At 45.8% G+C, this 57,671-nt stretch carries 51 protein-coding genes (1 of these 51 running past the window's edge); 26 read left to right on the forward strand and 25 right to left on the reverse strand.

What is annotated here, in order from left to right; all coding sequences use genetic code 11:
• Positions 1–1,172, forward strand: a 1,172-nt coding sequence (locus tag GV030_RS17370; protein WP_159584632.1) for a T9SS type A sorting domain-containing protein, incomplete at its 5' end; no start/stop codon positions are given.
• 61 nt (positions 1,173–1,233) lie between these two features.
• On the opposite strand, the gene GV030_RS17375 is transcribed toward GV030_RS17370, so the two are convergent.
• The 3 genes from GV030_RS17375 to GV030_RS17385 all read right to left on the reverse strand — a co-directional run bounded on the left by GV030_RS17375 (position 1,234) and on the right by GV030_RS17385 (position 4,462).
• Positions 1,234–2,292 carry an amidohydrolase family protein gene (locus tag GV030_RS17375; RefSeq protein ID WP_255465525.1) on the reverse strand — a complete coding sequence of 353 codons (1,059 nt, stop codon included), beginning with the start codon at positions 2,290–2,292 and terminating at the stop codon, positions 1,234–1,236.
• Between the two features lie 19 nt (positions 2,293–2,311).
• The gene (locus tag GV030_RS17380; RefSeq protein ID WP_159584633.1) at positions 2,312–3,490 is read right to left on the reverse strand and encodes a tetratricopeptide repeat protein; all 1,179 of its coding nucleotides are present in this window, start codon (positions 3,488–3,490) and stop codon (positions 2,312–2,314) included.
• A 171-nt stretch (positions 3,491–3,661) separates the two neighbouring features.
• On the reverse strand, positions 3,662–4,462 hold the full coding sequence (locus GV030_RS17385) for a hypothetical protein (protein WP_159584634.1): 801 nt from the start codon (positions 4,460–4,462) through the stop codon (positions 3,662–3,664).
• Positions 4,463–4,737: 275 nt separating this feature from the next.
• Here GV030_RS17385 and GV030_RS17390 point away from each other — a divergent pair, with 275 nt between their 5' ends.
• The 3 genes from GV030_RS17390 to ggt are packed head-to-tail and all read left to right on the forward strand — an operon-like array spanning position 4,738 to position 8,225.
• Positions 4,738–6,294, forward strand: a complete 1,557-nt coding sequence (locus GV030_RS17390; protein ID WP_159584635.1) for a SulP family inorganic anion transporter — start codon at positions 4,738–4,740, stop codon at positions 6,292–6,294.
• A gap of 34 nt (positions 6,295–6,328) precedes the next feature.
• Complete coding sequence (locus GV030_RS17395; protein WP_159584636.1) at positions 6,329–6,550, forward strand: hypothetical protein; 222 nt, start codon at positions 6,329–6,331, stop codon at positions 6,548–6,550.
• Positions 6,540–8,225, forward strand: coding sequence for a gamma-glutamyltransferase (gene ggt, locus GV030_RS17400; RefSeq protein ID WP_159584637.1), 1,686 nt, complete (start codon positions 6,540–6,542; stop codon positions 8,223–8,225). The genes GV030_RS17395 and ggt overlap by 11 nt, the downstream gene beginning before the upstream one ends.
• Here ggt and GV030_RS17405 read toward each other — a convergent pair.
• The gene (locus GV030_RS17405; protein WP_159584638.1) at positions 8,222–9,748 is read right to left on the reverse strand and encodes an OmpA family protein; all 1,527 of its coding nucleotides are present in this window, start codon (positions 9,746–9,748) and stop codon (positions 8,222–8,224) included. The two genes, ggt and GV030_RS17405, sit on opposite strands and share 4 nt — an antisense overlap.
• 140 nt (positions 9,749–9,888) lie before the next feature.
• A complete protein-coding gene (locus GV030_RS17410; RefSeq protein WP_159584639.1) occupies positions 9,889–10,488 on the reverse strand; it encodes a DNA-3-methyladenine glycosylase in 600 nt (199 codons plus the stop codon).
• Positions 10,489–10,512: 24 nt separating this feature from the next.
• On the opposite strand from GV030_RS17410, the gene GV030_RS17415 reads away from it, so the two are divergent.
• The gene (locus GV030_RS17415) at positions 10,513–11,385 is read left to right on the forward strand and encodes a DUF2911 domain-containing protein (RefSeq protein ID WP_255465527.1); all 873 of its coding nucleotides are present in this window, start codon (positions 10,513–10,515) and stop codon (positions 11,383–11,385) included.
• Positions 11,386–11,464: 79 nt separating this feature from the next.
• On the opposite strand, the gene GV030_RS17420 is transcribed toward GV030_RS17415, so the two are convergent.
• The 4 genes from GV030_RS17420 to GV030_RS17430 all read right to left on the reverse strand — a co-directional run bounded on the left by GV030_RS17420 (position 11,465) and on the right by GV030_RS17430 (position 16,959).
• A complete protein-coding gene (locus tag GV030_RS17420; protein ID WP_159584640.1) occupies positions 11,465–13,147 on the reverse strand; it encodes a sodium:solute symporter in 1,683 nt (560 codons plus the stop codon).
• Entirely contained in the window at positions 13,144–13,281 is a 138-nt protein-coding gene (locus GV030_RS21505) for a hypothetical protein (RefSeq protein WP_185155835.1), read from the reverse strand. The genes GV030_RS17420 and GV030_RS21505 overlap by 4 nt, the downstream gene beginning before the upstream one ends.
• A 3-nt stretch (positions 13,282–13,284) precedes the next feature.
• The gene (locus GV030_RS17425) at positions 13,285–15,783 is read right to left on the reverse strand and encodes a PIG-L family deacetylase (protein ID WP_159584641.1); all 2,499 of its coding nucleotides are present in this window, start codon (positions 15,781–15,783) and stop codon (positions 13,285–13,287) included.
• Positions 15,784–15,888: 105 nt separating this feature from the next.
• Positions 15,889–16,959, reverse strand: coding sequence for an o-succinylbenzoate synthase (locus tag GV030_RS17430; protein ID WP_159584642.1), 1,071 nt, complete (start codon positions 16,957–16,959; stop codon positions 15,889–15,891).
• Between the two features lie 15 nt (positions 16,960–16,974).
• Between GV030_RS17430 and GV030_RS17435 the strand changes: the two genes are divergently transcribed.
• Both GV030_RS17435 and GV030_RS17440 read left to right on the forward strand, forming a co-directional pair.
• The gene (locus GV030_RS17435) at positions 16,975–18,156 is read left to right on the forward strand and encodes an S-adenosylmethionine:tRNA ribosyltransferase-isomerase (protein WP_159584643.1); all 1,182 of its coding nucleotides are present in this window, start codon (positions 16,975–16,977) and stop codon (positions 18,154–18,156) included.
• Positions 18,157–18,173: 17 nt separating this feature from the next.
• Positions 18,174–19,088, forward strand: coding sequence for a mechanosensitive ion channel family protein (locus tag GV030_RS17440; RefSeq protein ID WP_159584644.1), 915 nt, complete (start codon positions 18,174–18,176; stop codon positions 19,086–19,088).
• On the opposite strand, the gene GV030_RS17445 is transcribed toward GV030_RS17440, so the two are convergent.
• Positions 19,072–19,821 (reverse strand): DUF2490 domain-containing protein, encoded by a 750-nt coding sequence (locus tag GV030_RS17445; RefSeq protein ID WP_159584645.1) that lies wholly within the window; start codon positions 19,819–19,821, stop codon positions 19,072–19,074. The two genes, GV030_RS17440 and GV030_RS17445, sit on opposite strands and share 17 nt — an antisense overlap.
• 142 nt (positions 19,822–19,963) lie before the next feature.
• The gene (locus tag GV030_RS17450) at positions 19,964–20,866 is read right to left on the reverse strand and encodes a DUF3078 domain-containing protein (protein WP_159584646.1); all 903 of its coding nucleotides are present in this window, start codon (positions 20,864–20,866) and stop codon (positions 19,964–19,966) included.
• Between the two features lie 105 nt (positions 20,867–20,971).
• Here GV030_RS17450 and GV030_RS17455 point away from each other — a divergent pair, with 105 nt between their 5' ends.
• Positions 20,972–21,823 carry a DUF3298 and DUF4163 domain-containing protein gene (locus GV030_RS17455; RefSeq protein ID WP_159584647.1) on the forward strand — a complete coding sequence of 284 codons (852 nt, stop codon included), beginning with the start codon at positions 20,972–20,974 and terminating at the stop codon, positions 21,821–21,823.
• On the opposite strand, the gene GV030_RS17460 is transcribed toward GV030_RS17455, so the two are convergent.
• The 8 genes from GV030_RS17460 to GV030_RS17495 all read right to left on the reverse strand — a co-directional run bounded on the left by GV030_RS17460 (position 21,820) and on the right by GV030_RS17495 (position 30,125).
• The gene (locus GV030_RS17460; RefSeq protein ID WP_159584648.1) at positions 21,820–23,508 is read right to left on the reverse strand and encodes an AMP-binding protein; all 1,689 of its coding nucleotides are present in this window, start codon (positions 23,506–23,508) and stop codon (positions 21,820–21,822) included. The two genes, GV030_RS17455 and GV030_RS17460, sit on opposite strands and share 4 nt — an antisense overlap.
• 208 nt (positions 23,509–23,716) lie before the next feature.
• The gene (locus tag GV030_RS17465) at positions 23,717–24,319 is read right to left on the reverse strand and encodes a bifunctional 2-polyprenyl-6-hydroxyphenol methylase/3-demethylubiquinol 3-O-methyltransferase UbiG (protein WP_159584649.1); all 603 of its coding nucleotides are present in this window, start codon (positions 24,317–24,319) and stop codon (positions 23,717–23,719) included.
• Positions 24,320–24,666: 347 nt separating this feature from the next.
• Complete coding sequence (locus GV030_RS17470; RefSeq protein ID WP_255465528.1) at positions 24,667–25,563, reverse strand: sugar phosphate isomerase/epimerase; 897 nt, start codon at positions 25,561–25,563, stop codon at positions 24,667–24,669.
• A gap of 360 nt (positions 25,564–25,923) precedes the next feature.
• Complete coding sequence (locus GV030_RS17475) at positions 25,924–26,736, reverse strand: nucleotidyltransferase domain-containing protein (protein WP_159584650.1); 813 nt, start codon at positions 26,734–26,736, stop codon at positions 25,924–25,926.
• Between the two features lie 3 nt (positions 26,737–26,739).
• Entirely contained in the window at positions 26,740–27,261 is a 522-nt protein-coding gene (locus GV030_RS17480) for an SLATT domain-containing protein (RefSeq protein WP_159584651.1), read from the reverse strand.
• A 146-nt stretch (positions 27,262–27,407) separates the two neighbouring features.
• Positions 27,408–28,301, reverse strand: coding sequence for a hypothetical protein (locus tag GV030_RS17485; RefSeq protein ID WP_159584652.1), 894 nt, complete (start codon positions 28,299–28,301; stop codon positions 27,408–27,410).
• A 467-nt stretch (positions 28,302–28,768) separates the two neighbouring features.
• The gene (locus tag GV030_RS17490) at positions 28,769–29,062 is read right to left on the reverse strand and encodes a HigA family addiction module antitoxin (protein WP_159584653.1); all 294 of its coding nucleotides are present in this window, start codon (positions 29,060–29,062) and stop codon (positions 28,769–28,771) included.
• Between the two features lie 343 nt (positions 29,063–29,405).
• Positions 29,406–30,125, reverse strand: a complete 720-nt coding sequence (locus tag GV030_RS17495; RefSeq protein ID WP_159584654.1) for an RDD family protein — start codon at positions 30,123–30,125, stop codon at positions 29,406–29,408.
• A 3,057-nt stretch (positions 30,126–33,182) separates the two neighbouring features.
• On the opposite strand from GV030_RS17495, the gene GV030_RS17500 reads away from it, so the two are divergent.
• From GV030_RS17500 to GV030_RS17535, 8 genes are all read left to right on the forward strand, one after another.
• On the forward strand, positions 33,183–33,644 hold the full coding sequence (locus tag GV030_RS17500; RefSeq protein ID WP_159584655.1) for an Lrp/AsnC ligand binding domain-containing protein: 462 nt from the start codon (positions 33,183–33,185) through the stop codon (positions 33,642–33,644).
• Between the two features lie 139 nt (positions 33,645–33,783).
• A complete protein-coding gene (sufB, locus tag GV030_RS17505) occupies positions 33,784–35,229 on the forward strand; it encodes a Fe-S cluster assembly protein SufB (protein WP_159584656.1) in 1,446 nt (481 codons plus the stop codon).
• 17 nt (positions 35,230–35,246) lie between these two features.
• Positions 35,247–36,002 (forward strand): Fe-S cluster assembly ATPase SufC, encoded by a 756-nt coding sequence (gene sufC / locus GV030_RS17510; protein WP_159584657.1) that lies wholly within the window; start codon positions 35,247–35,249, stop codon positions 36,000–36,002.
• Positions 36,003–36,016: 14 nt separating this feature from the next.
• The gene (gene sufD / locus GV030_RS17515) at positions 36,017–37,330 is read left to right on the forward strand and encodes a Fe-S cluster assembly protein SufD (protein ID WP_159584658.1); all 1,314 of its coding nucleotides are present in this window, start codon (positions 36,017–36,019) and stop codon (positions 37,328–37,330) included.
• Position 37,331: 1 nt separating this feature from the next.
• Positions 37,332–38,567 (forward strand): aminotransferase class V-fold PLP-dependent enzyme, encoded by a 1,236-nt coding sequence (locus GV030_RS17520; RefSeq protein WP_159584659.1) that lies wholly within the window; start codon positions 37,332–37,334, stop codon positions 38,565–38,567.
• Entirely contained in the window at positions 38,564–39,001 is a 438-nt protein-coding gene (locus tag GV030_RS17525) for a SufE family protein (protein ID WP_159584660.1), read from the forward strand. Before GV030_RS17520 ends, GV030_RS17525 begins: the two co-directional genes overlap by 4 nt.
• Before the next feature lie 2 nt (positions 39,002–39,003).
• Complete coding sequence (locus tag GV030_RS17530; protein ID WP_159584661.1) at positions 39,004–39,339, forward strand: iron-sulfur cluster assembly protein; 336 nt, start codon at positions 39,004–39,006, stop codon at positions 39,337–39,339.
• A gap of 45 nt (positions 39,340–39,384) precedes the next feature.
• Positions 39,385–39,801 (forward strand): BrxA/BrxB family bacilliredoxin, encoded by a 417-nt coding sequence (locus tag GV030_RS17535; RefSeq protein ID WP_159584662.1) that lies wholly within the window; start codon positions 39,385–39,387, stop codon positions 39,799–39,801.
• Positions 39,802–40,142: 341 nt separating this feature from the next.
• Here GV030_RS17535 and GV030_RS17540 read toward each other — a convergent pair whose 3' ends face one another.
• A complete protein-coding gene (locus GV030_RS17540) occupies positions 40,143–40,742 on the reverse strand; it encodes a porin family protein (protein ID WP_159584663.1) in 600 nt (199 codons plus the stop codon).
• A 146-nt stretch (positions 40,743–40,888) separates the two neighbouring features.
• Here GV030_RS17540 and GV030_RS17545 point away from each other — a divergent pair, with 146 nt between their 5' ends.
• Both GV030_RS17545 and GV030_RS17550 read left to right on the forward strand, forming a co-directional pair.
• Complete coding sequence (locus GV030_RS17545; protein WP_159584664.1) at positions 40,889–41,221, forward strand: PadR family transcriptional regulator; 333 nt, start codon at positions 40,889–40,891, stop codon at positions 41,219–41,221.
• Positions 41,221–43,908, forward strand: coding sequence for an ABC transporter permease (locus GV030_RS17550; RefSeq protein WP_159584665.1), 2,688 nt, complete (start codon positions 41,221–41,223; stop codon positions 43,906–43,908). The genes GV030_RS17545 and GV030_RS17550 overlap by 1 nt, the downstream gene beginning before the upstream one ends.
• A gap of 222 nt (positions 43,909–44,130) precedes the next feature.
• Here the strand turns inward: GV030_RS17550 and GV030_RS17555 are convergent, their stop codons facing one another.
• Positions 44,131–45,459 (reverse strand): sugar porter family MFS transporter, encoded by a 1,329-nt coding sequence (locus GV030_RS17555; protein WP_159584666.1) that lies wholly within the window; start codon positions 45,457–45,459, stop codon positions 44,131–44,133.
• 62 nt (positions 45,460–45,521) lie between these two features.
• Between GV030_RS17555 and GV030_RS17560 the strand changes: the two genes are divergently transcribed.
• The 4 genes from GV030_RS17560 to GV030_RS17575 are packed head-to-tail and all read left to right on the forward strand — an operon-like array spanning position 45,522 to position 48,541.
• Positions 45,522–46,412 carry an ROK family protein gene (locus tag GV030_RS17560; RefSeq protein ID WP_159584667.1) on the forward strand — a complete coding sequence of 297 codons (891 nt, stop codon included), beginning with the start codon at positions 45,522–45,524 and terminating at the stop codon, positions 46,410–46,412.
• Positions 46,413–46,442: 30 nt separating this feature from the next.
• Entirely contained in the window at positions 46,443–47,027 is a 585-nt protein-coding gene (locus GV030_RS17565; protein ID WP_159584668.1) for a hypothetical protein, read from the forward strand.
• A 9-nt stretch (positions 47,028–47,036) separates the two neighbouring features.
• Positions 47,037–47,405, forward strand: coding sequence for a nuclear transport factor 2 family protein (locus GV030_RS17570; protein WP_159585240.1), 369 nt, complete (start codon positions 47,037–47,039; stop codon positions 47,403–47,405).
• A complete protein-coding gene (locus GV030_RS17575; RefSeq protein WP_159584669.1) occupies positions 47,405–48,541 on the forward strand; it encodes a glycosyltransferase family 39 protein in 1,137 nt (378 codons plus the stop codon). The genes GV030_RS17570 and GV030_RS17575 overlap by 1 nt, the downstream gene beginning before the upstream one ends.
• A gap of 140 nt (positions 48,542–48,681) precedes the next feature.
• On the opposite strand, the gene GV030_RS17580 is transcribed toward GV030_RS17575, so the two are convergent.
• Entirely contained in the window at positions 48,682–49,041 is a 360-nt protein-coding gene (locus tag GV030_RS17580; protein WP_159584670.1) for a helix-turn-helix domain-containing protein, read from the reverse strand.
• 179 nt (positions 49,042–49,220) lie between these two features.
• Here GV030_RS17580 and GV030_RS17585 point away from each other — a divergent pair, with 179 nt between their 5' ends.
• Complete coding sequence (locus GV030_RS17585) at positions 49,221–49,598, forward strand: DoxX family protein (RefSeq protein WP_159584671.1); 378 nt, start codon at positions 49,221–49,223, stop codon at positions 49,596–49,598.
• A gap of 82 nt (positions 49,599–49,680) precedes the next feature.
• On the opposite strand, the gene GV030_RS17590 is transcribed toward GV030_RS17585, so the two are convergent.
• The gene (locus GV030_RS17590; RefSeq protein WP_159584672.1) at positions 49,681–51,564 is read right to left on the reverse strand and encodes an ABC-F family ATP-binding cassette domain-containing protein; all 1,884 of its coding nucleotides are present in this window, start codon (positions 51,562–51,564) and stop codon (positions 49,681–49,683) included.
• 154 nt (positions 51,565–51,718) lie between these two features.
• Here GV030_RS17590 and GV030_RS17595 point away from each other — a divergent pair, with 154 nt between their 5' ends.
• From GV030_RS17595 to GV030_RS17605, 3 genes are all read left to right on the forward strand, one after another.
• The gene (locus tag GV030_RS17595; RefSeq protein ID WP_159584673.1) at positions 51,719–53,506 is read left to right on the forward strand and encodes a M61 family metallopeptidase; all 1,788 of its coding nucleotides are present in this window, start codon (positions 51,719–51,721) and stop codon (positions 53,504–53,506) included.
• A gap of 238 nt (positions 53,507–53,744) precedes the next feature.
• Positions 53,745–54,389, forward strand: a complete 645-nt coding sequence (msrA, locus tag GV030_RS17600) for a peptide-methionine (S)-S-oxide reductase MsrA (protein WP_159584674.1) — start codon at positions 53,745–53,747, stop codon at positions 54,387–54,389.
• A gap of 37 nt (positions 54,390–54,426) precedes the next feature.
• Positions 54,427–54,837: a Dabb family protein gene (locus GV030_RS17605; protein ID WP_159584675.1), complete on the forward strand. Its 411-nt coding sequence runs from the start codon at positions 54,427–54,429 to the stop codon at positions 54,835–54,837.
• 17 nt (positions 54,838–54,854) lie between these two features.
• Here GV030_RS17605 and GV030_RS17610 read toward each other — a convergent pair whose 3' ends face one another.
• Complete coding sequence (locus GV030_RS17610) at positions 54,855–56,054, reverse strand: GAF domain-containing protein (RefSeq protein WP_159584676.1); 1,200 nt, start codon at positions 56,052–56,054, stop codon at positions 54,855–54,857.
• A gap of 102 nt (positions 56,055–56,156) precedes the next feature.
• A protein-coding gene (locus GV030_RS17615) for a PD-(D/E)XK nuclease family protein (protein WP_159584677.1) crosses the window boundary here: on the reverse strand, positions 56,157–57,671 show its 3' portion. 1,392 nt of this gene lie beyond the right edge of the window; 1,515 of the gene's 2,907 nt are visible here — the last part of the coding sequence; its start codon lies off the right edge, out of view; its stop codon occupies positions 56,157–56,159.

The raw sequence follows: 57,671 nt of genomic DNA on the forward strand, positions 1-57,671 counted from the left end.
GATCAGTCTCTACCCTGGCCAACCCGGATACGGATGGGGACGGTATACCGGACTTCCTCGATCTGGATAGTGACAATGATGGCATCACAGACCTGCTCGAAGCAGGAGGAAATGACTACAATGGAGATGGAAAGCTCGACTCCTTCGGGGATACTGATGGTGACGGGCTGGGCAACTCCGTGGATGTGGACAATGGCGGAACACCGCTCACTATTCCAAATACTGATGGCACCGGGCGACCCAACTATATCGATACGGACTCGGAAGATGATAACATCCCGGATTTTGAAGAAGGATTCTATGAAGCCGGACCTACCAACTACCAAACCTCTTACATCAACAGGGTCACTGCTTACAATGCCGCCAACGCTGCCACCTCCAATACCCTCTACCCTACTGGTGACACCAGTCCGGCTGATGGCACACCTGACTACCTCAATGACTCAGATGGAGATGGGATACCCAACCTACTTGATCCACAGAGTGCCTACTTCCTGGATGATGACGGTGATGGGTTGATCAACCTTTTTGATCCCAATCAGAATGGAGATTTCTATGGTAACGTCAATGGTGTACCCGACCGGGATGATGATGGTACCCCCAACATCCTGGATGGCTCAGATGTGCCGCTCCCGCTTGATTTTATTGCATTCTCAGGTACCGTTCAAAACGAAAATGTAAACCTCAAATGGACTACTGCCAATGAAGTCAATGTCAGCCACTTCGACGTGCTACACAGCACCGGAGGCAGCAAAGACTTCAAAGTAATAGGCTCCGTACAGGCTGTCAATATCAAGGAGCTGGTCAATAATTATCAGTTTACCCACCAGAATGCACCTGATGGGTACAACTTCTACCGAATCAGAGAAGTAGATCTGGATGGATATGAAGGGTTCACAGAAATCATCAATGTGGTAATGGAAGCCTCCAATATCAGCTGGACCATCTACCCTAACCCTACCCAGGATCACCTGTCCATCAGGTCTACGGTGATCATCCCAGATAGCAGGGTGATGATCCTCGATGTGACCGGCAGAACCATCTATGACCAACATGTGAGTTTTGAGTCCAAAGAAGCCGTACTCGACCTCTCGAAACTTGGCGCAGGCGTATATCACGTCATCATCGAACTACCTGACTCCAAAAAGTCCTTTAGGGTGATGAAGAAGTAAAAAAGAGTGGGGCGGCCGATGAATCGGCCGCCCCACTCTTTTTTACTATTTGATCTGCTTTTTAATTTTCTTTTTTGAATGAACTGAGCACTTTTTGATCCTCTTCTTTTGATCCGAGTCCCAACCAGTCCAGCGTAGATCGATACATGATATTTTCCAGATCTTCTTCAGGTAAATTCATTTCCTCAATGAACTTACCTATCTCCAAATCTCCCAAAGGAAAAGGATAATCAGAACCCAGACATACTTTATCAGAACCTACCAGCTTGATAACATAGTCGAGCAACATCGGGTCATGGGTAATGCTATCCACCCAAAATTTACCCAGGTATTCTCGAGGATTTACGTTGTTGTGCACCGCCACCAAATCCGGGCGACATTCAAACCCCCGCTCCAGTCTCCCAATAGTGGTCAAAAAAGACCCTCCGGCGTGAGCAAAACATACACGCAGTTTGGGGTATCGTGCAAACACACCCCCAAAGATCATAGAAGCTACTGCCCGGGCAGTTTCGGCAGGCATTCCCACCAGCCAGGGCAACCAGTACTTTTCCATATCCGCTTTCCCCATCATATCCCATGGATGAACCAATACGGCCATGTCTAATTTTTCGCAAGCTTCGAAAAACTCAAAAAACCGGGGTTTGCTGAGGTTGTGCTGATTGATATTGGACCCAATCTGTACTCCGGGTAATCCCAATTCTTTCATTCGCTCCAGCTCCCCAATGGCCAGGTCCACGTCCTGCATGGGTACGGTACCGAGCCCTATATAATGCTTAGGGTGTTTTGCCACCACCTCAGCGATGTGATCATTCAAAAACATAGAAAGATTCAGGCAATCCTTTGGCTCAGCCCAGTAGCTAAACATCACCGGAATGGTGCAAACTACCTGTATTTTCGTATTGAATTTTTCATACTCCCTGATCCGCACCTTAGGGTCCCAGCAGTTCTCTTCTATTTCTCTGAAAAACTTATCCCCCTTCATCATCAGGGCGGCTCCCTGCCTGTGATGGAGCAAGCTGATAAACTCACCATATCCAAATTTCTCCGCAAAATTGGGAAGCTTCTCCGGCAGGATATGCGTGTGCATGTCTATTTTAAGTGGGGTCTTGGGTGCTGTCATACCTCAAAAATAATAAATCCTATCGGCAATACTTCTTTAGTACCTTCTCTGCCTGCAGCATTCCCAGAGTATTTGCCCTTTGCAGGTAATGGCAAGCCTCCTCTTTATTGTCCAGTTCCAGATAAGACATGGCCCCATTGTACCACACCATGCCATTGGTCGGATCAGCCGTCAGGTATTGATTGTAGTACGCTGCTGCACGCTCAAATTGCTTTTCATAAAAAAAGGAATTGCCAATGAGGTAGTAGATTTCAATCCTCTCGGGTTCTAATGCCTTTGCATGATTAAAATCTGCCCGTGCCAGCACAAACTGATTCATTTTCAGTAAAATCCGTCCCCGATTAATATAAGACAGTGCATCGGCATCATCATTTTGAATGCTTTTGTCAAAGTACTTTTTAGCTAAAATATAATTACCCTCTGACATGGCCCTGGATGCCAGGAGACTCAGCGTGGGTCCGAAACTTTCATCTTCCAAAAGGTCATCAGGTAGTACCACGGATGGATCTAGCAGCGCCAGATTATACCAGGCCAGCTGATTTCCACGGTCCAGGGTGATGGCCAGCTTCAAATCTGCCAATGCCCCCGCCTGGTTATCCATTTTCTCATGTAGTAGTGCCCTGCTAATTAAATAAGTCGCCAGGGTATCCACCATGAGTGCCTCATTGTAATCTGCCAGTGCCTCATCATACTCGCCCATTTTTTCGCTGGCCTGCCCACGGTAATGAAAAAGTTTTGACCTCAGATTATTCACAGAAAGAATCTGATTCTGCTCCTGACCACTTGGATCCAGCTGGAAATAAACGCCCCTGGTTTGAGTAATACCCTCTGTATTGATCAAAACACTCAGATCAGCATGTGCCTGAGCGGGATCTCCGTAATTCAAATAAATAATAGCTTTTTGAAAAATGGCCTCATCATATCTGGGGTCCAACTTGAGGGTGGCTTCATAGGAGGAAACGGCTCGCAAGTCCCGCCCCATGGCTTCATGCACTAGCCCACTCAGATAAGCAGCATCTGCTGTGGGTGCCAGCTGCATGGACTGATTCACCAGGTCTAGTGCTTCATGATAATTTCGGGTTCTGTACTCCTGTTGGGCTTTCTCGTATAGCTCCTCCGCCCGCTGATATTTGGACTGAGCTTCAACTGAGAGGACCATCCAAAACAGGCCCAACCATACGATGTAATTTCTCATCATATTTACTCAAACGAAATATTGAGCGCTGGTTTATACTTTCCCCTTGTTTAATTTCGACAGCACTCCGTGAGTAAGAAAAGAAGGACTCATCGACAGCATACTTGTGCCAACAATAGGCTTATTCTATCCTACCCGACTCGAATACACATTATAAGTAAATAGGCGAAGTGATTAATAAACTTGCTTGATGGTCATGCCACTTTCCTTGGACAAATGCTGAAATTTACCATTTTCATACCGGTAAAAACTCACCGCCATCACCAGAAAAAGCGCCATTTCATCAGGCAATTCCTTCAGGTCCAATGAAACCTGTGCAGTCATTGGTTCAATGGGTATTTTCAGCAAAGGAAGCATGGGGCTCTCATAAGAACCGTATTTACCATGAAACTCCTTATTTACCGCACGGTATACCTTCTGGCCCATGTCATATTGGTAATCGGACAAAGCTACCAGGCGCGCATTGATCTTGAAATTTGTCGCCTCCTTAGGCTTCTTGAAAGTGGTCTCAGGAATGAAAGCGGGAAAGTGCAGGATCACCTGACCCTTTCTACTCCCTGACTTCACAAAGTATTTCGCACCAAAGATATCTTCGTAAGGTGCCGTGGTGTTGAACTCAAAACCGTTCAGCTTGTGACCGTGCTTGCTGAGATACAAGGGCCGTGTACCTGATTTTCCTTCTTCGAATGTAGCAATGTTTCTAAACTGAGCAGTAAGCCTACCGGATACGTACGTTTCACAGATTTCTGACATCCCTTCAGACAGGGAATTTCTCAGAACCTTAGACATCATGGACGCTACACCAAATTCCTTTTGGTTGTTTCTGAGTTCTTCGTAAGTGGCTTTGTTTTTAATGTCTTCCGCTGAAGGTCCTCCTTTTCTGGCCAGGATACTTCCATCCACGCCCTTGATTTGGTAAACACGATAACCTTTGGGAATCTTCTGGTCGAGAGTAGATTCAGTACTAATTTTCATTCGCTGATTAGGGTTGTTGATTGGTTGATCAAATTCTAGTGTGGGAATATAAATAAACAATCAATTAAAAGAAAGAATATACTTCTAAAATCCTTTAACTATATGATTTTTTATCACTGATAAACAATTAGTTATCCCTTGCTCATCTCGGGAAATATGAAATCATCAGAAAAGAATTTTTCTCGGAGTGCGCGTTACATATCTTCCAAAATATGATTCATATCGAAACAAATTTTTCATTTTTGCCTTTAGTTAGAATAAAACTATAAAAAGGGATGAAAAAATACTTTGGCGAAAATTTGAAGAATGATCTTCCTGCGGGAATGGTAGTGGCACTTGTGGCCTTACCCTTATGTCTGGGAATCGCTCTGGCCTCAGGAGCACCTCTTTTTTCAGGTATCATTGCGGGAATAGTGGGCGGTATAGTCGTGGGTGCCCTCAGTGGCTCACAGCTGAGTGTAAGTGGACCTGCTGCAGGACTTACGGTAATCGTGCTCAATGCGATAGAATCACTTGGGGCCTTTGAATCCTTTCTTCTGGCCGTCTTTCTTGCCGGGCTTATTCAGTTCATTCTTGGTATGCTCAAGGCAGGTATAATTGGTCACTTCTTCCCTTCGTCGGTAATCAAGGGTATGTTGTCAGCCATCGGCCTAATATTGATATTAAAGCAAATACCTCACGCACTGGGTGACGATCGTGACTATGAAGGTGACGAGAGTTTCTATCAGCCCGATGGTGAAAATACGTTCACTGAGATCATCATGGCCCTTCAGAACATTGATAAAGGAGCACTGCTTATCAGCATGATTGCCATTGCCATCCTGATCTTGTGGGAGAGGCCATTTATGAGGAAACAGAAATGGACCAACGTAATCCCCGGCCCACTGGTAGCTGTAGCATGGGGCATTTTTGCCAATGCGGTGTTATTCCGTCAATTTCTCCCTGATTTTGTACTTTCAAGTAAACATCTGGTCACCTTACCGATCAGTAGTTCCGTCTCAGAGTTTTTGGGATTCCTTACTGCTCCTGACTTTTCGCAGCTCCTGAATGTAAATGTTTACATCACGGCTTTCACCATTGCTATAGTCGCTAGCTTGGAAACCCTGTTGAGTCTGGACGCTGTAGACAAACTGGATCCTTACAAAAGAATCGCGAGTACTAACCAGGAACTCAAAGCACAGGGTACTGGCAATATGGTTTCAGGTCTTCTGGGCGGACTACCCGTTACAGCGGTAATTGTAAGAAGTACAGCCAACATCAGCTCAGGAGGTCAAACGAAGGTTTCAGCAGTGTTTCATGGTTTACTTCTAGCCATGTCAGTTATTTTCTTTCCCGGCTTCCTCAATATGATCCCTTTGTCGGCGCTGGCAGCGGTACTCTTGCTGGTGGGCTACAAACTTAGTAAACCGTCCATTTTCAAAGGCTTATATGCTAAAGGGACCTCACAGTTTTTACCGTTTCTGATCACCATACTGGCGATTCTTTTCACAGACCTCCTCATCGGTATCACCATTGGTATAGTGGTCGGTCTTTACTATGTGGTGAAGGCTAACCTACATCAGGCCATCACCCTGAAAGAATTGGGCCCTGACAATTTTGTCATCACCCTGGAAAAAGACGTAAGTTTTCTGAACAAGGCCTTTTTGAGAAAAACCTTAAGAGGGATTCCGCCTAACTCACATGTCGTTTTTGACGAAACAGAGTCGATTTTCATTGATGAGGATATTTTAGAAACCATTGAGGATTTCAAAAAAACCGCGATCAATGATGGGATTTCCATCAAAGTGAAGCCAGCACCCAATACAAAGAACCCGAAATTGACAGAGGCATAATTTCGTCTGCGGAATATTGACTAGCTTTTCGGTGATGATTTGGATCAAAAACCTGCGTACAGGAGTGTTGGTGCTCGTCCTGCTGGTAAGCGGATTGGCTTTTTCCGGATGCCATGCTTCCTACTATAAGATTCCGATTACCAAATCAAGGAAGCACTTTCGGCCATATGACGATAAAAAGGATCGTGGCAAAAAGCGTGTCCACATCAAGAAGTACAAATCCCTAAACCGTACCAAGAAAATTAATGACCAGTAGGATTTACATACTGTTATTACTTGCGCTCACTTTTTCGTCCTGCAATCTCACCACTTCCCCCAAGGTGGGAGCACTGGGTGATCATGCCATGGTCGTTTCGGCACATCCTTTATCCACAGCGGTCGGTCTCAATGTCCTCAAACAGGGAGGAAATGCCATAGATGCGGCAGTGGCCACTCAATTTGCGCTAGCCGTGGTATACCCACGAGCGGGAAATATAGGAGGTGGTGGTTTTTCGGTCATCAGACTGACAGACGGGAGCATTGCCGCACTTGATTTCAGAGAAAAAGCACCTGCTCAGGCGGAGCGAAAGATGTTTCAGGATTCACTGGGCAATGTAGTCGGTGAATTAAGTACCATCGGACACCTGGCAGCCGGTGTACCGGGGAGCGTGGCTGGTATGTGGGAGTTACACCAAAAATATGGCAGCCTTCCGTGGGCAGACCTTGTGCAACCCGCTATCGACCTGGCTTTCGAAGGATTCCTCATCACAGCCAATGAGGCTGAGGCCTTGAATGAGAAACAAGAGGATTTCAGGCAAGCCAACCACTATCGCCCCTGGGTAGTGAGAGAAAACGGCTGGCAAGCCAATGATTATGTGAATCAACCACAGCTGGCTGCCACGCTTTCATTCATCAGAGACTCTGGTAGGGATGGCTTCTATAAAGGGATTGTCGCCCAACAAATTGTGAAGGAAATGCAACGTGGAAACGGGCTGGTTACCCACGAGGACCTGCAAAACTATGAAGCCATCTGGAGAACTCCACTGGTAGGCACCTACAGAGGGCACAGAGTCATTAGTATGCCTCCTCCGTCCAGTGGTGGGGTAGCAGTATTGCAGATGCTCCAGGGTGCCGAATTACTGAATGTTGGTCGATACGAACACAACTCTACCAATGCCGTACACCTCATGGCCGAAATAGAACGGCGGGTATTTGCTGACCGATCCAAACACCTCGGAGATCCCGATTATTTTCAGGTTCCCGTACAGCAGCTCCTTAGCCCGGATTATAACGCATCCAGGTTTGCAGACATTTCCATTGATCAAACGACCCCTTCGACCGATATGCAAGGGGGTGAAGTTCCTTACGAATCTCCTGAGACCACTCACTTTTCCATTGTAGATGCTGATGGGAACGCCATCTCTACCACCACCACCCTCAACCTCAACTACGGATGCAAAGTATGGGTAAAAGGTGCCGGCTTTGTACTCAACAATGAGATGGATGACTTCAGTTCCAAGCCGGGAGTGCCCAATTTCTTTGGACTGATCGGGGCGGAAGCCAACGCCATTGCTCCTGGAAAAAGAATGCTGAGCTCTATGACACCCACCATTGTGGAAAAAGACGGGGCACTCAAAATGGTACTCGGATCGCCGGGAGGAGCCACAATACTCACATCCGTCTTCCAGACCGTGCTCAACGTGATCGACTATGAGATGACCATGCAGGAGGCGGTATCAGCCAAAAAAGTTCATCACCAGTGGCTCCCAGACCAGATCAAAGCCGAGACAGATGCCATCAGCCTGAAAACCATTGAAGAGCTGGAACAACTTGGCCATTCCTTTGAGTTTGTGGACAAAATTGGTCGTAACGACTGCATTCTTGTGCGCGAAGATGGCCGACTGGAAGGAGGAGCTGACCCCCGTGGGGACGATAAGGCCGCAGGCTTCTAGTCTCTCACCACCTCAAACTCCACGCGCCGGTTCAGCTTTCTGGAAGCCTCGTCCGCGTTGCTGGCAACTGGCTGAGAGCCTCCATAGCCCTCACCACTTATCCGCCCGGCCGCAATTCCCCTGGATACCAGATACTCCGTGACCGCAATCACCCGCTCTTTAGACAGGTACACATTGAGCTGTTCGTTGCCCACATTATCGGTGTGACCTTTAAGGAAAATCTTAACCTCAGGGTTTTCGTTCATCATTTCCACGACCAGGTCCAGTTCTTCTTCAGACCCTTCCACAAAGTTGGCCGTGCCCCTGTAGAAAAGTACGTGCTCCAGGGTGATGGTATTGCCCGTAGACAAGGGATCCAACAACACCTTCGCCGATACCCCCGAGGCAAAATCATCCCGGGATAGAATTCTCTTGGAGGACAAATAGCCATCCGCTTTAAATTCAAAATTCAAAGGTTGACCCAGGTCAGGAATCTGTATCTCGCCCTTCCCATTTGTGGAATAGAGGCTGGTATCTCCCTCCAACACCACCTGTCCGGTACCTTGAATGGGCGCTTCCGAAATCTTATCGAGCAGGTACACCGTCAGAAAAACTTCGACCTCTGCGGTGGCCACCATGCTCACCACGGTATCATTCCTCACTTCTGCCACTATATCCGATGTAATCCTGATCCGCTTGATATCTCCATAGCCATCACTATTCTGGGTAGAGACAAAATAAGCGTAATCTGAATCGGAGGAGAAAGCAAAGGAAGTTTCAGCTCCCGGGGTATTCACGGCACTGCCCAGGTTCACAGGTGAGGACCAATTCTGCCAGGTATCATCCAGTCTCCGGGACTGGAAAATATCAAAACTACCCTGGCCTCCCAGTCCATTCGATGCAAAGTAAAGTGTCTTATTATCCTCAGCGAGGAATGGCGTCAGCTCCTGCAACGCAGTATTCACCACGTTTCCGAGATTTTTGGGTGCGGACCATGAACCATCTGGCTGAAGCCTGCACATAAACAAGTCATCCACCCCATAGCCCAGATTGTTTTCCAGGCTTAGCAGCAGATACCTGCCATCGGCAGAAATGGTACCGGTCTGAATAGGTGAACGATTTTTGAAAAATGGTATGTCTACCTGAAAAACTTCTCCCCCATCCAGTGGCTTGGCAAATACTCCGCCGTAATGCATTCCAACAGAGAACCACACCTTGTGAAAGAGAAAATAACGTCCATCAGGTGTCAATCCCGCCGGAGCTGTGAATTGATCGTCGTTCAAAGACATATTGGATGCCGTCGCCCAGGCACTGTCGTAGGCACTCACCCATATGTCGCCTTTATCCTTTGATCCACCTTTGTTCCCTGCGAAATGGGCCCGTGAGAAGTATAATTGGCTATTGTCAAAATCCAAGAAAATGTAATTCTCACTACTCGGGGTATTCAAAGGCTTTAAGGATTCAGGGCTCCCAAAAAATTGCACCTGAGCACCACATAAAAAAGAAACAACAAGCAAAAAGGTGAAAACAATGTTTCTGATCATTATATAAATATTCAATGATTTATTGTGAAGATTTTTATTTGGTACAAATCTTATATATTTTTGAACAATACAAAGAGGCTCCAATCTCAGCTGTAAAGTTAAACAAGTGTATGAAAGCATCCGGAATCCCTGCCCTTAGGTCAGGGATTTCTTTTTTTTACACTTACAAAAGGATGGTCCCTGATATAAAACCGCCACGGAAGTAGCGCATCCTCGCCTGCATAGCCCACCCCCACCCTCGTGGTTGCTTCTATTTCCAACTCCTCTGGAGTATCTCCACATAAATCCAACGCATTGTGCTTTTTCTGAATACCAAGAGCTTTACTTAACGTACCTGGTCCGGCCGTAAGTTTGCTAAACGGCACCTTACTCCCACGCCGAATGTGCATGGTTTCCATACCCAACACTGGCTCCACCGCACGTATCAACACCGCATCGGCCAATCCTTCCTCATTTGATACCACATTAAACAAATGATGAATTCCATAGCACAAATAAACATAGGCTACCCCGCCCTTTTCGAACATCACCCTAGTGCGCTCAGTTCTGCCTGCATGAGCATGACATGCCCGATCATTTCTACCACAATAAGCCTCTGTTTCGACGATTTTGCCTGCTGTGATAATTCCATCTATGTTTGTGAAAACATACTTACCTAATAACTCTTTAGCTACATGTACTACATCTGAATGATTATAGAACGATTGCGGCAGTTTTTCGTAAGATGAAAGATCAAACATATCTTAAACACAAATTTCTTGAATATGATGAGTAAAATCACAAAACTAACCTTATTAGCTTTTTTATGCGCGTATGGTACTGCCATGGCACAAATCAACACTCCGCAGGCAAGTCCGGCAGGCTCTGTTTCCAGCGTGGTAGGCCTCACAGAGGTGAGCATCGACTACTTCCGTCCAAAAGTAAAGGACAGAAAAATATTTGGAGAAGGTAGCGAGTTTCTGCAGCCTTACGGACAACTCTGGAGAACTGGTGCCAACTCAGGATCCAAACTCACTCTGAGCACTGAAGCCACAATAGCCGGAACAAAAGTACCAGCAGGTGAGTACCTCATCTTCACCATCCCAGGCAAAGACGAATGGTCTTTCATGCTTTACAGCGACCTGAGCCTCGGGGGAAACGTGAATGGATACGATGCTAAGAACGAAGTGGTAAAAGCCACTGTGAAGGCAGAGAAACTATCTTCACCAGTGGAAGCGTTGACCTTCAACATCTCAGACATCAGTGAGGACAATACCAAAGCTAACATTGAACTTACCTGGAGTGATGTATCTGTAAAAGTACCTCTGGAGGTATCTTTTGTAGAGCAGGTAATGGCTGACATTGAAGCTAAGACCAAGGTAAATCCTTCTAACTATGTGCAGGCAGCAGGTTTTTACCTGTCGCAAAACAAAAACTTGCCACAAGCTTTGGAGTGGATGAATACCTACCTGGCGATTGGAGACAATGGTCAGCAGTTTTGGCATGTACACACCAAGGCACGTATTCAGGCAGCTATGGGCAACAAAAAAGAAGCCATTGCCACTGCTCAGAAGTCACTTGATATTGCCAAAGCCAGCCCTAATGGTGATTTTGGATATGTAAAAAGAAACCAGGATTTTATTGCTTCTTTGAAGTAATAACAATCTCACTTACTACGAACGAGGCCCCGTGGATGAAATCCACGGGGTCTCGTTTTTTTTTATCCCTTGAGTGAGTCTATCCCTTCCTTTGAATGGTCTGAAAGAGCACACCCAACCCAATCGTAAGAAAACATCCGATGGCATTGTACCAGAGATAACCCAACGTGAAAACCCCGTAGATGGTCAGGAAATGAAACACAATCACGCTGGTTTGTGCAATGATGGCCGCCCAAAAAACGGCGTTTCCTTTCACATACTTTAAGAAAAAGGCCGTCAGGAAAATACCCAGAATGGTTCCATAAAATATGGATCCGACTATGTTGACCGCCTCAAGTAAATTCTCTGAATTCTTAGCCAGTACTGCAAAGGAAATAGCCACAATTCCCCATACCAAAGTCAGGGCTTTGGATATAAACAAATGATACTTATCATCCTTATTGATCAGACGTTTGTAAAAATCAATGGTAGTGGTGGATGAGAGCGCATTCAGCTCAGACGATGTAGACGACATGGCCGCTGAAAAAATCACAGCAATCAACAAACCAATCAGACCGTGAGGCAGAAAAGTGAGAATGAAGGTGAGAAAAACGTAATCAGAATCTTTGGTTTCAATTTCAGGATCCATCTTCACCAGCAGATCTTTCACCTGCTGCCTCACGGCTACAGACTCATTGTCTACCTTCTGCAGCTCCTGTGCAATGGTCTCAGACTCGGCATGCGGTGCCTTTGAAAAATCCAAAGCCAGGGCTTTCCGCTCATTCATCAGACCCTCATAGGTACGCTCCAGGTCCTGGTATTCCGTTTTATAGGCTGAATCATTCAGGCGCTGCACCGAGACCTCCTTAAAATGGACGGGCGGAGCATAAAACAGATAAAACACATAGACCATCACACCCAGGAACAAAATGAAGAACTGCATCGGGATTTTCAGAACAGCATTAAACATCAGGCCCATGCGGCTTTCAGTCACATTGCGCCCTCCCAGGTAGCGCTGTACCTGCGACTGATCCGTGCCAAAATAGGACAAGGCCAAAAACAGCCCCCCGGCCAATCCCGACCAAATGGTATAGCGCTTTTCAAAGTTAAAATCCAGGTCCACGGCATTCAGCTTCTCCAGCTTACCAGCAATACTCACCGCGTCCCCAAACGACACATAGTCGGTAATGTAAGAGATGAGAATAAAGAAAGCCACAAACATCCCACCCATGATCACCGCCATCTGATGCTTCTGGGTAATGCTCACAGCCCTCGTTCCGCCGGAGACGGTATAGATGATCACGAGCGTGCCAGTCACCAGTATGGTGGCTGTAAGGTCCCAATCCAGAATACTGGACAGAATGATTGCCGGAGCATAGATGGTAATCCCAGCAGCCAAACCCCGCTGCACCAGAAAAAGTAACGCCCCTAACATTCTGGTCTTCAGGTCAAACCGGGACTCCAGGTATTCATAGGCCGTGTAAACTTTCAGTCTGTAAAAAATCGGAATAAACACGGCGGAAACTATAATGAGGGCGATAGGTAACCCCAGGTAATTCTGTATAAATCCCATCCCACTCTCATAGCCCTGCCCGGGTGTGGAAATAAAGGTCACGGCACTGGCCTGAGTGGCCATCACGGACAGGCCTATGGTACCCCAGCGCATCGACTTATCCCCCAGAAAATAGCCATCAATATTCAGCTGCCCTCTGGTACGCCACACTCCGTAGGCCACGATAAAAATCAACGTACCAAACAGTACAATCAGGTCAAAATAATTCATCGGAAAGAAATGCTGAACAGGTATAACAAAAAGATGATCAACACGAGATTGCCTATGACCAGCCAATAAATGGTACTCCAGCTCTTGAAGTACGGCGGGGTAGCCAGGTCACGGTCATTCTTTGGTTCTTCCATATTTTATTTGGGTTTGTCTGCTTTGCCTAGTGACACCATATTGATGAGCAGCCTGTAAGCCCCTGGTACACCAGCCGGGAGTTCTCTGAAAAATGAAATGCCCGTATAGCAGTAAAACCCCTTTCCGTAAGGAGCGACTAACAAACTGCCTTGCTTCTCTTCTTCACCAGGATCATTCATGCCCAAAAGCGGCACAAATTCTTTCGACCACTCCCCGGGGAAATAAAGCCCCCGCTCCTGTACCCATCCATCGAAATCAGATGGACTCAATTTGATCGGAGTATTCAGTACCGGGTGTTTGGGCTTCAGAAACTTCACCGGAGCCTCCTCCACTGTGACACGATTACGGGAGAGCTTCAACGGAAAGGGTGCAATCTCCTCAGTCACCAGCTGATGGCTGGTATTGTACTGAACAATCACATTCCCACCCTTTTTCACATAGTCAAAAAGCTCCTGATTCTTAAAACTCAACCATTGAACGGTGTTAAAAGCCCTTATGCCCAGGATCACGGCATCATATCGCGCCAGATTCCCGGCACTCACGTCGTCCTTATCTAAAATGTCCACCTGATATCCGATCTGCTCCAAACTAAATGGCAGCTCGTCGCCGGCACCCATGATATACCCGATGCGCCCGGTCAGCTCACCCACATCCAACTTCACCACCTTCACTTGTGCTTTTGGATAAAGCGTTTGCACGGGAATATGATCATAAGCAATCACCTCTTTACCCAGGTCGTACTTCTTTCCATCCGAAAGCTCCACCACAGCGGATATCTGAGCATTTGATGGTCCTTCAGGTGGGGTGAGTGAGAAATCAAATGACTGTTCACCTCCGGCTTCCTGAATGGCCACCTCGTAAAAATCTGGTGACGACTTCCAGCCTTCAGGCAAATTCAAAGTGACTCGACCCGATATATCATCTCGCCCGGCAATCACCTTGACCGGCATCTTTTTTGACTTGTTTCCTGCAAAGATTAAGGCTCTGGAATCCAGATTCACCATCACCGGAGGCCTGATTTCCAGTGGGCTCCGCACCTCTCCTTTCACAGGGTCTGTGGTTTTGAAAATCACCGGTACTTCGTAATCCAGAAACTGACCCTCTGAGCTCAGTGACACGCGTGCCTTCAATGCGGGAGGATTTTGAGGTAAGCCAATCAATCGCTGATCGCTCACCGAATACATACCTTCTGTGGCATCTGTATTCAGCCAGTATGGGTGGGTATAAGGAGTGCTTTTTGAAAGGGGAAACTGATAGGAAAACTGATTTTTCTGATTGTTTTCCAAAGCAAGGTTATAGATGAAGCGTTCATCATTCTGATCCAGGGTCACCGAGGAAAGGGTCAGGTCGGCATGGCTCCTGTTGATCACCTCCAGGGTGATCCTAATCGAATCTCCCGGCACGTAGAAAGGCTTTTCACTCGTCAGCTCCAGGTAAGTACCAGTAATGGCCAAAATGGTCTCCCTCAGCTCAGCCAGTTTCACCTCTTTCCAAAACTGATCAGGCATCTTCAATAGGGCCTTCCTCGCATTAAGCAATTCACCCAAAATATTCGCTGGCTGGGCAGTATCAAAGTTACGCCTGGCCTCCGCCAGATAGTATGCCACTTCCTCAGAGTCTGCCACCCGTGACCAGCTGGTATTGATGCCTTCAAAAAGTGCCTGGTCAGTTTCAGCCCCACCCCATTGTTCAAAATATTCAAAATCAGCCCCCCGGCTCCCGGAAGACCCAAAGCCCTGACTCTTGTGCATGCTTCGGCTCAGTGCACTGATCTCTGTATAGGACTTGCCCAAATGGGTGTTGTATTGCCCCACATCCAGCTTCAGATACCCTTCATCATTAAACACCCGCCCGCTTCTTCGGTAAGCCCAGAGACCGATGTTATAAAAAATCTTTGCTGGTGCCCAGGGAGATACATATTGGAGCTGTTCGGGATACACTGTGGTGTCACCACTCTTCTCAAATGCCTCCATGGCCAATATGGCTGAAGCCGTATGATGACCGTGAGTGACACCTGGCTCCCGACTAAACCTTGTGATGATTACATCTGGCCTGAATTGACGAATGGCCCATACAAAATCAGCCAGTACTTTATCCCGATCCCATACCCTGAAGGTCTCATCCGGATCTTTGGAGTATCCAAAATCATTCGCCCGGGAGAAAAACTGCTCCCCGCCATCCACAGACCGGGCGGCCAGCAGCTCCTGGGTGCGGATCACCCCCAAACTTTCCCTGATTTCGGGACCAATCAGATTCTGACCTCCATCGCCTCTCGTAGCGGCTACATACCCCGTGCGAAAGTGTGCTCCGTTGGCGAAGTATGCTATTAACTGAGTGTTTTCATCGTCTGGATGTGCGGCCATGTAAAGTACAGACCCCAGTGTGTTCAGCTTTTCCAGCCGCTGAATAATAGCGCCGGAAGAGTAATCTGCCTGACCCTGACCGAACAAGACGGTGGTGAAAAATAGAATGAGAAAGGTTGACGAAATTCTAATGATCATATAATGATAATTGTTTGAGTAGTACGTGTAGTAAAAATCAAAGTTGGATAAACGTGTCTGGCGGCATTCCAAACGGATAACTGGTGGCTTACCAGATCAATTCCGCTAAAATACATTCATCCAAGTTCTCTCCTGATTGTATCCCAGAAAAGCACCTGCAATTTCCAGTGGTGAATCAATATTATTGTGATAGAGCTGCCCGGTACCCAGCCCCTGATAGCCCACCGAAGGAAACCTACCCGCGAACTGCGCGATGGCATTCAAAGAGATATTGCTCTCCAATGCCGAGGTGAGCCACCAACCAATCCCTTGCTGCTCTGCCAGGGATATCCACTCAAGGGTAGCTCCAAATCCGCCCAACAAAGTGGGCTTCAGTATGATGTATTGAGGCCTGATGAACTTCAAAAGCTCCTGTTTTTGAGAATATTCATTCACGCCGATCAGTTCTTCGTCCAGGGCAATGGGTACGGGTGAGCGCTTACACAATAGCTGCATGGCCTCATGCTGACCAGCCATAATGGGCTGCTCAATAGAATGAATACCCAACTCCTCCAACTGGCTGAGCCTTGAGAAAACCTCATCCGTAGCAAAGGCTCCATTGGCATCCACCCTGATGATCAAATCCGGATCGTGGGCCCTCAGAAATCTCAGCAGCGAAAGCTCCTGCTCAAAGTCTATCGCCCCAATTTTCATTTTGATGCATTTGAACCCTGCAGATAATTTACCAGCTATCTGCTCGCGCATGGCATCCTCTGCACCCATCCAGATGAGTCCATTGATGGGAATGGCGCTGATCCCTCTATAGAAATCATTATTGAAAATCAATCGCCTGCCCCCGTTGATCAAATCCAGAAAAGCGGTCTCCAAAGCCATCCTCAGGCTGGGAAGCGTGGGCAGCACCAGGCGAGAAACCAAACCAAAAACTTCCTCCTCAGAGTCCGGCATTGGTATGGATTTTAGTTTAGGACTGAGCGCAGCCAGCGCTTCTTTCACATCCTCTACCTTTTCAGGACTCAGATTGTGCAGCGGTGCGGCTTCCCCCAAACCATATACTTCCGAATGCTCCGAATCATAAATTTTGAGGAGCACGATCGGGTGATCTTTCAAAATCCCCCTACTTGTGCCAGCTTCAAATTTAAAATCCAACGTGTAGTCCCTATATTCGAGCTTCAACATACGATTAGAATCAAAATGCCTTCAGAAAGTTTAGACCTGAACAGCTTCCTTTACGAACTTCCGGAAAAGCACATTGCAAAATTTCCGCTGGAAAACCGGTCAGACGCTAAACTCCTGGTTTATCAAAAAGGGGAAATTACACACCAAATTTTTAATAAGACCCCACAACTTCTGCCAAAAGGTAGTTTTTTGGTCTTTAATGATACCAAAGTGATCCCCGCAAGGCTCATTCTCCACAAAGAGACTGGTGCCAGAATAGAAATTTTCCTGTTGGATCCCGTGAGCCCGTCCAATGTCTACGAAGCAGCCATGACCAGCAAAACCTCCTGCACGTGGCATGTGATGATCGGCAATGCCAAAAAATGGAAGAGCGATCAAAAACTGACGCTATCCATCGATCATCATGTACTCACAGCCGAGCGCCTCAGCGAAGATCAGGTGGCTTTTCACTGGACCAGTGGAGATACGTTTTCGGATATCCTCACCAAAATAGGGGAAATACCACTCCCGCCCTACCTGGGCCGATCGGCCACCAAGGAGGACGTACCCCGGTACCAAACGGTCTACTCGAAAGCAGAGGGTGCAGTGGCCGCTCCCACTGCGGGGCTCCATTTCACAGACGAAATCCTTTCGGAGCTCAAAGCCAGAGGCATTCAGACTGATTACCTCACCCTCCATGTATCGGCAGGTACTTTTCAGCCCATCAAAGCTAAAAGCGTGGAAGAGCACCCCATGCACCGCGAACAGGTGCTGATCACGAAGCAAAATGTTCAAAATCTGCTGGATAATGATCTGATCATATCCGTGGGTACCACCAGCATGCGCACGTTGGAGAGTCTATTTTGGTACGGGCAAATACTCTCAGTAGATTCGGAAGCAGCATTTCACATCACCAAAGAAACAGCCTATTCCTTTGACCATGTCATCTCCAGGAAAGAAAGCCTGGAGCATGTGCTGGCGATGATGGATGCTGCCAACACCGAGGTACTGGTGGGACATACCGAGATATTTATCTACCCGGGTTACGAATTCAGAATTTGCAAAGGGCTCATCACCAATTTTCACCTTCCGGGGTCTACCCTGATACTGCTGGTGGCAGCTTTTGTGGGGGAAGATTGGAAAACAATCTATCAGGAGGCCCTCTCCAACGAATATCGTTTTTTAAGTTATGGAGACAGTTCCTTACTTCTGCCTTAAAAGATTACTTTTAAATCATGGAAAAGACTTTCAATGAAATATGGGCCGACCTGGTAATCGCCATCAAAAGGCTCGTTGACATTTTCGGAACTTCACTTTTCAAACTGGGTGAAAACGACATCAGTCTGGCCACTATTCTGTACATCATCTTCTCCTTTATCGTGCTTACTTTCTTCGCTCGATACATTAAAAAGATATTGATTGAAAAGATCCTTACCCGTACCCAGTTGGACACTGGTGTGCAGGCTTCTGTGGGCACAGTCACCAAATTCGCCATCATTCTGGTTGGCACAGTGGTCATTATCCAATCTGCGGGCATCGACCTTACAGTGCTTACACTTATCGCCGGAGCACTCGGTGTTGGCATTGGATTTGGACTTCAAAACATCACTGACAACTTTATCTCTGGCATCATCATTTTGTTTGAAAAGCCGATCAAAGTGGGAGATCGCATAGACGTGGGAGATGTACAAGGCAATGTTATCAGTATTTCGTTCAGAGCCACACAGGTGCTCACCAATGATAACATCTCCGTGATCGTACCTAACTCGGAGTTTATCTCCAGCCGGGTGATCAACTGGAGTCACAACGATCGCAACATTCGTTTCAAAATACCCGTGGGGGTGAGCTACAATGAAGATCCTGAAAAGATTAAGAAAATCCTGCTTGAAGTGGCTGATGCAAATCCTCATGTGCTCAAAATGCCGGAAACCACAGTACTTTTTGATGCCTACGGAGACAGCTCCCTCAACTTCTATCTGGCTGTTTGGACAGCTACGCACACGGATCGCCCCAGTGTGTTAAAAAGTGAATTGTACTTCGAGATTTTCAGGAGATTCAAGGAGGAAAACATAGAAATCCCTTTCCCTCAGCGCGACATCCACATCAAAACACAACCGATGGTGATCGAGACTTCTAAAATTTCTGATTAACCAACAGTGTGAGAATATTCCGCTGTACATAAGCCGAGCCTGACGGAGCCTGCTGGTACCAGTTGATGTAGCCGAGCGACACATCGGTCTGCTTGCCCACACCTACCTTCAGCAATCCTGAAATTCGGTTTTGATCAAAAATATTGTCAATCTTATCGGTACCAAACTGCACGAGTAGCTCATCATACACAGCCAGGTGTACAGGTATGCTGGCATCTGCTGGGGTCAATCGGTATTCTATCTGAGCTTTCATTCGAAACCTGAAATGAAAAAAGTAACCATCCTGTATCACCGGCGCACCAGATACCGGATCCACACCCACGTTCTTGCGAATGCGCTCTTCCATTAAATACCGGGAGCTAAGTGTGAACCGCTCAGACAGCCTGGAGGAATGGGTAAGGTACTCATATGGTCGCCACTCACCCTGAGTGACCTCAAACTCCGAGTCAGGATCAGACGGCAGCAGAATGGTCCATCGGGTGAAGCCCACACCTGCCATCCAGCCATTTTTCAGTTTCCGGTCGGCATCCAACGTGAACAACCACATATGCTGCCTGTTGCCATCAAAGTATCTGCGATCCTCGATACTTGGTTTTAGACGCCATTGCTCCGAAAGCGGGATAACAGCCTGGTATTTTACCCAATATAAATTTTGATGATCTACGGTGCGTTGGGCGGATACTTGAAGTACACTCACCAGGATAAAAACTGTAAAGAACAGGCAATTTTTCATATTCGGATTATGCAATTAATTTGGGTCAGCAAATGTAGATGATTGCAGGGCAATAACTAAAAAAAGACCCGCCATCTAAATAAGCGGGTCCTCCTCTTCATACTACATCGCTTAACCGATGTTTTGAAATTTTAAATCTTTATTATTTGGCTCTCTGAGCTCCGAAATTGTAAGCCAGACCCACACCAAATACACTTTTGAACTGTACCCGGGCTTCTTCACCCTCATCTGTCTGGGTTTTGATGTCTTTATCGTATATCAGGTGAGTGAACAGGTTGGCCGAAAGCACTTTGTTCACTTTCATCACCACGGTGGTCTGCCAGTTCACATCGATCGTTCCGAAATCTTTTATGTAGTTTGAAAACAGCTCCAATCTCGTCTCAACATTCACATTTTTCAACACCTCATCCTTATACTTGATCCTCAAAAAAGATCCAAGCTCAGCCCTCGACTTGCTACCCGGATCCACACCATAGGCACCTTTGTCTGCCAGTGTCTGGTCGTTCACAAAGGTGAACTTCCCGGTGAGGGGAATGTAATTGAAAGACAACTTAGGATTAGGCTTATAGTCGATTCCAAGACCCATGGTCAGGTAGCCAGGCGCCATAAACTTAGAAATCAAACTGTCCCTTCCATCTTCTGTTTGGGTAAACCCTTCATCAAACTGAGTTCTGAAATCCAGCAAGCCACTAAAAAACCAATTGGCATTGCCTTCCTTGATTCGGTATCCGTATTTGGTCACAAAGTTGATTTTGTCATCAGACTTCTGAAAGCCCTGATTGTTCTGGTTGATCATGCCGTAGCCCAGGTCCAATGAATTCTCCCAGGTACTTCTGGCTTTCTTATAATCAGCAAAGAGTCCTGTGGCTCCATTGATGGCAACGTTTTCGGTACCACCAGCTGACCAGCTGTCGCTCAGTGAAACCTGTGAAAAGGTGGCTGCTACAAAGCCACCTGAGACCCAATAGGTAGTGTCTTTTACCTGTCCAAAAAGCAGCGAAGAGCATAATATCATGCCCGCAGAAAGTAAAATTTTAAAATTCATACGTTTAAAAGAAATTGTAAGACGATTATTACATGTGGAAACTATTCACAAAATTTAAGCGGTGATATAGCTTGTATATTCTGTTACTTAATGGTTACAAAACAAATGAAAATTTACTTCCTGCCCGAATTTTATAGTTCAATCCTCCCAAAAACACGTTCAATTTCCCTATTTGCACTTTTACTGGGGAGTATCGTTGCTTGTGATACCACCAAAAAACAAACCGAAACCCCTGCTGAAGTGACGGAATATAAGCCAGTCAGCTACGACTTTGAAATACAGACTGTGCAGAAGAAAAGTGCAAACTGTGCGCCTGAAGCTTGTTCTGAGGTGAGCATCAGTTACCCGGTGTTTGCAGCCGGGCATGACACGCATGCCTCTATCAACTCGCTGCTGACTGAGGAAATCAACCGCACACTGAGTGACTACATCATGGAAGCAGAGGGTACAGAAGACACCGACGAGTTGTGCAAAATGTTCATCGCCAGCTATCAGGACTTCAAGGAGAATTTCCCGGAGAGCATCACGCCCTGGTACATCCGTCTGGAAGTGGCCGTGGGTAAAACAGATCGCAATTTCATTTCGCTGGTGATCAATCATGCCAGCTACACTGGTGGTGTTCACCCCAATTCGTCCGTTTCCTATCTGAATATTGCCGCCGACGGGGAAAAAATAGAAGAGCTTCGCTACTTTGTCAACAGTACCTCCAAGCTGCAGGATCTGGCCGAAAAGGAATTCAGAAAACAATACAACATAGCCCCCGAAGAGCAATTATCTGACAAGGGCTTCCTGTTCGACAATGATCAGTTCAGCCTCAGCGAAGATTTTGGGGTGAGCAAATCGGGGATCGTGTTTTATTACAATGCGGACGAAATCTCCTCCAATGCGCAAAGTCCCATCATCCTCACCATTCCGTTCAAAGACCTGACCGGGCTGTACAAACACAAAATGCCTTAATCGTAGGTATTTACCTTGGCATCTTCCTCTTTGATGACCCGGCGCAAAATCTTACCAACGTTGGATTTTGGAAGCTCTGAGGTGAAAGACACATGCTTGGGACACTTATAGCCCGTGAGGTTTTCCTTACAAAACGCTTTGATTTCTTCTTCGGTAAGACTGCCATCTTTCTTTACGATCACGGCCTTTACAGCCTCCGTAGATTTGGCATCCGGCACGCCGATCACCCCTACTTCCAGCACCTTCGGATGTGAAGCGATGGCGTCCTCTACCTCGTTGGGGAATACATTGAATCCTGATACCAGGATCATTTCCTTCTTTCTGTCTACGATCCGGAAATAACCATCAGGGTCCATGGTGGCAATATCGCCGGTCTTGAAATAGCCGTTGATGAAGCACTTCTCGGTTTCCTCAGGTTTGTTCCAATACCCCAAAAACACCTGTGGGCCTTTGGTACACAGTTCGCCCTTTTCTCCCGGTCCTACCTCTTTACCTTCTTCGTCCAGCAGCAGCACGTCCGTTTCTGGCAGCGGCAGTCCGATGGTGCCTACCCGGTTGCCCTCTCCCATTGGGTTGATACACAGTCCCGGTGATGTCTCGGTGAGTCCATACGCCTCGGCTATTTTCTTGCCGGTGGTTTGCTCCCACTTGTCAAAAACCGCTCGCTGCAGAGCCATGCCTCCGGCCAGGGCTACTTTGATGGTGCTGTGGTCCAGCTCGCTGAATCCCGGAGTATTCAGAAGTCCGTTGAAAAGGGTATTCACGCCTGTGATGAGGCTAAACGGGTGCTTTTTCAGCTCCTTCACAAATCCCTTCATATCCCGTGGATTCGTGATCAGGATGTTCTTAGCCCCCAGCTTTGCCGGCAGCAGTGCGTGGGCATTGAGCGCGAAAATATGGTAAAGCGGAAGTGCCGCTATGAAAATTTCTTCACCTTCCACCAGGTTGGTTTCGGCCAGCCACGCCTCGATCTGTTGCAGGTTGGCAATCAGGTTTCTATGAGTGAGCATGGCACCTTTGGATACTCCGGTGGTACCACCAGTATACTGCAGAAACGCAAGGTCTTCAGGGTTGATTTTTGGAGCCACAAACGAATGAGCACTCCCTTGTTTGAGGGCCTCATTGAAAGTGACTGCAGTGGGTAGCTGGTAGGCAGGCACCATCTTTTTGATGCGCTTTACCACAAAGTTGATCAGTGCACCTTTCAGACCACCCAACAAATCGCCGAGCTGCGTGACAATGACATGTTCTATTTGGGTGTCCTTCAAAATAGCTTCCAGGTTGTAGGCAAAATTGGCCAGGATCACAATGGCCTTGGCTCCCGAGTCTACAAACTGATGCTTCATCTCTGAAGCGGTATAAAGCGGATTGGTATTCACCACGGTAAGCCCCGCCTTCAGGGCTCCATACATGGCTATGGGGTTTTGCAGCACATTGGGCAACTGAATGGCGATCTTGTCCCCAGGCTGTAGTTTCAGTACATTCTGAAGGTAGGAGGCAAACTGGTCACTGAGCACACCCAGCTCCTCAAAAGTGATCTGTTTACCCATATTCTCATAGGCAGGCTTGCTTCCGTACTTACTTCTCGATTCGACAAAAAGCTCCGGTAGAGAGCTGTATTTATCCGCATCTATGGTTTGGGGAACTCCTTTGGGGTAACTAGATAACCAGGGTTTGTCGCTCATTTTTTGATAAATTTTGATTGATTAATCAAATCATTTTGGCTAAAGATAATTAGTGTATCCCAATCCGGAAATAAATTGTAATTATTAAAAAACAGAATGCGGGCATTGGTCGCTCCCCGAATCCCGGGATAACCTGATGAAAAGGCGGGAATCTAAAAACGTAATGGGGGGATGCTATCAACAGATCGAACCCTCATCTAGGCAGTGATTAGCTTTTCCGGCATTTGATCATATAAAACGGATAATTTTCATTCACCTCAGAAATCTCAAACAATCCCGATGCACCAAATTCCTCCTCTACAGTCTCTTCATTGTAGAAGAACATTTTCACTCCTCCGAACATTTCAAACCGGTCCTTGCCTATGCGGGTCCCTTGGCCATAGGTCTGTGCTTCTCGCGTGATGACCGTAAACACCATCACACCATGGTCTGAGAGTTGGTCATAGCAATCCCGGATTAGTTTGAGCCTTTCATGCTGATCCAATAGGTGAATTAATGCGTAACAAAAAATTCCATCATACAAGTGGTCATCGAAAGGCATATCTGTGACCGAACCATGAAAGATTATCAGGTCATTCCCGAAGTGGCTTTTAGCCATATCAATCGCGGTTTGGGAAATTTCAATCCCTGTCACAGACATGCCATTCTGCATGAAAATTTTGGCATTTCTTCCGTATCCAATCCCTGGAATGAGTACACTTTTCACACCCTGTTCCACAAAGAGATCATTGGTCAAAATGCTGGATTTAGCTGGCTCCAAACCCCACATCTCGCGCTTGTCTTTAAAGGACTCTTCCCAAAACTCAGCCATTTACCTTCAGATTAAACACAAACTTTGTCCTTTAGGACTTCACAGTTAAATCCTAATTGTGCGAGTGTGGTGGTCACTTCGACCGGGTGTAGGAGATCACCTGCTCCCCTCAAAATGGTATGCCCACAAGGGTAAGGCTTAGTTGTTTCATTCAGGTCCACATGAAATCTCCATTGGGGAAAATGATTATTCAGGTGCCCAATAACCTGCTCCGATTGTTTGCTGGTTTGGATGTCGGTAATAAAGACGTGTATCATATGCTGCCTGGGTAACGATGAGGTAGCAATTTTGCGTATTTGCAACAATATTGCAAGTGATAACAGCAATTTTAGCGCAAACCCTTCAACTCAGAGGTATTGTTGCAAATGCTCTTTAAAGTAATCAGCACTGTCAGCTACACTTTTCATGGGGCTGTGCGCGTAGTTTCCGCCCTGCTCCAGGAAGTAGAACTCCAGTCCGGATTCGACAGGGTCCGGGAGGATCTCCACATAGTCGATGGCACCATTGCCGAGCTCAGTGTAATCCCTGGTCACTTTATCCATGTCCTTGATGTGCCACATGACATACCGCCCCGGCTGCTGACTCACTAACTCCTTGGGCGTGTAAGGCGAAGAGTGCATGACCCAATACATATCCATCTGCAGTTTCACCAGTGAAGGATCCGTTTCCTTCAAAATGACATCAAAGCCATTTTCGCCATTGTGGTCGATGAATTCAAAACCATGATTGTGATAGGCAAAGCCAAGGCCTCCGCTGGTTACCTGCTCCCCTATCACATTGAGCTTTTCAGACATCAGCTTATAATTATCCATGGTCCGCTGCTCTGGTGCTATCCAGGGCCAGGTGATGTATTTCATATCCAGAGCACGAGCGCCTTCTAAACACTGATCAACAAATCGCTTTAAGTCATCTTCGGGCTGATGAAGGTAGGCAGAAAACCCATAATGCCCACTGGAGGCTGTGATCTCCAGGTCATCCAGTATTTTTTTGAACTCAGAGGATTGGTATCCATAAAAAGTGCCTTTTTCACTATCAAACCCAAACGTCTCAAAATCCTCATAACCCATGGCCTTTGCCGCTTTCAAAGTGCCAATGGTATCGCTGGTCATGTCTTTGTGGACGGTGTAGAGCTGGAGTCCCATCTTGTATTGAGGGCCCTTATGGCTGGAAAAAGCCGAGATGGGTAAAAATGCTGCCGATCCAAGGAGGGCTGTTTTCTCTATAAAATCTCTTCTATTCATCATTTCAAGGTTTGAAAGTGGTGATCATTCGGTTAATCATTCAACAGAACTATTACTTGCCTGTCTTCCAGCTAGTAACAGCCATGCTAAAATTCCTAACTGGGCACGTTTGGTTGGTTTCATAGGGCTGAGATTAATCATTGGCTTGACGGATTTGGAATGCTTCCACTAGTATTTCACACCCACCTGCCACTGGCTTAATCGTCGTAAAATAGTGAAATGTGCTGCGCCCGGCAAGGGAGTGGGCTCAAAGTATCCGAAACGAACCAGGCGGCTGGATGATTTTAACTCTTTGTACAAGCCTATCGATCCTATTTAGATGTAGGAGGGGTTGGGTAAGAGCTACGTTTGTTGTATGCCGTTCTAAGCATATGGAAGTACCCTGTGCAGCCAGCTTTTAGCTGAATTTATATCGTATCTAGCTAAACAGTTTTTCACGTTCTCAATGTTGTACCTTAGGCTATTAATCTTGTCTTGTTTGGTTTGAGGGTCACGCCATGAACTTGGTAGTGAGTTAACGGCATAAAAGAAGCCACTTTCAATATTGTCACCACTAAAGTTCATGTCAGTTATTGCTAATTCAAGCTCATATGAATCAAAGGGGTAACCTTTTGTTGAGTTCCAAGCCTTCAAGAGTCTTATTATTGGTTTTACAATTTGATTGAATCGGGTATTCGCATCTGTAAGTCTAGTTTTAACATCAGACGGATCAGTAGATTGCCAACCATATGATTTATCCGGAATATAGATATTTGATGATGACCAGCCCCACGTCTCCTCTTTGGCAGGAACCAGATCAAAGTGAATATTTCCTAACCTAATTGTTACAGTAGGAAAAGATTTAACCACGTCTGAACCATATCGACTTTTATAATTGTTATCCGCAAATGTCTTTAACCAATTTCTATATGTTTCAGGAGTACGTTCATATTCCGTATGGTTAAAAATAACCATCACATCAATGTCTGAATTGGAGTCAACAGATCTCGGTAAGATTGTGTCTCGATCGTAAGACCCAAAAACAAATGACCTTTTGATCCTATATCCCAATGCTGAATTTAAATTATTCAAAAGATTGGTTTTCGACGTGTTAATCTTAGCTATTTCGTCAGAGCTCTTTTTTAGGTAGTATGAGTAAGACAGATCCTTTAAATAGGTGGTTATAGAAGCGGACATCAATTATAAGTTTAATTCATTTTCAGTATATGATTCTTCACCAGCTTCAATTCCTGCTTTTGCAAGTTTATAGTCCTTGTCACTAGTTGGTAAAGACTCTGCTTCCTTATTTATTTCTTCGATTTCATGAGCAATTTTTTCCAACCTGTCGATCAATTCGCTCTCAGAAACTGCATTATCTGCAAAGTAACCCAAGAGGCGATCACATTTTTTCATTATAGCGAGATATCTATTGCCAATTCGTCTATGACCTTCAACTTTCTTTTGGAAATTAAAATATGTCTGGAATCCAACTAATAGGGCAGAAACAAATGAGAGGACTAATGGGAAATACTTTATCCAACCAGCAATTCCATCTGTCAAAGCATAGAATAGTATTGAACCGGTTATTACATTAATTACTATAAGTGGTACACCAATTCTATAATGAATTGATTGATTGCGGTCTGCCGCATTAAAATGTTTTTTCTTCCCATACAGGGCATCAACCTTTATTCTCCTTACTTTTTCAGTGGTGTTCTGCATAACAGTTATGGCATACAACAACCGACTAACAACCACCAATGGCTATTACTCGCCTGTAACGCTACCAAATGTAGTAGATTTCCAATCTCAAACAAACCATTGTTAGCCATGTGGGGTTCGGAAAGATCAAAACCCCACCCACTCCGCTAAAAGACGAACAGAAAGCCATAGTTAAATTGTAATTCCATATCATCATATTTAATCAGCGGGTTGTCGAGGTATTTCTTTATTGGCTGATTGATCTGGGTATAGACGGCCATATGCTCGAAGTTAATCCTTGTCCCTATTTGCAAATAGGCGGTTTGATATTGCGTGATATTTGTCAGATAAAAGCCTTCCAATTCAATATCTACATCCTGTATGTTAAATCGCTCCACACTCAATTTTAAATCGAAGTACGTTCTTGCCCCAATGCCGGAGAAATGAAACTTGCCGGCTACCCTGCTTTCCAAATTATTGACCGTAAACAAGCTCGAATGAGCGGTTTTGAAAAGCAACTGGTTATGACCGTACTTTAATTCAACATAAGGCACGAAAATGTCCCTGACAGGTGAACGATCATAGATCCAATACCTCTTAGGATAGAGTTTACTTATTACCCATTTGTGCATGTAATATTTTTGACCTGCAGCACCTATCGTGAGTTTATTGCCCTGGATGTAGTACAGCCCCCCGGCACCGGAAAAGAAAAATGACTGGTCTCCGAATTTATTGTTGTCAATGGCTATTTGTAGACTGTTTAATTCGGTGAACAGTATATCTCTGGGCTCGGCCGTCTCTATATTTAAGGCAGAGTACTCTGTGCTTTCAAGGATAATCCTGAAATTATATAGGGTGTGTTTTTTTAGCAGGTGGGCTGACAGGTGCAATGAGTGTGTTTCGCCAAGATCATCTCCGGTGTGAAGCCAATTCGAAATTTCTCCGGCATTGTCATTCTTAACTCTTACTTCGAAGTGATTGTCTGTGATCTGTCCGAGTGCCTCTGAAATAATCAATAAGCACAGCATGAGTGAAATACCAAATGGTCTGATTTTTTGCATTCTGTACCCTAATATTATGTCACAATCAGCCAAAATGTGTTTTTCCGAGTTTGACAAGATTCGATAAAACTAATGAATGTGCTGCGCCCGGCAAGGGAGTGGGCTCAAAGTATCCAAGGTGGCAGTGTGTTCAGAAGATAAAAGCTACGAATTGAGCCTGGTAGAAAGCAGAGAGATTTCTCAGTGGCAGATTCACCTGTAATGCTACCAAATCCAGCCAATTTGAAATCCTAAACAAAGCATTCTTGGCTATCGGGGTGCCCTCAAGCCGGGCAGGCTGTCACTTTTCCTTGATGAAAAGTAACCAAAAATCATGACAGAATGATCACTTCCGACCCTATCCGATCATGATCGGGGCCCTCGCACGCCCGGAATTCTGTCGGGCCGTCCCGCCTGGCAGTTGAGGTTTGGGTTGAAATGACCGATCATGTTTAGATTTTGGAGGGGTTGTGCTGCAGCTACGTCTGTTAGGCTGTCGTCACTTTCTCTATTGTTTCGAATTCTTCCGTTTTAGTTCCAATTGCCTCTTCTATGTCATAGTCGTCTTGAAGACCTAACCAGAATTTAGGAGTTGTTCCAAAATACTTGCTTAACCGTAGAGCTGTATCTGCCGTTACTCTTCGATTCTTTTTAAGAATTTCGCTCACTCGCGTTTGTGGAATATGTAAATCTTTAGATAATCGATAGGCAGAAATCGCCATCGGCTTTAAAAATTCTTCTAATAAAACCTCTCCAGGATGTACGTTCGGTAGCTTCTCCATACGCTTTAAAATTTTTCAGTGATAATCAATAATTTCAACTTCGTTAACCCCTGGCTGTCAACCGTTCACTACCAAATCTTAGCAGATTTTCTATCCTGATCAAACCATTGCCGGCTATAGGGGTGCCCTCAAGCCGGGCAGGCTGTTACTTTTCCTTGATGAAAAGTAACCAAAAATCATGACAGAATGATCACTTCCTACCCTATCCGATCATGATCGGGGCCATCGCACACCCGGAATTCTGTCGGGCCGTCCCGCCTGGGAGTTGAGGTTTGGGTTGAAATGACCGATCATGTTTTAGGTTTTGGAAGGGTTGTTCAATTGCTACGTTTGTTGTAAGCTTTTAACTCGTTCGAACTACCACAGTTCTGGCGATTAAGTCATGCACTGCTCTTGACTTGTCGTTGAAAAGCATCGAAAAGATCTCCAAAATTGTCCATAGAAGATTTAGTAAGCCTATGAAAAACATTGGGGCAAGAGTTACAAAGTCGGCTTGTAGTTCATAACCTTCATTCCCATAGAATATGATAAACGAGTAAGCATAAAGTAATATCATTAGAGCAACAGGCACACTATCTCTTATGAATGCTTGGTTGAGGTCGATTTCGTCCTCGTTATCAAAATCCACCACTTTCACACCCATTGCCATTTTTCCGAGAGTGTGTCCATAATGGCCATGAAGAAATATTGAATAGATATATGGTGCAAAGCTGTTTAGCAAGTTACCAATGATAACAATTACTCCAATGTTAGAACCGGTTATATAGCTCAGTAGAAATCCAATCGGCCACATCACAAAACCGTCAATGATAGCAGCAAAAAATCTAAGCCAAAAGGTTTGATATCGTTGACCCGATAATTTACTGGCCTTTTTGCGTTCTTGTTCCTCAGCTAGTTGGTTAGCATGGTTTCTTTGTTCATCCGTTGCTTCGTTTCGTCGTTCTAGTTCCCAAATTGCCGCGAGTTTGGCTTCCTTTTCATAACCTCCTTCGTTAATGACTTTGAGTAGTTCGTCAGTTGATTTCTTCTCAAACTTGTCGGAGAAGATGTTCCGTTTGTCCATTGGCTGTAATTGATTCTTACCCAGATATGGCGCTGTGGCCTCTGAGCTTAATTAATTGCGATAAAAGTAGCTTATCTGTCGGTGTTCACAAAGTATCAGATATGCACTGCGCCATGCAGGTAAAAAACTCCCACGAGCAGAAGAGGGTAGAAAGCACATCAGATTCTTGGCGGCATATAAGCGGGATGTTTGGCAATCTCATAGCGGATGACTAAGTAAGGCCATGCGCCATGATCGTTTGTTAGAGTGCTTTTAGCAAACTGTTGAATTCCTTCAATCTCACAGACTTCCTCTCTACAGTAATTCGGAGCTGCTTTTCATATCTTGGAAAGTCGAAGAGCATAGTTGAAACAGGCCTCCTACTATTCGATGTAAGAATTAATATTCCATATTGACCCCACGGTGTTCTAGGGTTATTGAAATGGAAATACATTGCATGTGTTTCTGTTGAATTAGGAAAAATTTCGGATTCCTTGTCGTTAATCAGCTCGAATTGACTCCAATTATCATTAAAGTTAATAGAGCTGTGTTTATTAATTTCAAGCAGTCTCAATCGCATCCGCAACCCAATCCAAGCAGGCAACAAACATATTAATCCCGTAAAGAGTAATAGTGTCATAGAAACCATGTTTCCAGTTCCCATTAAAAACATTGATATAATCATGGCTCCCGGTAAGCCAAGAATTAACAGGTATAACAGTTGGTCAATTTGATTGAGAAAGTAGGTGTTGAACGTCTTTTGATTTTTTGTTCGAATAAGCCCAAGCACGGAAATGAAATAAGCTATCAAAGCTAATATCCAACAAATGAACAGAAATAATGGAATGGTTTTCATGGTGTATCCAATGCACTCTAACAACCGACTAACAACCACCAATGGCCATTACTCGCCTGTAGCGCTACCAAATGTAGCAGATTTCAAATCTCAAACAAACCATTGTTAGCTATACAGGTAGGCACCTATCGGGGATCAAGCAGACAGACCGGGTGCAATAAATAAGGGATCCAACCCGGAATCCCATGACTCACGCCTGGTGATAAATGAAAATCCGAAAAAAGAGAAATAATTGGAGGGGTAAAAGAAGAAAAAGGGGGTCAAGCAATATTTAGTGTGGGGAACTCTATATAGTTATATTTTTTAAAGCCGATTAATGGACTGTGAATTTAGAAAAGTAGGAACGTTCAGGCGGGCGGGGCATCCAAGCCTTGCCCGGCCGGGACAAGTGTGAATCATTTTGACTACAATAAAATTCCCAAAAAAAGGCTCAAATAGGATTAGTCAAAATGATTTTTTGTGTGCGACCGGCCAGGTTGGTGCCTTTCTGTAGGACAACCAATTGTTTTCTTTGCCTTCGCGGCCCGGGGCAAGCAAAGAAAATGAAGGGTAAGTAGCCAATCAGTTGGATTGAGTCATATGAGATATCAGATTACGGATCACTATCCACCTTTCACACAATCTCCCCACAAGTTTATTGCTTGATCCGGAATCAAACCCGGAACCCTATGACTCACGCCTAGTGATAAAAGAAAATCCGAAAAAAGAGAAATAATTGGAGGGGTAAAAGAAGAAAAAGGTTGCGCGACGCGTAGCCCGGGGCGCGTAGCCCGGGGCACGTAGTCCGGGGCGCGCAGCCTGGCATCCTGCCACGACCGCATACAGGTGGGTATAAAAAGAAAAAGGTCGTGGCACCCCTACCACGACCAGATTCAAATAAACAACATTAACCCAAAAATGGCTGTAGGAGAAGGATTCGAACCTCCACAGAGCGGTTAGCCCCGACTATTCACGATAACTTACCTAAATAGGTTATCGTGAAAGAAACCGGAATTTATCCCTTATCTCCACCCCCGAGACAGGAGGGCATGTCTGCCAATTTCATCACCCTACAGTGAGTTGCATCGGCGTCTCCGATGCGTTTTGATTTTTCAAAATTAGTACATCCATTGATTTATTAAAATAATTTCAACTCTTTTAGTTAAAATTTACACATCAAATCAAATGAGTGTCTATTTATTAACAAAATGATAATTGAAGTGCGTTTGAAGCACCAAAATTAGATTTCATCTAATCAAATTTAGATTTTTTCAATTCATTATTTGGCAAAACATCAATGATATTCTATAAAATTTTAATGAACGAGCCTAAAACCAAATTCAATGAGCACATAATTGGACGTAAACAGAGGTTTTAGCCTACATACTGATTCACTTAAAGACAGAAAAAGGAATGGCGATAGCGGGGCATGAACCTGCCTGACCTGGATCTGGCCGATGATGGATGTGCCACTCTCCTCGATTTGGCTTTGGTGATCTGACCATTTCAGGTTCCTTCACGGATTTCTGGATTGATCCGGATCAAGCAATATTTGTGCGGGCTATCACTAAATGGTTATATTTTACGAAACCGAATTAATTCACTGTGAATTCAGAAAAGTTAGGACGCAAAGGAGGGTGGGGGCATCCAAGGCAAGTGTGAATCATTTTGACTCTAATAAAATTCCTAAAAAATGCTCAAATATGATGAGTCAAAATGATTTTTTGCGTTGGTGCCTTTTCTTTTGCTTCGTTTTCTTTGGGCATGCAAAGAAAATGAAGGGTAAATGGCCAATCAACTAGATTGAGGTATATAAGGTATCAGATTACTACTTCATCATCCACCTTTAATGCAATCTCCCTACAGGAATTCCGCTTGATCCCAGAACTGGCATCCTGCCACGACCGGAAGGCCTTAAAAAAGAAAATGGCCGCGGCACCCCTACCACGACCAAATTCAATAAACAACATTAACCCAAAAATGATGGCTATAGGAGAAGGATTCGAACCTCCACAAGGCCTATTTTAGAATAATCGTTTGACTATTTCTAAAAACACAAGGCTTTGTTCCTTAATAATTATTTCCTACAGTATGAGCTTTGGCATTTCCAAAACCAGTTTGATAGTTCAAAAGTAATAGAACAGATATAATATTAAAAATATTTTAATAAATTTGCTCTATATTTAGATACTGTTTAAAATTGCATATCTATTATTGAATAATTAGAAACGAGCACAGTTACGATGAGCAAGAATTACGAAATTGACAATGTGGACCTCAAAATCCTCAATCTATTGATGGAGGACGCGAAAATACCCTATACTGAGGTAGCTAAAAAGGTCTTTGTTTCAGGAGGTACCGTGCATGTCCGCATGAAGAAACTGGAAGAGATGGGAGTCGTAAAAGGAACCACTCTTCAGATGGATTACTCAAAGCTTGGATATGACGTCACCTGCTTCATGGGTATCTACCTGCAAAAATCATCTTTATATGATAGCGTAGTAGAGCAACTCAAAGACATCCCTGAAATTGTGAAAGTTCACTACACCACGGGTAATTACAACATCTTTATTAAGATTCACTGCCGGGACACTAAACACCTCAAGGATGTTCTTCACGACAAAATCCAGAAGGTAGATGGTATAGAGCGTACTGAAACGTTCATTTCTCTGGAAGAAAGTCTGAACAGACACCTACTGTTCTAAATAAAGAACAACATTCCCAAGTGCTGTAGGTCTTTAAGTTCGATTCTTATTTAGAATAAATATAAATAAGTGTTTACTTTGTAAAACTTCCGAGGCTTTTGGGAGTTAAGCAAGTAATACAAGGAATCGAATAATCTTTATGAGTAAAGACGACCAAATCTTAGAAGAATTTACCTCAAGAGAATATGAGCATGGATGGCATGTGGACTTTGAGGCAGACGAGGCGCCTCTGGGTATCAATGAGGATATTGTAAGATTTATTTCAGCCAAGAAATCGGAGCCCCAGTGGCTACTAGACTGGAGACTGAAGGCCTACAAGCGGTGGACAGAAATGGAAGAACCACGATGGCCCAATGTCAAATACCCCGCTATTGGCTACCAGGACATCAAATACTACTCCGCTCCCAAGCAGGACAAGAAAGCCAAAAGTCTGGACGAGATAGACCCTGAGTTGCTCAAAACTTTTGAGCGATTGGGAATCTCCCTCAATGAGCAAAAAAGGCTCACCGGGGTAGCTGTAGATGCCGTGATCGATTCTGTATCGGTGGCCACCACCTTCAAAGAGACCCTTTCCGAACGTGGCATTATCTTTTGCTCCTTCAGTGAAGCAGTGCAGGAGCACCCTGAGCTCATCAAAAAATATTTGGGATCAGTAGTTCCAGCCGCCGATAATTACTTCGCTGCCCTGAACTCTGCGGTCTTTTCAGACGGATCCTTTTGCTATATCCCACAGGGTGTCAGATGCCCTATGGAACTTTCCACCTACTTCCGCATCAATGCTGCCAATACTGGCCAGTTTGAACGAACACTCATCGTTGCTGAAGAAGGCTCCTATGTATCCTATCTGGAAGGCTGTACGGCCCCTCAGCGTGATGAAAATCAGCTGCATGCCGCGGTAGTGGAGATATACGCTGCCAAAGATGCTGAAGTAAAGTACTCCACGGTACAAAACTGGTATCCGGGAGATAAAAATGGAAAAGGCGGGATTTACAACTTTGTAACCAAACGTGGCATTTGTGCCGGCGACAACTCCAAAATCAGCTGGACACAGGTAGAAACAGGCTCTGCGGTCACCTGGAAGTACCCTTCATGTATTCTAAAGGGCGACAACTCTCAGGGCGAATTCTATTCTGTGGCAGTCACCAATAATCACCAGCAGGCAGATACAGGCACCAAAATGATCCACATTGGTAAAAACACCAAGTCGAGGATCGTGTCCAAAGGTATCTCTGCCGGAAAATCGCAGAATAGCTACCGCGGACAGGTACACATCATGAAGCGCGCTGAAGGTGCACGAAACTTCTCTCAGTGCGATTCGCTACTTATGGGAGACAAGTGTGGTGCACATACCTTCCCATACATAGATGTGGAAAACAGCTCTGCTCAAGTGGAGCATGAGGCTACCACCTCCAAGATCGGTGAAGACCAGATCTTCTACTGCCAGCAGCGTGGCATTGATGAAGAAAGCGCCGTGGCCCTGATCGTCAATGGATTTGCCAAAGAAGTCATGAATAAGCTTCCCATGGAATTTGCCGTGGAAGCTCAAAAATTGTTGGCCCTCACACTTGAGGGAAGTGTCGGATAAGAAAATACCATTTATAAATGCTTAAAATTAATAACCTACAGGCCTCCATAGAAGGCAAGCAGATTCTCAAAGGAATCAACCTGGAAGTAAAAGCCGGAGAAATACATGCCATCATGGGTCCAAACGGATCGGGCAAAAGTACCCTCGCTTCAGTGCTGGCAGGAAGAGAAGAATATGAAGTAGATGGTGGCACCGTGGAATATCTGGGCAAAGACCTGCTGGACCTGGCCCCTGAAGAGCGTGCCAGAGCGGGCATCTTTTTGGCCTTTCAGTACCCGGTAGAAATACCCGGTGTATCTACCACCAACTTCCTCAAGACTGCCGTCAATCAGGTGCGTGAAGCGCGTGGGCTCAAGGCCATGGATGCCGTTTCGTTTCTGAAAGAGATGAAGGAAAAAATGAAACTGGTAGATATCGACCAGGCATTATTGAGCAGATCACTGAATGAAGGTTTCTCAGGAGGTGAGAAAAAAAGAAACGAAATTTTCCAAATGGCCATGCTGGAGCCTAAGCTTTCCATTTTGGACGAAACAGACTCCGGTCTGGACATTGACGCACTTAAAATAGTAGCAGATGGAGTAAATAAACTCAGATCTGCCGATACGGCAAGCATCGTAGTAACTCACTACCAGCGTCTTCTGGACTACATCGTGCCTGATTTTGTACACGTACTCTACCAGGGGCGCATCGTGAAATCGGGAGACAAAACCCTGGCCTACGAATTGGAAGAAAAGGGATACGATTGGATCAAAGAAGAAGTAGCTGCAGTATAAAAGCGCATTAAATCATGAGTGAAGTTTTGAGTATAGAGCAGACCATTTCAGAGCAGTTTCAGCAATGGGCCGGACAGCATTTTGCAGACGAGAGCCCACTAAAAGCACTTAAGACAAGTGCTTTGGAGCAGTTTTCTACTTTGGGCCTGCCAGCACCAAAAAGCGAAGCATATAAGTACACCCCTATCAGCAGGATACTGGGCAAGCAATTCGACTTTGCGGCGGAGACTACTCCTGCCAGCTTCTCAAAGGCCGATTGTCAATCTCAATTCTACCAGATAGCGGATGCCAATCACCTGGTCTTTGTCAATGGCCTGTTCAATGAAGAATATTCGACCATCGTGAGTCCGTCGAGCGACCTCACCATTCGGGTATTGGATGATCAGGCACTGAAGGAGCATAGCGATATCCCACAGTTGCTGGGAAAAATATCACACATCGAAACGGATGCATTTGCCTTGCTCAATCTTGCTTTTTTCAACCAGGGGATCTACCTGAAAGCTGCCAAAAACAAGGACAACAAAGACACCTTCATCTACCACTTCATAGATGGTACAGCCAAGGACGCCATTGTCTACCCAAGAATTCTGGTAAGCAGTGAAACCGGTTCGCGACTCAATATCTTTGAAAAGACCTTTATCCGGGGAGAGCAAAACACGCTCAATGTATCCATTTTTGAAGCAGATGTGCAGGCCAATGCGGAACTGAGGTATACCAAAATTCAGAATTACCTTACAGGTACCTATGCGGTAGAGGGCATTTACGCCACTCAAAAGAAAGACTCCAGGTTTTATACCAATACCTTCAGCTTCAAAGCTGCGCTGATTAGAAATAACATCTACATCAACGTGGATGCAGAAAACTGCGAAGCTCACATGAATGGTCTTTATCAGCTCGGAGGGAAAACCCATGTGGACAATAACACTTCCGTGGATCACCTGAAGCCCAATTGTTTCAGCAATGAGCTCTACAAGGGTATATTGGATGAAAACTCCCGTGGCGTCTTCAATGGTAAAATCTACGTAAGGCCGGAGGCTCAAAAGACCAATGCCTTTCAGTCCAATAATAACATCCTCCTGTCTGATACAGCCACGGTGAACACTAAGCCACAGCTGGAAATATGGGCAGACGATGTAAAATGCTCACACGGATGCACCACCGGGCAGCTGGATGAAGAAGCCATCTTTTACCTAAGGTCCAGAGGGATCAACAAGAAGCGGGCAAAAGCGCTGATGCTCAATGCCTTTGCCAATGAGACCCTCCAGGAAGTGAAAAACGACCTGGTTACCGCCGAAATAGAAGACATTATCACCAACAAGCTTGGATAAAATGAGCGTTGATACCAGCATATCCGTCGATGAAATCAGAAAAGAGTTTCCCGTTCTCCACCAACAGGTCAATGGTAAACCCCTGATCTATTTTGACAATGCGGCTACTTCTCAGACACCCGAGTGCGTCACCAATGCATTGATTCATTATTATCAGAATGACAATGCCAACATACACCGGGGGATCCATACACTAGCAGAAAGAGCAACTACCGCTTTTGAAGAAACCCGAAAAGCTGCGCAACGATTTATCAATGCCGGAGAAGCAGAAGAAATCATCTTCACCAAAGGTACCACCGAAGGAATCAACCTGGTGGCACAGGCCTACGGCAGGAAATTTTTGAAAGCCGGAGACGAAATCATCATCTCAGGCATGGAGCATCACTCCAACATTGTGCCCTGGCAGCTCCTTTGTGAGCAAACAGGCGCCAAGCTGAAAGTGATACCCGTACAGCCCAGTGGTGAAATCCTGCTGGAGGACTTTGATCGGTTGCTGACAGACAAAACAAAGCTTGTCTCAGTGGTCTACATCAGCAACTCGCTGGGTACCGTGAATCCGGTGGCCGAAATCATCGCCAAAGCCCATGCTGCAGGAGCAGTAACTATGATAGATGGCGCACAAGCCGCACCACATCATCAAATTGATGTGCAGGCACTGGACTGTGATTTTCTGGCCTTTTCCGGGCACAAAATGTACGGCCCTACTGGTGTAGGAGTGCTGTATGGCAAACGTGTACTTTTGGAGCGCATGGACCCTTATCAGGGTGGTGGCGAGATGATCCGGGAGGTGACTTTCGAAAAGACCACCTACAACGATATTCCCTATAAGTTTGAAGCAGGGACTCCCAATATCGCCGATGTGGTGGCCTTCAAAGCTGCCATAGAATTCATTGAAGGTATTGGGTTCGAATTTCTACATCAGCAGGAAATGGCCCTCCTGCAAAGAGGAAAGGAGCGGCTGTATAGCATCGATGGTTTCACACCCATAGGCACTGCCGCCCACAAAACCAGTGTAATCTCCTTTCTGATTGATGGAGTGCACCCATTTGACCTGGGAATGCTCCTGGATGCTCGTGGAATCGCCGTGAGAACGGGACATCACTGCACCCAGCCTCTCATGGATCATTTTCAGATAGAAGGAACCGTACGCGCTTCCTTTGCTGTTTACAACACCGTAGAAGAGATTGACACCTTTGCTGAGGCCCTCAGCGAGATTGTAAAGAAATTCAGGTCATGAGTATAGCAGAGAAAGAACAGGAAATAGTGGAGGAATTTTCCATGCTCGATGGAGACATGGAAATGACCATCAACTACATCATGGAACTCGGCGAGCGACTACCCGAAATGCCTGCGGACAAGAAAAATGATGACCACATCGTCAAAGGCTGCCAAAGCAAGGTGTGGTTGGCGGCCACGGCCAATGAAGCAGGCCAGGTCATCTTTCAGGCAGATAGCAATACTGCGGTCACCAAAGGGTTGGTGAGCCTGCTGGTAAGGGTTCTCTCTGAAGAGGCTCCCGAAGCTATCCTGAATACCGAAATCACTTTTCCCCAGCAAATTGGGATGAACAGATTTATAGGAACACAACGATCTAATGGCTTTGGGGCTATGATCAAACAAATGAAACTTTATGCCCTTGCTTTAAGTTCTAAAACTCAAACCGACGCATAGCGATGGAAGACAACAAAACACAAATAGCCGACGATCTGAGCCTGAAGGAATCAGTGGTGAGAGCCATCAAAGAGGTATATGATCCGGAAATACCGGTGGACGTATATGAGTTGGGGTTGATTTATGAAATCAATATTTTCCCGATCAATAACATCCATGTACTCATGACCCTGACCTCTCCGGCGTGTCCCTCTGCCGAGGAGATTCCGGGTGAAATAGAAAGACAAATCAAGGCGCTGCCGGAAGTGAACGATGTGACTGTGGAGGTCACTTTTGATCCTCCCTACACTACCGAAATGATGTCTGAGACCGCCAAATTGGAGCTCGGCTTCATGTAATACCTGACTGAAAATTTTAAAAACTGATTATAAAACAAAAACGATATGTATCCTGAACAACTTGTAGCTCCAATGCGTACCGAACTCACACATGTAGGGTTCGAGGAGTTGAAAACTGCAGAGGCAGTAGACAGCCTCATGAAAGATCACAAAGGAACTTCCCTGATCGTGATCAACTCTGTATGTGGATGTGCTGCTGGCACAGCCAGACCAGGTGTGACCACCGCCCTCAATCTGAGTGCAAAGAAGCCTGATCATCTGGCTACTGTATTTGCCGGTGTGGACATGGAAGCCACTGCCAAAGTAAGAGAATATACCATGCCTTTCCCTCCATCTTCACCGGCAGTAGCCCTTTTCAAAGATGGTGAGCTTGTGCACTTTGTAGAAAGACATCACATAGAAGGAAGGTCTGCAGAAATGATCGCCAACCACCTGGTGGAGGTTTTCAAGGAGTTCTGTTAATCACCTCTTTTAAAAAAAATCGAAAAGGCCTGCTCAGAAAATTCTGAGCAGGCCTTTTTTTTAGGACCCTTCCCACCAAACCGGAAGATCTGGTGTCGATGGAAATGAAGATAAGGGTTTGCCCTTCTTCAACCGTTTTAGAGTTACCTAACAAAACGCACCGTTGACAAATCGTACAAAAACCTTACTGATCCTGATCGGCATTTTACTGGCCATTACACTCCTATTGACCATCAGTAGTGACCAATTTTCCTTTCCTCTGAATTCTGATAATCACTCGATAAATAAAAAAAGCCACTCCGGTAGCTACTGGAGTGGCTTTCCTTTCAAGAAGTCTGAGATCAGCTCCCTACTTTGAATAACCTGAATCCCAGCGAAAGCTGGAAGGTTCTGTTTTTAGCTTCTTCGCTCCCACTGTCTATATCAGTCAGACCCAAAATGTACCTTGCCGTGAAATTCACTCCAAATGGTGCATCCCATCCAGCACCAAATGCGGCACTGATGTCAGCGTTTTTATAACTGTCCTTGCTGATGGATGTAGTACCCCCGTTGCCATCAGAGATCTTACCATCAGTAGACAGCAGCACTCCAAACTGAGGACCCACCTGTATGTTCAGTCCGGCAACGGCATACAGTTTCAACATCACCGGGATATCCAGATAAGTATACTCCTGCTTGAAGTCACCTGATATGTCATCAAAAGAAACCTGAGTACCTCGGGTAGAATAAAGCAGCTCTGGCTGAATACCAATATTCGCCACCTTGACTAAGGCGTAAGCCCCTCCATGATACCCGGTAGCACTTTCGTAGGTAGCCTGGGCATCTTCCCTGTTAATGTTCGCAAGATTCAGGCCTCCCTTAAGTCCCAATTCTACTTTGGCTTGTCCATAACTCACTATGGTGGCCAGTACGAGGATAGCTGATAAAAAAATCTTTCTCATGGTCAAAATGTGTTTGTTGTTTGTATAAAGTAAAGCTTTTCCGAGCGTACCCCCAAGAAAGTATAAAATACTCTTTGGGGTTTAACCTTTCTATATAAACTACGTATAGGAATTTAATATTTTATATACAGATAGGAATAAAAAGAATGAAAGACCTTCAACTCGGTGAATTTGAGGAAATTGTACTACTCACGGTGGCCATTCTCTTCGGGGATGCATACGGCGTGACTCTGAAAGCCGAAATAGAATCCAGGCTAAATAGAAAAGTGAGCATAGGCGCCTTACAGAGCGCCTTGCGCAGAATGGAAGAGAAAGGCTATTTGAATTCGGAATTTGGGGAAGCCACCGCCATGAGAGGCGGTAAACGTAAGCGTTTCTTTACCGTCACTGATCTGGGGAAAAAAGCACTGGCTGTTAGCCGGGATACACGCAATCAGCTCTGGGATGCCATCCCCGATGTGGCCTTTAAAATAGTTTAATGGAAGACCTCAATATCCAACCACCCAGAGGTGCCAACCGGCTGCTGGCCTTTTTCTGTAAGACAGAATACCTGGAGGATATTCAGGGTGATCTGGAAGAAGAATACATCCTAAAACATCAAAAAGGCCCCTTAAAAGCACTCCTCTGGTACTACTGGCAGGTCATCAGGCTTTTTCGTCCGGGCCTCACCAAGTCATCAAAAATCAATCACCTCATACCAACCAACGGATCCATGTTTAGAAATCACCTCATTGTCGCCATTCGAAACCTTTGGAAATACAAGTCAGGCACCGCCATTAATATCATTGGGCTTTCCACAGGTATTTGCGCTTTCATCCTGATCGCCCTGTTTATCCAAGATGAACTCAGCTATGATCAACATCATGTGCATGCTGATAATACCTATCGACTGACAGTCAAAAACATTGACAAAAACGGGGAGCTGAGCAGGCATTGGGCCTTTGCATCCGCCGGGCACGCCCAGCGGCTCAAAGCAGACTACCCCGAAATCACCCACGCTACCCGATTCTATGCCTGGGCATTCCCGGACATTCAAATCGGAGATAAGGTCTTTCCTTCCGAGCAGGTCGTCTTCGCAGATAAGGACGTCTTTGAGGTGTTCACCTTCCCGTTCATCCTGGGCAATGCAGAATCAGCCTTTCGGGAGATCAAATCCATCGTACTGACCGAACAAAGCGCCATCAGGCTCTTTGGTAATGACTGGCGCAATGATGACATCCTGGGAAAGACCATTCAGATCACCCGGGACGCGACCAAAGCTTCCTTTGTGGTATCCGGAGTGATGGAAGATATGCCCGAAAACCAACATTTTCACTTTGAGTACCTCGCTCCCATAGAGTTTCTGGAGCCTGTTTTTGGAGAAGGGATGAACAACGTGACTGGCAACTACAACTGGCTCACTTACCTCAGGCTACAAGAGGGTACCGATCCACGCCGCATCGAACAATACAAAGACGACTTTTTTGATAAGTATGTGGGCCTGTTTGAAAATGGAATTCCAGCCAAAAAAGCCTACGATTTTGAGCTCCAGCCCCTGCTCAGCATCCATCTCAACTCTCATCTGGAGGGTGAAATTGAAAGCAATGGCAGCTTGCAACAAGTGTACATCTTTGGTACTGTAGGCATCCTGCTGCTGGTAGTTGCCTGCATCAATTATATGAACCTGGCGACCTCACATTTTTCCAGAAGGACCAAAGAAGTAGGTGTACGAAAAGCCATCGGAGCACATAAATCATCCCTCATTCAGCAATTTCTCACTGAGTCGCTCATGGTCAATCTCCTGTCCTTTCCGGTGGCCATAATGCTCACCTGGCTGGCGTTGCCATATCTCAATGATTTCATGGAAAAACAGCTGACATTCAACATGCTGGAAAATAGAGAACTTCTCCTGGGACTTATCCTGCTCCTCGTAATGGTTGCCATCATTTCCGGATCCTATCCAGCCCTTTTTCTTTCCAGAATAAATCTGATACAGGCCCTGAAAGGCGAGGCAGCCATCAACAGCAACAAATGGAATTTCAGAAGTTGGCTCATCACCTTTCAGTATGCCGTCACCATAGGCTTGCTCTTCACACTGGCAGTGATCGAGGGTCAGATGAAGTTCATTCAAAACTCAGACCCTGGCTACCGCAAAGACCAGATCCTACACTTGTCCATGAGCAGAAACATCCGCAACCTGGATGTTTTCAAAAATGAGCTCCTGAGTCATCCAGCCATTCACAAAGCCACCTACGCCTCGCGAGTACCCACGGGCCGCTTGGCCGATAATTGGAATTCTGCCTTTTTCAATGACCAGACCGCCGTGGAAACCACCTTCAGGCTGCCCTTTATTCTGGCAGACGAGGATTTCCTGGAAACCTTTGAGATCGAACTGGTGGCGGGCAAAAACTTTACCGCTGCCATGGAGATGAGTACGGACTCAGTGGGCTATTACCTTGTGAACAGGGCAGCAGCCAAAGCACTGGGATTTGATGATCCGGAAGATATCGTAGGTCGTAAGCTCTCCTATGGCAATTATGATGATCATACCTACAAAGCCGGCAGAATCCTGGGAGTCACCGAAGATTTTCATTTCGAATCGTTACACAGTGAAATCACCCCCATGGTGATCCTCAAAGGTGATTGGAATATGCGTACGATCTGCATGCAAATCTCTCCGGGAGATGTGCAAAGTGCATTGGCCCATGTAGAAGAAACCTGGACCAAATTTGATCCGATCAATAGTCCCGAGTATCAGTTTATGGATGATCTTTTTGACCAGCAGTACCAGGCCGAAGAGCGGCTGAGCACCATGATCAAAGTATTCACGGTCATTGCAGTGCTAATAGGATGTCTCGGACTTATCGGGATGGTAGGCTTTATTATTGACACCCGCTATAAGGAAATCGGAATCAGAAAAGTACTCGGAGCTTCTGTATTCAGCATCATCTCCATGATTGGGCAGCGGTTTCTTATCCTTATCGGAATAGGTTGTTTGGTGGCCCTTCCCACCTCTTACTTCTTTATTTCGGGGTGGCTGGATGGATTTGTGTATCACATTAACATTGGGCTGCTGCTGGTCATCTTACCCGCTGTAGCCACACTGGTACTCACTCTGGCTACCATTAGTTATCAGACACTCAAAGCATCACTCATCAATCCGGTGGAATGTCTCAAGGATGAATAAATAAAAAAACGCCCCTCCTCAGGGGCGTTCTTTGGAAATCTTCTATAAACTCAGTTACTATCTAACCCAGGGTATAAACGATATCCAACCTAAATTCAAAACGTAAGTAAATATCACCCGATTCGAATTTGGTTCAAACTATTACTCGGTGACTAACCTGAATAACTCGATGAACAAGACTGAAGAGCGGTTAAAGTCGTTCTGACCTTTTGGGGTACTCCTCTACTCCTTCACCAACCGCTTCTGTAGTTCCTCCAGCGAAACACCCTTGGTCTCCGGCATCAGGAATATCACAAATAGTAACTGCAACACCATAAACCCTGCAAAGAAGATAAAGACCATCCAGGGCTCAAATGTATTGATGAGCACCGCGCCAAAGAGGGTGATCAACGCCGCAAATACCCAATGGGTACCACAACCCCACGCCTGACCAAAAGCTCTGACCCTATTCGGGAAAATCTCTGAGATAAACACCCAGATCACTGCTCCCTGGCCTATCGCATGGGAGGCAATAAACATCAGTATGAAGCCCAACTTAAAATTGGCACTGGCCCCCGCATAGAAGCCATATGCCACCATGAGCAAGCTCATAATATAACCCACAGAACCTATGTACATCAGCTGCTTTCGGCCTGCTCTGTCGATCAGGTACATCCCCAGAATGGTAAACACCAGATTGACCCCACCTATAGAAATAGAGCTGAGCAGAGAGTCTGAGGAAGCAAAGCCTGCCTTCTCCAGGATTTCAGGAGCATAATAAAGGATAAAATTGATCCCGGAGAGTTGATTGAAAAATGCAATCAGAAAAGCCAGCATCAATGGGATGCTGTAGCGTTTGGAAAACACTCCGCCCTGAATAGATTCCGAGGCCTTTCCATCTTTCTCAATTTCCGCGATCAGCGCCAATGCCTCCTCCTCAGTATTGGTTTTTCTAAGCACCTCCAGGGCCGCATCGTGATCTTTCTGATGGAGAATTAGCCACCTAGGGCTTTTGGGAACACCCATGATCAGCAAGATATAGGCCAGCGCCGGGATGGCTTCTACGCCCATCATCCATCGCCAGTCATTGATACCATCGAAGCCCTTCAGCAGATAATTAGAGATAAAGGCAATGAGTATCCCAAATACTATGTTGAACTGATACAAAGCCACCATCTGCCCTCTGCTCTTGGCCGGAGCTATCTCTGAAGTATAAGTGGGTGCGGTGACTGATGAAGCACCTACCCCTAGTCCACCAATAAACCTGAAAAATGAAAATAAATAAGGGTCTGTAGCCAGCGCCGAACCCAAGGCTGAAATAAAATAGAGGATCCCTATCCAAAACAGTGTGGTCTTCCGTCCATATTTATCAGTAGGGATACCACCTGCGAGGGCTCCTATCACTGTTCCCCACAGGGCCATCGACATGATAAAAGTACCATGAAACCAATCTGAGGTATTCCATAGTTGTTTGATGGGCAGGTTGGCACCGGAAATCACGACCGTGTCAAAGCCGAACAGAAACCCGGCCATGGCCACCACTATTGAATAATAAAGAATTCGTCTATTCATGAATGATATTTTTCGGTTAATTTAGGCACATTTAGATACTATCATTAAAAAATTCGTAATATATGCTTTGGGGAATTGACCTGGGAGGCACCAAAATAGAGGGTGTTGTGTTGAATGAATCACATGAAGTACTGGCAAGAGAGCGTGTGCCCACTGAGGCCGTAAAGGGATTAGAGCACATCATCGGTCAGATTACCAAACTTTTAGACATTTTGGCTGAGCAGGTTGGGGAGCGCCCCACTAAACTAGGGATAGGCACACCTGGTTCGGTAGATCCGCAAACCGGTCTTTTAAAGAACAGTAATACCCAGGCGATCAATAATCAGCCGTTTCTTCAATTGCTTCAGGAAGCATTGAACATTCCCATCAACATTGCCAATGATGCCAACTGCTTTGCTTTGGCAGAAACCGAAATGGGTGCAGTGCATGAGCAATACCCTGAAGCTAAAGTCATCTTTGGTGTAATCATGGGTACCGGAACAGGTGGCGGCATTGTCATCAATGGAAAAGTACTCAACGGCCGGCAGGGAATTGGTGGTGAATGGGGTCACACCTTTCTGGATCTGAGTGGTGGCGATTGCTACTGTGGGGATAAAGGCTGTGCAGAACGGATTCTGGCAGGCCCCTCACTGGAACGCTATTATTTCGAGCAGTCCGGCAACAAAAGACCTCTGAAGGATATCTATGCCGACTATAAAGCAGGCATCGACCCGATCGCTCAAAAAACCATCGATCGCCTCATACACTTTTTTGGATTGGGGCTTTCCAATGTGGTGAATGTGCTGGATCCGGATGTCATTGTGATCGGCGGTGGAGTTTCAAACCTTGATGTACTATTCAATGAAGCGGTGGACTCCCTCAAAAAGCACGTTTTTAACCCATCGTTCAATACTCCCATTATCAAACCGAAACTAGGAGATAGTGCCGGAGTATTTGGTGCAGCTCTGCTGTAGGGCCAGGATAGAACGCAACCAAAACCTGATATGAAAAAGTACTTTGCTGATGGTCTGCTTATCGTATTCAGTGTGCTATTCGCACTCCTCATCAATAAACTATACACTGATTATCAGACGAATCAGAAGAAAGAGTTTGCGCTCAGGAGTATCAAACAAGAGCTAGAACAAAACCTGGCCATTGTACAAACCTGGAAAGAAAGGCACTCGGCCATCAGGGACAAGCTCAGTGAAGTGAACGAGGGTAAAAACGACACTTTGAAGCAGCAGTTGCGACAGTATCCGTTTTTCAACTTTGGAGTACTCACCAATGGCCAAAGCCTGATCAACGAAATCATGATCAATACCGCCTGGGAGACCTCAAAGACCACTGGCATTATCTCTGAGTTTGATTTCAAAACGACCGAAAAGCTCACATACGTTTACCTCATGCAGGAGGTAATCACAGACAGAACCATCACCAACATCCTGGATTTATACTTTGATATGGAAACTCACAAAATCGAAAATCTGGACCCTGTTCTGATCCAGTTTGAACTACGTTTTGGGGAATTGGCAGGCCAGGAGTATTTGCTGGAACACCTCTATGAGGACGCCATTTCACAACTAAACTGACCTCCGATGATCAAACCCAAAGCACTTGTACAAAAATGGGTGGATTTATTCAATACCGCGGATGCCCAGGGCCTTGCCAACCTGTATCATGACGATGCCATCAACCATCAGGTAGCCAATGAGCCCATTTCCGGTAAGCCTGCCATTTACGAAATGTTTAAGTCAGAGTTTGCACAGGCAGAAATGACCTGTGTGGTGGAGCAAATACTCGAGGATGGTGAGTGGGCCATCCTGGAATGGAAAGACCCTCTTGGCCTGAGAGGCTGTGGATTTTTCCAGGTGATTGAGGGAAAAATCCAGCTTCAGCGCGGATACTGGGACAAACTCTCCTTTCTCAGACAACATGACCTGCCTATACCACCCATGTCGGAAACTTAATGATTTCGCCACAAGCATCCGGAGCATTCAAGGCTTTCGCAGAAAGTAAAGCATCAAGTCTGCTGCTTATACTCCTCTGGTTGCTGGCACAACTAATTGCTTACCTGCTCTTTGGTATACAAACCCCCGTAGATACCAAAGAGTATATGACCGATGCATTATCCATCAGCTCGGGTGCATGGCCCTCAGATCACACCTTTTGGTATAGTGGATACTCCTCGCTGCTGGCCTTGATCCATTGGTTTGGAGCACCATATGAAGTGATCATTTGGATACAGCTAATGGCGTCTGCTCTGGCTGCTGCAACACTGTATCGCCTGGCTCAGCTCTGGGGAGGAGAGTCGTCTGCATTTATCGCCACATTACTTTACATCGGGTGGCTGGAGATTCACCAGTGGACCATGATCCTTTATACAGATTCCCTGTTTACAAGTTTGATCATCTTGTCTGTATATGCCATCTATTTTTCACACCATCACTTACAATATTTGGGTGCATTCATACTCATCCTCCTCACAGCGTTTATCAGGCCTGTTGGGGCACTCTTTCTGGTGTCCCTTTTGAGTGCTATGCTTTTTCACTCCAGCGTAAAAACCACTCCCGTTCCCTATCGCATCGGCATTGGCCTGATCGTTCTTGCAGGGTTCCTCATTTTACTCAACTTTATTTTGAGGGATTATGTGTCTTCGTTTATCAATAGCTACTCACAGGCCGAAATCATTTATCCAGGCCGTAGCATCCTTACACCTCCAAAATCGCTGGAGATCCCCGACACAGATTTGCAACCATTGGTTCGCCTTGTTTCTTTCATGGTTTACAATCCCCTCTACTTCCTTCAGCTGTCTCTTATCAAAGGCTTACTCTATCTGGGTCATGTAAAACCTTACTTTTCCATCATACACAATCTGATCATTGTGCTATCACTCTACCCGATCTATTATTTCAGTATCAGAGGATGGAAATCAGTCAAAATGAACCCACTCAAGGCATTCATCACCGTATTCATCAGTAGCCAGATATTAATGATCAGCTTCACCTCCGAGAATTGGGATGGGCGATTTCTCCTGCCGGTACTTCCCTGGATTTTCCTGATGGCATCTATTGGACTGAGTCGTTCGTTTTTCGAATCTGAATGAAAGCGTCTTCACGCAGGACGGGAGCATTCGTCAGGACCCGTCTTACAATCCTAATTTCAGCGATAAAAAGCGGCATCAGATGTAATCTGGTGCCGCTTTTTCACTTTCGCATCCCGTCTCATCGGGGCAAATCTGTGGGATCATTTCCCAAAAATACGCTTGCGGTGCTGCACTCCCCACTCCACCATCGGCTCCAGTACTTGCTTGAGTGACCGACCGGAGGCGGTCAGTTCATACTCCACCGTAACAGGGGTCGTTGGATGCACCGTTCTACTCACAATTCCATTCACCTCCAACTCTTTTAGCTCCTTGGAAAGCATTCTGGGGGTGATTTTAGCAATATCGCGCTCCAATTCCTTAAAGCGCTTCTTGCCATACATCAGCGACCCAATGATGGGTAGCTTCCACTTACCACTGATCACATTGAGCGTGTCATTGATCGCCAGTACGAAATGCGAGGAACAACTCTTTACTTCCTCCAACTCTGAAACTATACTCATATACTTGATTTTCAGGTTACTATACAAAAGTATAGTGATATACTACAGTAAATAGGTTACTAATATATAGCAGCATTCTTAGTTTTGCCGTATTAAACAGATACAAACGAGAAAAATGAGACTCAGGTACAGACTCAGCTCCCTTTTCTCTTCATAACTCATTCAAATTCAACAAAAAGATGAAAAAAGACAAAATTATCTACTGGGCCACCACCGGAATCATTTCGTTGATGATGCTCTTTGCAGCGTTTTCCTATTTCACAGACGAAAACGTGAAAAACGCCATGAGCACGCACCTTGGTTTCCCGGATTATTTCAGAGTGGAGCTAGGCATTGCGAAAGTACTGGGTGCCCTGGCCCTGATTCTGCCTATGGTCCCCACCAGGCTTAAGGAGTTTGCTTACTTTGGGTTTGCCCTCACTTTTGTGTCGGCATTCTATGCGCATCTCTCCAGCGGTGATCCCCTGGCAGCCTCTATAGGTCCTATAGTGTTTTTGGGCGTTCTGGCAGTGTCTTATGTGTATTTCCAAAAGCGAACATCATTGGCACAATCCTAAGCGCAACCAGAGACAAAAAACAACCAGAGACAAAAAAAGGGCCCATTCCTACCGGAATGGGCCCTTTTTCATAACCAATGATTTAAACCCCGGCCTTGTCAGACAACTCCAGCCAGCGCATTTCTTTCTCCTCAATGGAATCCCTGATGGCCTCCAGCTCTTCAGCAAGCTTCTGCAATTCCTCAAAATCCGTCTTTTGATTCATCAGCGCTGTTTTGGCATCCCTTTCCTTTTCTAGTTTGGCTATTTCTCCTTCCAGCTTATCGTATTCGCGCTGCTCATTGTAGGATAGTTTCTTTTTCTCGGTTTTCACTGGCTCCGCAGGTGCAGGACTCTTATCCGTTGACTTTTTAGGTGCTTCTTCCTTTTTGGCCAGTTTTCCCCCTTGCTCCCTGAAGTCGGTATAGTTACCCGGGAAGTCTCGCACTTGTCCCTCCCCTTCAAATATGAACAGGTGATCAGTCAGTTTATCCATGAAGTAACGATCGTGAGAAACAATCATCAGACAACCCTCAAAATTGTCCAGATAATCCTCCAGAACATTCAGGGTCATCAGGTCCAGATCGTTGGTAGGCTCATCGAGAATCAGGAAGTTGGGATTGTTCATCAGCACGCGGAGCAGCTGCAGTCTGCGGCGCTCCCCTCCACTCAGCTTACCCACCATGTTAAACTGCATTTTTGGAGGAAATAAGAATTGATTCAGGAGCTGAGAAGCAGTGATCACCGAACCATCAGCCATCTTGATCACCTCTGCCACTTCCTTGATCACATCTATCACCCGACTGTTGGGGTTGAATATCTGCTCCTCCTGGGTGTAGTAGCCAAACTTGGTGGTCTGCCCCAATTCCATATTGCCACTATCCGGCAATATATTGCCAATCAGGAGGTTTAGAAAGGTGGATTTACCCACGCCATTAGGGCCCACTATACCCACTCGTTCTTTCCGCTGAAAGGTGTGCTCAAAATTCTCGAGGATTTTGATCTTGTCGAACCGCTTGGAAACGTGCTCCATCACAAGAATCTTTTTACCCTGACGCTCACCTTTCAGATTAACCTCCATCTCTGCGCGCTGTATTCCCTTCGAGGCTTTTTCTTTGGTTTCATAAAAAGCATCTACCCGATACTTGGCCTTGGTGCCCCTGGCTTTCGGCTGCCTGCGCATCCACTCCAGTTCTTTTCTCAGCAGGTTCTTGGCTTTATCTACCGTAGCAGCATCCTGTGCTTCGCGCTCGGCCTTTTTCTCCAAAAAGTTTTGATAGTTGCCTTTGTATCTAAAAAGCTCGCCCTGATCAATCTCCATGATCTCATTGGTCACTCTATCCAGAAAGTACCGGTCGTGGGTCACCATCAGAAGGGTAAGATTGGCTGTAGCCAGGTAGCTTTCCAGCCACTCTATCACGTCCAGGTCCAGATGGTTAGTGGGCTCATCCAAAATCAAAAAATCCGGCTTCACTACTAGCGCACGGGCCAAAGCCACCCGCTTTCGTTGCCCACCAGATAGCTCACCCATCTTTTGCTCCAGATCATGCAGCCCCAATTCGCCTAACAATTGCTTTACCTGACTTTCATAATCCCAGGCATTCAGCTGATCCATTCGCTCCAGAACATCTGTGAGGTCAGGCGCATTTTCAGGATCCACGGTAGCCTTGTGTATGGCTATCTCATAGTCCCGGATCACATTAAGTTCTTCAATATCTTCAGCAAAAACCGCTTGTACAATGTTGTCATTGTCGTCAAACTCCGGACTCTGTGGCACCATGGCCACCCGCACGCCTTTTCTAAAAGACACCTCCCCACGATCCGGAGGCTCTATCCCCGCAATAATCTTCAGTAGGGTGGACTTCCCACAACCGTTCACTCCCACCAAAGCGGCCTTTTGGCCTTGCTCCAGTCCAAAAGTTAGATTCTCAAATAGCTGGCGTTCATCATAATTTTTGGCCAGATTTTCCACGGATAGATTATTCATGGCGCAAAGGTATTTGAGTTTACCTTCTCCATGACGATAAGTATCTAAAGAGATTATGATTTACTCTGGCCCACGGATCAAATACCCTTATCGTTTGGGTGACCTACTTTTGTCATTTTAGTATATTCGAACCTTCAAAAACTCCAATGACCATATGCTCAGAATACTCTTTGCGCTGTTGATACTTACTGGCTTCAGTCAAATAAAAGCTCAAACTCCCGTCCGCTACAGCCTTGGGCTGGACAACATACATCATCATGAACTTCGCATCACCGCAACCTTCTCTGATCTCACAGGAGAAACCCTGGAAATCAGGATGCCAAATGCTTCACCCGGCAGGTATGCCGCACACAACTTTGTGAAAAATGTTTATGAAGAAATGGCTTTTGATGCCGCAGGTAATCAACTGCCCTTAAAACGAATTACTCCCTTTTCCTGGGAAATTCCTGTAACTGAAGGCATCGTGAACTTTGCATACACCCTCTACGGAAACCACGCTGATGGCACCTACATGGGCATAGATGCCAAAAAGATCCACATGAACATGCCTCCTACATTTGTCTATGCTCCGGAACTTCAGGATCGGGAAATAGAGCTCATTATTCCTGCCAGTAACCCCGAATGGGAGGTGGCCACTCAGCTCATCAAAAAAAATGATTCTACTTTCAGCGCGCCTGATTACTACTACTTTTATGATAGCCCTACCCTGGTGGGTGAAATCTCATGGAGGCGTTGGGATGTAGAAGGGCAAACAATAGAGATAGCCATGATGCATGAAGGCACGGAAGCCGAGTTGGACAGTTATACCGAATGGGTAAAAAAGGTGGTAAAGAAACAGCAAGAGATTTATGGCTCCCTACCAAAATTTGATTTTGGCAAATACACCTTTCTGGTAGCCTACAACCCATGGGTAGATGGAGATGCGATGGAACACCGAAACTCTACTGTCTGCACTGGCACGGGTAGTCTCAGGGCCAACGCTCATCAATATATTAGTACCATTGCTCATGAGTTTTTCCATGCATGGAATATCGAACGAATTAGACCTGCCTCATTAGAACCCTTTGATTTCGATGTACCCAATCTATCGGAGGCACTGTGGTTTGGTGAGGGCTTCACCTCCTATTTCGAGAAGTTGGTACTGACCCGGGCCAAAATACTGGAGCCAGAGCAATACATCAAAGGGCTTGTAGGTGGGCTGAATTATGTACTCAACAGCCCGGGGCGTTCCTTTAGAGGACCGATAGAGATGAGTCACAATGCACCGTTTACGGACGCCGGTACAGCCAATGATGAGACCAACTACGCCAACAACTTCATTAGCTACTACAGCTATGGTGCAGTGCTGGGGCTGGGACTTGACCTCACCCTGCGTACGAAGTATGATAAAACGCTGGATGAGTACATGCGGGCAGTATGGCTGGAGTTTGGGCAGACGGAGATTCCATACACTATGGCCGACCTGCAAAAAGTACTGGGCGAGCTGACCAGGGACCCTGGATTTGCGGCAGCTTTCTTCGAGCGTCAAATTTATGACAGCAACCTTCCCGACTTTGAAGCACTATTCGCAGAGTTTGGCATCAAAATGTCCCTCCAAAACCCAGGTTCAGCCTACTTTGGCAATCCTAAACTGGACGATGATGGTTATGTACAAAGCACCATCTTGCGTGGTACCGCTTTCTATGAGGCTGGTATAGAAAAAGGTGATCAGATCCTAACTATGAATGGAAGAGAGATCAGTACAACCAGCGACCTCAACAGAGTCATTAATTCATTGGAAATAGGAAAAGAATATACGGTGACTTATAAGCAGTTTGGTAAGGAAAAAACGGGAACATTCACAACAGTGCAGGATCCGAGAATAACACTCTCCTATCTCTCCAATGACAAACTCAAGAAAGCAGTGATCAAAAGGAGAAACCGCTGGCTGCACCTTGAGTGAGTGAAAAAGAAAAGCGCGACCCCCTCTCGGGAGCCGCGCCATCTATCACCGCCTAACCTAACCTTAATGTTTTTGATCGAATTCTATACCTAAACTCTGGATGTTGGCTTTTGGTTCACAACGTTTCAACTTTTTTTTCAAATGTAGCTGCGGCTACATTTACCTTCCAATTTCCAGGTCGGTTTCATCGATATAAACTGTTTTTGCGTAGCAATGTTGTATCATAAACAGTATTAATATGAAAAATTTATTCTTAATCTTCGTGTTGTCCTTCACCATGAGCTGCAATGGCAACAGCAGTGCTTCACAGGCCGATCAGCAAGTGAGTGACCGGAACTATTCCACATTGGATACTGCTACTTTTGCCGGGGGCTGTTTCTGGTGCATTGAAGCATCCTTTGAGCAGATCATGGGGGTGAAGGAAGCTGTGTCTGGTTACGCCGGAGGGGATCCTTCCACTGCAAAATATGAACTGGTGAGTTCAGGGCGGACCGAACATACTGAGACGGTTCAAATCTACTTCGACCCGGAAGTCATTGATTACAGTACCCTTCTGGACATCTTCTTCACGGCACACGACCCCACCCAACTCAACAGACAAGGGCCTGATGTGGGCACTCAATACAGGAGCGCCATTTTTTATCACAATGAAGAGCAAAAAGAACACGCAGAAAAAAAGATGGCTCAGCTTCAGTCGCGGTATTCAGGTAAGATTGTCACCCAGCTAAACCCTTACATAGCATTTTATGAAGCAGAGGCCTACCATCAAAATTATGAGAAAAACCACCCCTTCAATCCATACATTATGAATGTCTCCAGGCCAAAGATCGAAAAGGTGAAGAAGCAATTTTCAGATCGCCTGAAAAAGGAAGCCCGAGACTGATCAAAAATTTTTAAATTGTTTTCAAAAACCCAACCCTATGAACAAGAGAAGATCGTTTTTTAATAAATCCTTATTATCCCTAGCGGGTTTGAGCCTTATGCCCACCATTCTAAAAGCCACACAAAAAGACAAAGTAATCAATGGCCGTTTTATCCATATGGTCTTCTTTTGGCTCAAGCCAGAGACGGATATCGCTGATTTTCAGCGGGCTACCGAAAACTTTCTAATGCAGGTACCTGAGATCGTCAACTACCATCTGGGAGAACCTGCCGGTACTCCCCGCGAAGTGGTAAACAACACCTATTCGGTCAGCCTGGTGGTCACCTTTGCCAGTAAGGAGGATCAGGATATATACCAAAAACATCAGGCCCATCTGAAGTATATCGAGGAAAATAAGGACAAGTGGACCGATGTAAAAATCTTTGATTCCTGGGGCAAGGAAGACTAGTTCCATAGCACGGCAGGTTATTGCCGGGTTTTTACCACTGAGAAAAGTAGCATAACCCGGCCATCTTCCATTCTTACAGATACGGTTGGGTCCTCATCAGTATGAGTTTTCAGCTCTTTGACTATCTCCAACAGTTCCGCCTCGGGCATGCCCCTGGCCTCCAGCACCAAAGCAGCATTGGAATCACCAGATTCCATGGTGATACGGATCTTTTCATGGAGGCTTAAATTGACCATTCTGGAGGCAAACATGGAGAGTGTCATCGCCAACAGCGAAACTCCGAATGGTCTGGGAGTGGAGACAAAAATATCCTCCTCTATTTCAGGTAAGAGCACCCCACCACTTTGTACGGTGCTGTGTCTCGCGAGCTCACGACCAGAGATGGCAATTTCTGATAATAAAGTAGTGGTAGATGAATGAAACACGTGCTCCAGGGCATCGATGGAATCCTCTGCATCATCCACACTTACTGTGATATCATACAGCCCGTTCTGATATTTATCCAGTGCCTCCTTGGCTCGGGACAATGTCTTCAACATCTCCTCCTTGGAGAAGGTGCGTCCGTATAGCGAACGCTCTGCTATTCGCAAAAAAGTGCTCAATTCTAAAATGGTGGCATGTCCAACGTCAATTCCGGATCTGATCGGTTTGAGAAGACCCCGCAGTTCTACCAGGGCCGGAAAAGCAGCATGCTCCAAAAGCATGGCATTGGATTGATTCCTACGACTGGCCAGCGCTGAAAGCCTGCCATTCACCAGCATCGATAGTTTTCTTAAATCATTGCGCTCGGTCTCTGTGAATTTACGGGGCTTGGTATCGAGTACACAGAGTGAACCTACCACCGTATCATTGATGGTGACCGGCATCCCCATGTACGCACGAATATCATATTGCTCCACCAGTTCCTTTGGAACTCTGTCATCCGTAAGAGCATTTTCCACTTCGAAAGATTCACCTGTAGCCACCACAAACTGGCAAAAAGAAATGTCCCTATCAGTCCCTCGCATAGCCGCCAGGTCCTGTGGTAAACCATAGTGGGCTTTGAAGAACTGAACATGCTCCATCACAAGCGTCACAAGGGCTATCGGGGTGTTGAGGTCACGAGCGGCCTCCTCTACGATCATCTTGAGCTTCTCATCATCGGCCTCCGCCAGAAGTTCACGACTAAACACCGTATTGCGGTCTGATCGGGATCCTAAATCATTGATTTTATTCATTCAATCTTCATTCAATCCTCCCAGGGAATAAAAAATGTGCAATTATGGTTAAGTTAAACGTAAATCCGAACGTACACAACCGCTTTAATCAATCGGGTTTCATTACCTCCCGCAAATTTCCCTGTACGGGCAGAATCCGCATTTCTTGTGATCTGTGGTCTGATCAAAAGGTTGCTCCGCACTATACATCTCCGTGAGCACTTCACTCAATACCTGCTCAAACTCGGACTCATATTGATCAAAGTTAGAAACCCCTGTCTTCTGCTGGTTATCAAAAACTTTCCATTCAAAATCTTTGCTGAAAAGGTCGCGACTATTGAAAATACCCGGCTCTATCAGCTCATAGTCCCCGGTATATTTCTGCTTAAATAGGTAGCTGTAAAAAAACACCTGGAAAACGGCTTTCTTGCGGTTTTTGTCCTCACGATCTACCAGAGATTGCACTGTGGTGAAGACCTTTTCGTCCCGGCCAGTCTTATAATCTATCACTCGCACCTTGCCTTCTTTGATGTCCAGCCTATCGATGATCCCTTTGAGTTTTATATGCCTGGTCTTACCTCCGGTCTCCACCGGAAAATCAATGGAGTAGCCATCCCGACTATCGGCCTCCAGCCCCAGAATGCGATATGGAGCGTACTGCTTGTCGTATTCAAGTATTTTATGAATGAATTTGGTGAGAATATCTGCCGCTATGACTGACCGGCCTTCCAGCTGAAATTTCTTTTCATTCTTAATGCCATAGTGTTTGATAAACGCCTTATTGATGGCTCCCCGCACCCCTTCTCGAATCCAAAAAAGATCCTCCGGATATACGACATCACGCTTTTCACGCTTGATAAACTCCTTGTAAAGTAGTTCCATACTGTCGTGCAGAATGTTCCCAAACACCATGGGGTCCATCTCCTCCTGCACCACATCAGGTTCGTAGAGGCGTTCCACATATTTGAAGTAAAACTTCAGCCTGCAATCCAAGTAGGTATTGATGGCACTGGGTGTGAATGCCGATGGTCTGGTTTCACGATCGCCTTCAAAACCCTCGAGATAACGTTCCATTTTACCCAGAATGACCTCATTTTTTTGAATCAAAATGGGTTTAGGCGCTTCGGTTTTTATGGGGCTAGCCAGTATGCGCTTGTGGATCGTAAATTTCGATTCTACTTCAAGCTGCTGCACCAACCGGCTCAGCTCTCCATTCACGTTGAATTCTGCCACCGTATTGTAAAAGAAGTGGACATGACTAGCTCGCTGCAACAGTCGGTAAAAAAGATAAGCGTAAATAGCATCCTGATGATCAAAAACCGGGAGATTGAAGGCCTTTCGGATATTGTAGGGAATAAAAGATCCACGCCGGGGAGCCGCAGGCCAGCTGTCTTCATTCATATTGAGAATAAAGACATGGTCGAAATCGAGATTTCGGGTCTCCAGGATACCCATCACCTGTAGGCCGTTCAAAGGTTCGCCGGTAAAAGGAATTTTCAATGTTCGTGCCAGCCTTCGGAATAACTTGATGAGAAAATCATAGCTCAGGCCCTCTGACCGTTCGCCCATCATCTCATGTAGCTGACTTACATGCAGATAAAATCTGCTGATAAACTCAAGCTCCAGGTCATGACTCTT

The organism is Marinoscillum sp. 108, from assembly GCF_902506655.1.
Lineage (GTDB): Bacteria > Bacteroidota > Bacteroidia > Cytophagales > Cyclobacteriaceae > Marinoscillum > Marinoscillum luteum.

Bases quoted from the DNA above. Each gene is read 5' to 3' on its own strand.
- GV030_RS17375 (WP_255465525.1), bottom strand. From the start codon at position 2,292: ATGACAGCACCCAAGACCCCACTTAAAATAGACATGCACACGCATATC.
- GV030_RS17380 (WP_159584633.1), bottom strand. From the start codon at position 3,490: ATGATGAGAAATTACATCGTATGGTTGGGCCTGTTTTGGATGGTCCTC.
- GV030_RS17385 (WP_159584634.1), bottom strand. From the start codon at position 4,462: ATGAAAATTAGTACTGAATCTACTCTCGACCAGAAGATTCCCAAAGGT.
- GV030_RS17390 (WP_159584635.1), top strand. From the start codon at position 4,738: ATGAAAAAATACTTTGGCGAAAATTTGAAGAATGATCTTCCTGCGGGA.
- GV030_RS17395 (WP_159584636.1), top strand. From the start codon at position 6,329: ATGATTTGGATCAAAAACCTGCGTACAGGAGTGTTGGTGCTCGTCCTG.
- ggt (WP_159584637.1), top strand. From the start codon at position 6,540: ATGACCAGTAGGATTTACATACTGTTATTACTTGCGCTCACTTTTTCG.
- GV030_RS17405 (WP_159584638.1), bottom strand. From the start codon at position 9,748: ATGATCAGAAACATTGTTTTCACCTTTTTGCTTGTTGTTTCTTTTTTA.
- GV030_RS17410 (WP_159584639.1), bottom strand. From the start codon at position 10,488: ATGTTTGATCTTTCATCTTACGAAAAACTGCCGCAATCGTTCTATAAT.
- GV030_RS17415 (WP_255465527.1), top strand. From the start codon at position 10,513: ATGATGAGTAAAATCACAAAACTAACCTTATTAGCTTTTTTATGCGCG.
- GV030_RS17420 (WP_159584640.1), bottom strand. From the start codon at position 13,147: ATGAATTATTTTGACCTGATTGTACTGTTTGGTACGTTGATTTTTATC.
- GV030_RS21505 (WP_185155835.1), bottom strand. From the start codon at position 13,281: ATGGAAGAACCAAAGAATGACCGTGACCTGGCTACCCCGCCGTACTTC.
- GV030_RS17425 (WP_159584641.1), bottom strand. From the start codon at position 15,783: ATGATCATTAGAATTTCGTCAACCTTTCTCATTCTATTTTTCACCACC.
- GV030_RS17430 (WP_159584642.1), bottom strand. From the start codon at position 16,959: ATGTTGAAGCTCGAATATAGGGACTACACGTTGGATTTTAAATTTGAA.
- GV030_RS17435 (WP_159584643.1), top strand. From the start codon at position 16,975: ATGCCTTCAGAAAGTTTAGACCTGAACAGCTTCCTTTACGAACTTCCG.
- GV030_RS17440 (WP_159584644.1), top strand. From the start codon at position 18,174: ATGGAAAAGACTTTCAATGAAATATGGGCCGACCTGGTAATCGCCATC.
- GV030_RS17445 (WP_159584645.1), bottom strand. From the start codon at position 19,821: ATGAAAAATTGCCTGTTCTTTACAGTTTTTATCCTGGTGAGTGTACTT.
- GV030_RS17450 (WP_159584646.1), bottom strand. From the start codon at position 20,866: ATGAATTTTAAAATTTTACTTTCTGCGGGCATGATATTATGCTCTTCG.
- GV030_RS17455 (WP_159584647.1), top strand. From the start codon at position 20,972: ATGAAAATTTACTTCCTGCCCGAATTTTATAGTTCAATCCTCCCAAAA.
- GV030_RS17460 (WP_159584648.1), bottom strand. From the start codon at position 23,508: ATGAGCGACAAACCCTGGTTATCTAGTTACCCCAAAGGAGTTCCCCAA.
- GV030_RS17465 (WP_159584649.1), bottom strand. From the start codon at position 24,319: ATGGCTGAGTTTTGGGAAGAGTCCTTTAAAGACAAGCGCGAGATGTGG.
- GV030_RS17470 (WP_255465528.1), bottom strand. From the start codon at position 25,563: ATGATGAATAGAAGAGATTTTATAGAGAAAACAGCCCTCCTTGGATCG.
- GV030_RS17475 (WP_159584650.1), bottom strand. From the start codon at position 26,736: ATGTCCGCTTCTATAACCACCTATTTAAAGGATCTGTCTTACTCATAC.
- GV030_RS17480 (WP_159584651.1), bottom strand. From the start codon at position 27,261: ATGCAGAACACCACTGAAAAAGTAAGGAGAATAAAGGTTGATGCCCTG.
- GV030_RS17485 (WP_159584652.1), bottom strand. From the start codon at position 28,301: ATGCAAAAAATCAGACCATTTGGTATTTCACTCATGCTGTGCTTATTG.
- GV030_RS17490 (WP_159584653.1), bottom strand. From the start codon at position 29,062: ATGGAGAAGCTACCGAACGTACATCCTGGAGAGGTTTTATTAGAAGAA.
- GV030_RS17495 (WP_159584654.1), bottom strand. From the start codon at position 30,125: ATGGACAAACGGAACATCTTCTCCGACAAGTTTGAGAAGAAATCAACT.
- GV030_RS17500 (WP_159584655.1), top strand. From the start codon at position 33,183: ATGAGCAAGAATTACGAAATTGACAATGTGGACCTCAAAATCCTCAAT.
- sufB (WP_159584656.1), top strand. From the start codon at position 33,784: ATGAGTAAAGACGACCAAATCTTAGAAGAATTTACCTCAAGAGAATAT.
- sufC (WP_159584657.1), top strand. From the start codon at position 35,247: ATGCTTAAAATTAATAACCTACAGGCCTCCATAGAAGGCAAGCAGATT.
- sufD (WP_159584658.1), top strand. From the start codon at position 36,017: ATGAGTGAAGTTTTGAGTATAGAGCAGACCATTTCAGAGCAGTTTCAG.
- GV030_RS17520 (WP_159584659.1), top strand. From the start codon at position 37,332: ATGAGCGTTGATACCAGCATATCCGTCGATGAAATCAGAAAAGAGTTT.
- GV030_RS17525 (WP_159584660.1), top strand. From the start codon at position 38,564: ATGAGTATAGCAGAGAAAGAACAGGAAATAGTGGAGGAATTTTCCATG.
- GV030_RS17530 (WP_159584661.1), top strand. From the start codon at position 39,004: ATGGAAGACAACAAAACACAAATAGCCGACGATCTGAGCCTGAAGGAA.
- GV030_RS17535 (WP_159584662.1), top strand. From the start codon at position 39,385: ATGTATCCTGAACAACTTGTAGCTCCAATGCGTACCGAACTCACACAT.
- GV030_RS17540 (WP_159584663.1), bottom strand. From the start codon at position 40,742: ATGAGAAAGATTTTTTTATCAGCTATCCTCGTACTGGCCACCATAGTG.
- GV030_RS17545 (WP_159584664.1), top strand. From the start codon at position 40,889: ATGAAAGACCTTCAACTCGGTGAATTTGAGGAAATTGTACTACTCACG.
- GV030_RS17550 (WP_159584665.1), top strand. From the start codon at position 41,221: ATGGAAGACCTCAATATCCAACCACCCAGAGGTGCCAACCGGCTGCTG.
- GV030_RS17555 (WP_159584666.1), bottom strand. From the start codon at position 45,459: ATGAATAGACGAATTCTTTATTATTCAATAGTGGTGGCCATGGCCGGG.
- GV030_RS17560 (WP_159584667.1), top strand. From the start codon at position 45,522: ATGCTTTGGGGAATTGACCTGGGAGGCACCAAAATAGAGGGTGTTGTG.
- GV030_RS17565 (WP_159584668.1), top strand. From the start codon at position 46,443: ATGAAAAAGTACTTTGCTGATGGTCTGCTTATCGTATTCAGTGTGCTA.
- GV030_RS17575 (WP_159584669.1), top strand. From the start codon at position 47,405: ATGATTTCGCCACAAGCATCCGGAGCATTCAAGGCTTTCGCAGAAAGT.
- GV030_RS17580 (WP_159584670.1), bottom strand. From the start codon at position 49,041: ATGAGTATAGTTTCAGAGTTGGAGGAAGTAAAGAGTTGTTCCTCGCAT.
- GV030_RS17585 (WP_159584671.1), top strand. From the start codon at position 49,221: ATGAAAAAAGACAAAATTATCTACTGGGCCACCACCGGAATCATTTCG.
- GV030_RS17590 (WP_159584672.1), bottom strand. From the start codon at position 51,564: ATGAATAATCTATCCGTGGAAAATCTGGCCAAAAATTATGATGAACGC.
- GV030_RS17595 (WP_159584673.1), top strand. From the start codon at position 51,719: ATGCTCAGAATACTCTTTGCGCTGTTGATACTTACTGGCTTCAGTCAA.
- msrA (WP_159584674.1), top strand. From the start codon at position 53,745: ATGAAAAATTTATTCTTAATCTTCGTGTTGTCCTTCACCATGAGCTGC.
- GV030_RS17605 (WP_159584675.1), top strand. From the start codon at position 54,427: ATGAACAAGAGAAGATCGTTTTTTAATAAATCCTTATTATCCCTAGCG.
- GV030_RS17610 (WP_159584676.1), bottom strand. From the start codon at position 56,054: ATGAATAAAATCAATGATTTAGGATCCCGATCAGACCGCAATACGGTG.